This is a genomic window from Embleya sp. NPDC020886 (assembly GCF_044333915.1).
Lineage (GTDB): Bacteria > Actinomycetota > Actinomycetes > Streptomycetales > Streptomycetaceae > Embleya.
On record NZ_JBIRRX010000024.1, the window covers coordinates 1 to 55,712 of the forward strand.

Annotated in this window: 53 protein-coding genes and 4 pseudogenes (1 of these 57 running past the window's edge); 24 read left to right on the forward strand and 33 right to left on the reverse strand. The window is 70.5% G+C overall.

Translation table 11 applies throughout. The features are described 5' to 3' along the window. Positions 1-466: 466 nt before the first annotated feature. The 8 genes and pseudogenes from ACH4U8_RS43045 to ACH4U8_RS43080 all read right to left on the reverse strand — a co-directional run bounded on the left by ACH4U8_RS43045 (position 467) and on the right by ACH4U8_RS43080 (position 6,179). The gene (locus ACH4U8_RS43045) at positions 467-820 is read right to left on the reverse strand and encodes a VOC family protein (protein WP_395783909.1); all 354 of its coding nucleotides are present in this window, start codon (positions 818-820) and stop codon (positions 467-469) included. 253 nt (positions 821-1,073) lie between these two features. Continuing rightward, complete coding sequence (locus ACH4U8_RS43050; RefSeq protein WP_360311918.1) at positions 1,074-1,757, reverse strand: hypothetical protein; 684 nt, start codon at positions 1,755-1,757, stop codon at positions 1,074-1,076. Between the two features lie 323 nt (positions 1,758-2,080). After that, positions 2,081-3,040, reverse strand: a complete 960-nt coding sequence (locus ACH4U8_RS43055) for a helix-turn-helix domain-containing protein (RefSeq protein ID WP_360311916.1) — start codon at positions 3,038-3,040, stop codon at positions 2,081-2,083. Positions 3,041-3,402: 362 nt separating this feature from the next. After that, entirely contained in the window at positions 3,403-3,879 is a 477-nt protein-coding gene (locus ACH4U8_RS43060; protein ID WP_395783911.1) for a hypothetical protein, read from the reverse strand. 146 nt (positions 3,880-4,025) lie between these two features. After that, positions 4,026-4,127 (reverse strand): annotated as a pseudogene (locus ACH4U8_RS43065) (hypothetical protein); the annotation flags it as partial. Further along, positions 4,078-4,383: a DUF397 domain-containing protein gene (locus ACH4U8_RS43070; RefSeq protein WP_395783913.1), complete on the reverse strand. Its 306-nt coding sequence runs from the start codon at positions 4,381-4,383 to the stop codon at positions 4,078-4,080. The gene ACH4U8_RS43070 and the pseudogene ACH4U8_RS43065, both read right to left, overlap by 50 nt. Next, positions 4,353-4,784, reverse strand: coding sequence for a Scr1 family TA system antitoxin-like transcriptional regulator (locus ACH4U8_RS43075; RefSeq protein ID WP_395783915.1), 432 nt, complete (start codon positions 4,782-4,784; stop codon positions 4,353-4,355). Before ACH4U8_RS43075 ends, ACH4U8_RS43070 begins: the two co-directional genes overlap by 31 nt. 525 nt (positions 4,785-5,309) lie before the next feature. After that, positions 5,310-6,179, reverse strand: coding sequence for a hypothetical protein (locus ACH4U8_RS43080; protein ID WP_395783989.1), 870 nt, complete (start codon positions 6,177-6,179; stop codon positions 5,310-5,312). Positions 6,180-6,893: 714 nt separating this feature from the next. Between ACH4U8_RS43080 and ACH4U8_RS43085 the strand changes: the two genes are divergently transcribed. Both ACH4U8_RS43085 and ACH4U8_RS43090 read left to right on the forward strand, forming a co-directional pair. Then, positions 6,894-7,445 (forward strand): peroxiredoxin, encoded by a 552-nt coding sequence (locus tag ACH4U8_RS43085; RefSeq protein WP_078976832.1) that lies wholly within the window; start codon positions 6,894-6,896, stop codon positions 7,443-7,445. A 3-nt stretch (positions 7,446-7,448) separates the two neighbouring features. Then, complete coding sequence (locus ACH4U8_RS43090; protein WP_360311911.1) at positions 7,449-7,973, forward strand: carboxymuconolactone decarboxylase family protein; 525 nt, start codon at positions 7,449-7,451, stop codon at positions 7,971-7,973. A 398-nt stretch (positions 7,974-8,371) separates the two neighbouring features. Here the strand turns inward: ACH4U8_RS43090 and ACH4U8_RS43095 are convergent, their stop codons facing one another. Further along, complete coding sequence (locus tag ACH4U8_RS43095; RefSeq protein WP_395783917.1) at positions 8,372-9,682, reverse strand: TetR/AcrR family transcriptional regulator; 1,311 nt, start codon at positions 9,680-9,682, stop codon at positions 8,372-8,374. Positions 9,683-10,022: 340 nt separating this feature from the next. On the opposite strand from ACH4U8_RS43095, the gene ACH4U8_RS43100 reads away from it, so the two are divergent. Next, positions 10,023-11,183, forward strand: coding sequence for a steroid 3-ketoacyl-CoA thiolase (locus ACH4U8_RS43100; protein ID WP_395783919.1), 1,161 nt, complete (start codon positions 10,023-10,025; stop codon positions 11,181-11,183). Positions 11,184-11,283: 100 nt separating this feature from the next. Here ACH4U8_RS43100 and ACH4U8_RS43105 read toward each other — a convergent pair whose 3' ends face one another. From ACH4U8_RS43105 to ACH4U8_RS43120, 4 genes are all read right to left on the reverse strand, one after another. Further along, on the reverse strand, positions 11,284-12,006 hold the full coding sequence (locus ACH4U8_RS43105) for a transglycosylase SLT domain-containing protein (protein ID WP_379988119.1): 723 nt from the start codon (positions 12,004-12,006) through the stop codon (positions 11,284-11,286). A 411-nt stretch (positions 12,007-12,417) separates the two neighbouring features. After that, entirely contained in the window at positions 12,418-13,734 is a 1,317-nt protein-coding gene (locus ACH4U8_RS43110) for a PhoH family protein (protein ID WP_360311903.1), read from the reverse strand. A 292-nt stretch (positions 13,735-14,026) separates the two neighbouring features. Next, positions 14,027-14,788: an isoprenyl transferase gene (locus ACH4U8_RS43115; protein WP_360311901.1), complete on the reverse strand. Its 762-nt coding sequence runs from the start codon at positions 14,786-14,788 to the stop codon at positions 14,027-14,029. Positions 14,789-15,014: 226 nt separating this feature from the next. Further along, a complete protein-coding gene (locus tag ACH4U8_RS43120) occupies positions 15,015-16,817 on the reverse strand; it encodes a phosphoenolpyruvate carboxykinase (GTP) (RefSeq protein ID WP_379988120.1) in 1,803 nt (600 codons plus the stop codon). A 245-nt stretch (positions 16,818-17,062) separates the two neighbouring features. Here ACH4U8_RS43120 and ACH4U8_RS43125 point away from each other — a divergent pair, with 245 nt between their 5' ends. The 3 genes from ACH4U8_RS43125 to ACH4U8_RS43135 all read left to right on the forward strand — a co-directional run bounded on the left by ACH4U8_RS43125 (position 17,063) and on the right by ACH4U8_RS43135 (position 20,101). Continuing rightward, complete coding sequence (locus ACH4U8_RS43125; RefSeq protein ID WP_360311897.1) at positions 17,063-17,728, forward strand: hemolysin III family protein; 666 nt, start codon at positions 17,063-17,065, stop codon at positions 17,726-17,728. Positions 17,729-17,901: 173 nt separating this feature from the next. After that, positions 17,902-19,500 (forward strand): MFS transporter, encoded by a 1,599-nt coding sequence (locus tag ACH4U8_RS43130; protein WP_379988121.1) that lies wholly within the window; start codon positions 17,902-17,904, stop codon positions 19,498-19,500. Beyond that, positions 19,472-20,101, forward strand: coding sequence for a TetR family transcriptional regulator (locus tag ACH4U8_RS43135; RefSeq protein ID WP_360311893.1), 630 nt, complete (start codon positions 19,472-19,474; stop codon positions 20,099-20,101). Before ACH4U8_RS43130 ends, ACH4U8_RS43135 begins: the two co-directional genes overlap by 29 nt. Positions 20,102-20,168: 67 nt before the next feature. On the opposite strand, the gene ACH4U8_RS43140 is transcribed toward ACH4U8_RS43135, so the two are convergent. From ACH4U8_RS43140 to ACH4U8_RS43155, 4 genes and pseudogenes are all read right to left on the reverse strand, one after another. Beyond that, the gene (locus ACH4U8_RS43140; protein ID WP_360311891.1) at positions 20,169-22,232 is read right to left on the reverse strand and encodes a thioredoxin domain-containing protein; all 2,064 of its coding nucleotides are present in this window, start codon (positions 22,230-22,232) and stop codon (positions 20,169-20,171) included. 248 nt (positions 22,233-22,480) lie between these two features. Then, a pseudogene (locus ACH4U8_RS43145) lies at positions 22,481-22,741 on the reverse strand (hypothetical protein); the annotation flags it as partial. After that, positions 22,666-22,965 (reverse strand): annotated as a pseudogene (locus ACH4U8_RS43150) (ABC transporter permease); the annotation flags it as partial. The pseudogenes ACH4U8_RS43150 and ACH4U8_RS43145, both read right to left, overlap by 76 nt. A 114-nt stretch (positions 22,966-23,079) precedes the next feature. Continuing rightward, positions 23,080-24,095 (reverse strand): annotated as a pseudogene (locus tag ACH4U8_RS43155) (ATP-binding cassette domain-containing protein). Between the two features lie 65 nt (positions 24,096-24,160). On the opposite strand from ACH4U8_RS43155, the gene ACH4U8_RS43160 reads away from it, so the two are divergent. The 4 genes from ACH4U8_RS43160 to ACH4U8_RS43175 all read left to right on the forward strand — a co-directional run bounded on the left by ACH4U8_RS43160 (position 24,161) and on the right by ACH4U8_RS43175 (position 27,984). Then, a complete protein-coding gene (locus tag ACH4U8_RS43160; protein ID WP_395783921.1) occupies positions 24,161-24,766 on the forward strand; it encodes a TetR/AcrR family transcriptional regulator in 606 nt (201 codons plus the stop codon). A 237-nt stretch (positions 24,767-25,003) separates the two neighbouring features. Then, positions 25,004-25,840, forward strand: a complete 837-nt coding sequence (locus ACH4U8_RS43165; RefSeq protein WP_379990881.1) for a hypothetical protein — start codon at positions 25,004-25,006, stop codon at positions 25,838-25,840. Positions 25,841-26,008: 168 nt separating this feature from the next. After that, complete coding sequence (locus ACH4U8_RS43170) at positions 26,009-26,758, forward strand: hypothetical protein (protein WP_395783923.1); 750 nt, start codon at positions 26,009-26,011, stop codon at positions 26,756-26,758. Positions 26,759-26,835: 77 nt separating this feature from the next. Next, positions 26,836-27,984, forward strand: coding sequence for a cystathionine gamma-synthase (locus ACH4U8_RS43175; protein WP_395783925.1), 1,149 nt, complete (start codon positions 26,836-26,838; stop codon positions 27,982-27,984). A gap of 17 nt (positions 27,985-28,001) precedes the next feature. Here ACH4U8_RS43175 and ACH4U8_RS43180 read toward each other — a convergent pair whose 3' ends face one another. Both ACH4U8_RS43180 and ACH4U8_RS43185 read right to left on the reverse strand, forming a co-directional pair. Next, positions 28,002-28,712 (reverse strand): hypothetical protein, encoded by a 711-nt coding sequence (locus ACH4U8_RS43180; RefSeq protein WP_395783927.1) that lies wholly within the window; start codon positions 28,710-28,712, stop codon positions 28,002-28,004. Next, positions 28,709-29,194, reverse strand: a complete 486-nt coding sequence (locus ACH4U8_RS43185; protein ID WP_395783929.1) for a hypothetical protein — start codon at positions 29,192-29,194, stop codon at positions 28,709-28,711. The genes ACH4U8_RS43180 and ACH4U8_RS43185 overlap by 4 nt, the downstream gene beginning before the upstream one ends. Positions 29,195-29,491: 297 nt before the next feature. Between ACH4U8_RS43185 and ACH4U8_RS43190 the strand changes: the two genes are divergently transcribed. The 4 genes from ACH4U8_RS43190 (at position 29,492) to ACH4U8_RS43205 (ending at position 33,630) form a co-directional block, all read left to right on the forward strand. Continuing rightward, positions 29,492-29,989 carry a MarR family transcriptional regulator gene (locus ACH4U8_RS43190; protein WP_360311877.1) on the forward strand — a complete coding sequence of 166 codons (498 nt, stop codon included), beginning with the start codon at positions 29,492-29,494 and terminating at the stop codon, positions 29,987-29,989. Between the two features lie 70 nt (positions 29,990-30,059). After that, the gene (gene ilvA / locus ACH4U8_RS43195; protein ID WP_395783931.1) at positions 30,060-31,283 is read left to right on the forward strand and encodes a threonine ammonia-lyase; all 1,224 of its coding nucleotides are present in this window, start codon (positions 30,060-30,062) and stop codon (positions 31,281-31,283) included. A gap of 351 nt (positions 31,284-31,634) precedes the next feature. Continuing rightward, the gene (locus ACH4U8_RS43200; protein ID WP_395783933.1) at positions 31,635-32,666 is read left to right on the forward strand and encodes an ATP-binding cassette domain-containing protein; all 1,032 of its coding nucleotides are present in this window, start codon (positions 31,635-31,637) and stop codon (positions 32,664-32,666) included. A 130-nt stretch (positions 32,667-32,796) separates the two neighbouring features. Then, complete coding sequence (locus ACH4U8_RS43205; protein ID WP_360311928.1) at positions 32,797-33,630, forward strand: ABC transporter permease; 834 nt, start codon at positions 32,797-32,799, stop codon at positions 33,628-33,630. Between the two features lie 76 nt (positions 33,631-33,706). Here the strand turns inward: ACH4U8_RS43205 and greA are convergent, their stop codons facing one another. Then, positions 33,707-34,204: a transcription elongation factor GreA gene (gene greA, locus ACH4U8_RS43210; RefSeq protein WP_360311871.1), complete on the reverse strand. Its 498-nt coding sequence runs from the start codon at positions 34,202-34,204 to the stop codon at positions 33,707-33,709. A gap of 273 nt (positions 34,205-34,477) precedes the next feature. Further along, positions 34,478-34,864, reverse strand: coding sequence for a DUF4307 domain-containing protein (locus ACH4U8_RS43215; protein ID WP_360311869.1), 387 nt, complete (start codon positions 34,862-34,864; stop codon positions 34,478-34,480). Between the two features lie 178 nt (positions 34,865-35,042). Between ACH4U8_RS43215 and mca the strand changes: the two genes are divergently transcribed. From mca to ACH4U8_RS43235, 4 genes are all read left to right on the forward strand, one after another. Next, entirely contained in the window at positions 35,043-35,897 is an 855-nt protein-coding gene (gene mca, locus ACH4U8_RS43220; RefSeq protein WP_360311926.1) for a mycothiol conjugate amidase Mca, read from the forward strand. A gap of 122 nt (positions 35,898-36,019) precedes the next feature. After that, complete coding sequence (locus tag ACH4U8_RS43225; protein ID WP_360311867.1) at positions 36,020-36,253, forward strand: hypothetical protein; 234 nt, start codon at positions 36,020-36,022, stop codon at positions 36,251-36,253. 196 nt (positions 36,254-36,449) lie between these two features. Beyond that, positions 36,450-36,917 (forward strand): hypothetical protein, encoded by a 468-nt coding sequence (locus tag ACH4U8_RS43230; protein WP_379990884.1) that lies wholly within the window; start codon positions 36,450-36,452, stop codon positions 36,915-36,917. Between the two features lie 120 nt (positions 36,918-37,037). Next, positions 37,038-38,036, forward strand: a complete 999-nt coding sequence (locus ACH4U8_RS43235) for a fibronectin type III domain-containing protein (RefSeq protein ID WP_395783935.1) — start codon at positions 37,038-37,040, stop codon at positions 38,034-38,036. A 31-nt stretch (positions 38,037-38,067) separates the two neighbouring features. On the opposite strand, the gene ACH4U8_RS43240 is transcribed toward ACH4U8_RS43235, so the two are convergent. The 3 genes from ACH4U8_RS43240 to ACH4U8_RS43250 form a co-directional block, all read right to left on the reverse strand. After that, the gene (locus ACH4U8_RS43240) at positions 38,068-38,571 is read right to left on the reverse strand and encodes a DUF4186 domain-containing protein (RefSeq protein ID WP_360311861.1); all 504 of its coding nucleotides are present in this window, start codon (positions 38,569-38,571) and stop codon (positions 38,068-38,070) included. 27 nt (positions 38,572-38,598) lie between these two features. After that, a complete protein-coding gene (locus ACH4U8_RS43245) occupies positions 38,599-39,117 on the reverse strand; it encodes a GNAT family N-acetyltransferase (protein ID WP_360311859.1) in 519 nt (172 codons plus the stop codon). Positions 39,118-39,361: 244 nt separating this feature from the next. Continuing rightward, positions 39,362-41,089 carry an MFS transporter gene (locus tag ACH4U8_RS43250; protein ID WP_379992783.1) on the reverse strand — a complete coding sequence of 576 codons (1,728 nt, stop codon included), beginning with the start codon at positions 41,087-41,089 and terminating at the stop codon, positions 39,362-39,364. Between the two features lie 74 nt (positions 41,090-41,163). Between ACH4U8_RS43250 and ACH4U8_RS43255 the strand changes: the two genes are divergently transcribed. Next, on the forward strand, positions 41,164-42,174 hold the full coding sequence (locus tag ACH4U8_RS43255; RefSeq protein ID WP_395783937.1) for a helix-turn-helix transcriptional regulator: 1,011 nt from the start codon (positions 41,164-41,166) through the stop codon (positions 42,172-42,174). A gap of 62 nt (positions 42,175-42,236) precedes the next feature. Here ACH4U8_RS43255 and ACH4U8_RS43260 read toward each other — a convergent pair whose 3' ends face one another. The 7 genes from ACH4U8_RS43260 to ACH4U8_RS43290 form a co-directional block, all read right to left on the reverse strand. Then, complete coding sequence (locus ACH4U8_RS43260; protein WP_395783939.1) at positions 42,237-43,568, reverse strand: dicarboxylate/amino acid:cation symporter; 1,332 nt, start codon at positions 43,566-43,568, stop codon at positions 42,237-42,239. 502 nt (positions 43,569-44,070) lie between these two features. After that, a complete protein-coding gene (locus tag ACH4U8_RS43265) occupies positions 44,071-44,379 on the reverse strand; it encodes a DUF4229 domain-containing protein (protein ID WP_379991018.1) in 309 nt (102 codons plus the stop codon). A gap of 119 nt (positions 44,380-44,498) precedes the next feature. Continuing rightward, positions 44,499-45,569, reverse strand: a complete 1,071-nt coding sequence (locus ACH4U8_RS43270) for an SUKH-4 family immunity protein (protein ID WP_395783941.1) — start codon at positions 45,567-45,569, stop codon at positions 44,499-44,501. Next, positions 45,562-45,945, reverse strand: a complete 384-nt coding sequence (locus tag ACH4U8_RS43275) for a hypothetical protein (RefSeq protein WP_395783943.1) — start codon at positions 45,943-45,945, stop codon at positions 45,562-45,564. The genes ACH4U8_RS43270 and ACH4U8_RS43275 overlap by 8 nt, the downstream gene beginning before the upstream one ends. A gap of 130 nt (positions 45,946-46,075) precedes the next feature. Then, on the reverse strand, positions 46,076-47,239 hold the full coding sequence (gene mqnE / locus ACH4U8_RS43280; protein ID WP_360311845.1) for an aminofutalosine synthase MqnE: 1,164 nt from the start codon (positions 47,237-47,239) through the stop codon (positions 46,076-46,078). A gap of 80 nt (positions 47,240-47,319) precedes the next feature. After that, on the reverse strand, positions 47,320-48,279 hold the full coding sequence (locus ACH4U8_RS43285) for a threonine/serine dehydratase (protein ID WP_395783945.1): 960 nt from the start codon (positions 48,277-48,279) through the stop codon (positions 47,320-47,322). A gap of 81 nt (positions 48,280-48,360) precedes the next feature. Next, complete coding sequence (locus ACH4U8_RS43290) at positions 48,361-48,819, reverse strand: Lrp/AsnC family transcriptional regulator (RefSeq protein WP_026219445.1); 459 nt, start codon at positions 48,817-48,819, stop codon at positions 48,361-48,363. 180 nt (positions 48,820-48,999) lie between these two features. On the opposite strand from ACH4U8_RS43290, the gene ACH4U8_RS43295 reads away from it, so the two are divergent. Beyond that, positions 49,000-49,134: a hypothetical protein gene (locus tag ACH4U8_RS43295; protein WP_020556503.1), complete on the forward strand. Its 135-nt coding sequence runs from the start codon at positions 49,000-49,002 to the stop codon at positions 49,132-49,134. A 191-nt stretch (positions 49,135-49,325) separates the two neighbouring features. On the opposite strand, the gene ACH4U8_RS43300 is transcribed toward ACH4U8_RS43295, so the two are convergent. Next, entirely contained in the window at positions 49,326-49,988 is a 663-nt protein-coding gene (locus tag ACH4U8_RS43300; protein ID WP_395783947.1) for a UbiX family flavin prenyltransferase, read from the reverse strand. Between the two features lie 53 nt (positions 49,989-50,041). On the opposite strand from ACH4U8_RS43300, the gene ACH4U8_RS43305 reads away from it, so the two are divergent. From ACH4U8_RS43305 to ACH4U8_RS43315, 3 genes are all read left to right on the forward strand, one after another. After that, a complete protein-coding gene (locus ACH4U8_RS43305) occupies positions 50,042-50,647 on the forward strand; it encodes a rhomboid family intramembrane serine protease (RefSeq protein WP_395783949.1) in 606 nt (201 codons plus the stop codon). A 90-nt stretch (positions 50,648-50,737) separates the two neighbouring features. Beyond that, positions 50,738-51,685 carry a hypothetical protein gene (locus ACH4U8_RS43310; RefSeq protein WP_395783951.1) on the forward strand — a complete coding sequence of 316 codons (948 nt, stop codon included), beginning with the start codon at positions 50,738-50,740 and terminating at the stop codon, positions 51,683-51,685. Between the two features lie 555 nt (positions 51,686-52,240). Next, positions 52,241-52,936, forward strand: a complete 696-nt coding sequence (locus tag ACH4U8_RS43315; RefSeq protein WP_360311835.1) for a DUF4232 domain-containing protein — start codon at positions 52,241-52,243, stop codon at positions 52,934-52,936. A 71-nt stretch (positions 52,937-53,007) separates the two neighbouring features. Here ACH4U8_RS43315 and ACH4U8_RS43320 read toward each other — a convergent pair whose 3' ends face one another. Further along, positions 53,008-54,783, reverse strand: coding sequence for an amidohydrolase family protein (locus ACH4U8_RS43320; RefSeq protein ID WP_395783953.1), 1,776 nt, complete (start codon positions 54,781-54,783; stop codon positions 53,008-53,010). Positions 54,784-54,877: 94 nt separating this feature from the next. Here ACH4U8_RS43320 and ACH4U8_RS43325 point away from each other — a divergent pair, with 94 nt between their 5' ends. Further along, positions 54,878-55,712 carry the 5' portion of a helix-turn-helix domain-containing protein gene (locus ACH4U8_RS43325; RefSeq protein WP_360311831.1) on the forward strand. It continues 68 nt past the right edge of the window, so 835 of the gene's 903 nt are visible here — the first part of the coding sequence; its start codon is at positions 54,878-54,880; its stop codon lies off the right edge, out of view.

Genomic DNA, 55,712 nt, shown 5'->3' on the forward strand with positions numbered 1-55,712 from the left:
CACACCACTCGAAGCCCTGCAAAACCACCACGAGCTCGGACTCGCCGCATAAAAGGACAGCGAACAAGGCGTCCGGAAAACGCGGGGCACCTCAGGGCCCCCCTCCCGCTCCGCCGTTGCCAGCGCCTTTCCCCGCAGGCAACGCGCGCGTCTCGCCGGGGAGCCCAGGGCTCCCGGCCGCCGGTGACCGTGGGACCGGGCCGATCTCCGCCAATCCACGCCGACCGTTTAGCACAAAGCCACCCGCGCCCAACCCCACCAACACCCACCCGCAAGCCGCGAAACGCCCCACCACTCAGCGCCACCACTCAGCCCCAGCCCCAGCCCCAGCACCCCAACCGAGCCCACGCAGTCGGCGAAGCGCAGTCACCACGCCCACCGCCATGATCCACGGCACGCACGGCGGCGCCATCTCCTCCGATCCAAGAAGCGTGACCAAGGCCGATCGGCGTGCGTGGTCCGCCCGTTACGCCGGCTGCCAGAGTTCGATGCGGTTGCCCTCGGGGTCGGTTACCCAGCCGAAGCGGCCGACGCCTTCCATGTCCTGGGTCTCGTCGGCTACGTCGGCGCCCTTGGCGCGGAGCTGCGCAAGCATGGCGTCCAGGTCACGGACGCGGAAGTTGAGCATGGTCTGTTGGGAGCGGGAAGCGAAGTAGTCGGTGTCGGCCTCGAAGGGCGCAAAGACCGTGAGTCCCGCTTCCTGGTGCCATACGCCGTGCTCGTCCGCATCCAGGCCGAGGAAATCCCGGTACCAGGCGCCCAACGCAGCCGGGGTCGAAGCGCGAATGAAGTATCCACCGATTCCGAGCACGCGTTCCATGCCGTGATTTTGCCAGGCGGCAGCCCGGCCGGGACCCGGACACGCAGACTGCCGGAACGGCTCGCCCGGGACTGCGGACCCCGCGCCACGGAAGCCGGGCGCCGCCCGCGCGTTCGCACCCTCCGGCGACTCGGCCCGGCACCCGGACACAGGCCGGCTTCCGCCGCCTCCCCGCCGTCACCCGCCGTGGGTCCGCAGCGCCGGTGCTGCGGACCCACGGGGTGTTCCGGCGCGGAGGCCGTCGGGACGGGGCCTAGCGGGTGAGGGTCCGGACCGTGTAGGTGCCGCCGGAAGGAGGGTTTTCGACGGGAGCGTCGCCGCGCACGGTGGGGGGCTTTTGGAGTTGGGCGGCGGTGGTCTTGGGGCCGCCGGGGCTGCCCAGGCGTACCTCGCCGCGCTTGATGGCGTCGGCCGCGTTGGTCTTCGGCGCTGCCGGGGGGCTGCTGGGGGCGGTGGAGAGGTTCAACGCGGGGACCCACTCGTTGTTCGAGCCGACCCAGGCGCCGCGCCAAGCGGAGCCGTCCCATCCGTAGGCGGCCGTGAACGTGGCGTGCCAGAGGTTCCCACCGCAGCGGTAGTGGCTTTCGATCCCGACACGGAAGGCGGAGCCGCCGTTTCGGGCCGGGCCTTCCGTGGCGCAGGTGAACCAGACGTTACCGGGCGCATCGTAGGCAAGTAAGTGCTTCTCGACCGACAATACGCCCGTGGGCCTGTTCACGAGCGTGCAGGTGCCGTTGCTGTTTCGCTTGTAGCCGTACGTATATCCCGAAGAGAACGCGTCGGCGTTGGTTATCGATTCACCGCCGACGCACATGTTGGAGTTCGTGTAGGTCAATGCGAACTGTGAGGCGGCCGTGGCTTGGCCGGTGAATCCGAAAGCCAGGCCGGCTGCGGCGGCCGTGACTCCCGCACAGCGGGCAATCCTGCGACGCTTCATGTGTACTCCTCCGTCATTGCCGGTACGGCTGGGGCGGAAGCACGCTCGGGCAATACCGGTGGGGGATTGCCCGGACATGCTCGGCACGCCCGGGCAATCCCCCGTCCCTGAGCCGGCTGATCACCGCACGGAATCCTCGGTTGCCGCCCGATTCCCGTGCCCCGCGCCCCCTTTCTCATGGCGCCTGTCCACCCTCTCCCGGCCGGAACACCTTGGTCATCCGCGTTCGGCGCAGCGTTCGTCCGCATTGCGCGCACACCACCGGCGGGTCCGACGATCGTGACCGGCCCGCTCGGTTCGCCTGCCGGGCGACCGGGGCGGGGCTATCGGCCCGGGCCTCGCGTATGCGGCCGGACTTCGTGCGGCAGGACCCCGTAGACGCTGCGGAACGCGCGGCTGAAGTCGCCGGGACGCAGCCCCCAGCGGGCGGCGGTCTCGCCGATCGTGCGGTGCCGCAGCGCCGGGTCGGCCAGGTTGGCGTGGCAACGTTCCAGACGGCGCCGCCGGATCGATGCGGCCACCGATTCCGGTTCGTCGCGGAAGAGTTCGTGCAGGCTCCGTACGGAGATGTGGTGGTGCGCGGCAATCGCGGCCGGCCCCAGTTCGGAATCGGCCAGGTGGCGGTCGATGAACGCGTGGACGCGTGCCAGCAGTGCAGCCCTGCGGGTGGCGTGAGGCAGGGCGTCGTGGGTGTCGAGGCCGGAGGCAACGACGGTCGCCGCGAGGTCGACGCCGATGGCCGCCATACGGGCCAGGTCGCCGGGGGCGCTACCGTGCGCGGCTTCGGGAAGTTGTGCGAGATAGGAGGCGAGGAGGCGGCCCGGCCCGGCGCGAGTCGAGAGGGGTTCGCCAAGCAACCGGTCGGCGCTCCTGCCGGCTGGCGGGCGCGACGCGCGCGGTAGGCGGATCAGCGTCAGCCGGGACCGGCGACCGACGTCGACGAAGTCGACGTCCAGCGGATGAGAAGTGGAGAACAGTGTCATCCCGCCTGCCTCCAGGCACGCGGTACGGCGTTCCTGCGTCAACCGGATCGGGCCGCCGCGCACCAGCACCAGGTAGTAGCACTCGGGGTCGTACCGGCGGATCTGCACGGCGGAACGGCGGGCCGTCATCGGCGAGAAACCGAAGGCGGCCACCTGGCCGTCCGGCGTCTCCACGGCCTGGGCGTCGCCGCGGAACCGCGCCGTGTAAGCGCTGTCGATGGACACCGCCATGACGTGACGGCCGACCAACTCGGCCCACCAGCCGAACCGTTCCGGTTCCGGAATCGCGTCGGTACTCATCACCGACAGCCCCGTCGGACCAGGCCCCTGTTGTAACGCTCCCCCACCGACGAACATCCCGCGATCATCCCGAACCAACCGCACGCCCGGAAGAGTGTTGTGAACCACACCCGCGCCCCGACATACACTCGGAACGGGCCGGCCGCGACGACACCGTGACGCCGATGCGCCGGAAGCAAACCGTGAGGTGTCCTCGCGAAGCCATGCGCCGCACGCACCCCCGGGCTGCTCCCGGCCGGACGGCGGGCGCGCGCCCGGAACGCAACACCCGTACTTCGCGACGCAGTCGGCGTCAAAGTCGCGGGTCGGCCCGATCTCCCGGTGCGGGGGACCGGGAGCATCACGATCTCCTTTGCCTTCCGCTACATCGGCTGAACGGACCCGGCAGCACCGCGGCTCCGGCTGGTCGGGACGGGGTTGTCCGGGTCGTCCAGCCATACCTGTTCGGTGCCGTCCGGGTGGGCGGTGAGGCCGAAGCGGTGGAAGTCGGGGCGGCCCTGGTCGTGCCACCAGCGCCAGGCGGTTTCGAGTTCGGTCCACAAACGGCGTGGGCCGGATTGGGCGACTTCGAAGGTGTCGGCGCCGGGGATGTAGTCGGTGGTCGCCCAGCTCGTGACGTCCGTGTCGAAGAGCCAGAAGCGGTAGGGCTCGTCGCCGCTGGTTCCACCGTCGGTGATGTCCAGGAAGATGTCGCGGACTTGCACGCCGATGGCGAACATCGCGATCCAGTCGCCGACATCGTCGGGCGACAGCGTGGTCGAGGCACGTTCTGCGGCGGCGGGCCACGGGTTGGCCAGGTAGCGCGACCGCGGCGGCTCGACTTTGCGTTCCTGGCGCATGCGCATGAACGCCGAGGACGAGACGAAGTGGCCCGCTGCCGAGCTCGGCCGACTACGAGGCGGGCGATTCCTTCGCCGCCGTAGAACGGACCCCATGGCGTCACGATGACCCCGCCGGGTCGTGTCTGCGCGATCCAGGCCGGTGAAACGTGGCCGATCGACGCGGTGGCGATCACCCGATCGAACGGGGCGAGGTCGTCATGCCCCGCCCGACCATCGCCCACGATGCACCGCGGCTCGAAGCCTGCCGATGCGAGCCGCTTTCGGGCCGCGTGGGCAACGTCCGGGTCCACCTCGATGGTCGCGACGTTGCGTGCGCAAAAGGTGCCGAGGCGCGGCTCGCAGGATCGGCGCCCATTCGTCGGTCAGCACAGTAGCCGTATCCACCAACGGTGCCACCTCGACGCACTCACTGCTTGCGGAGCTTCCGGAGTACGAAGACGTGCGCCAAGTCGCGGGTATCTGCTCAGGTTTCACAAATCTTCCAACCTTGTAGCGATGCACTTTTTGGTGTCCTCGGGAGACAGTGCGCTGTCGTGCAAGTGATTCAAAAGGCGACGGAACCGACGCACGTCGATCTCGGAATCCCTCGTGTCCATGCCGGCTTCGTACTCGGCATAGACAACACTCGGATCGATCCCCGCCGGAAAGTCGAGCAGGACGATGCCCCCGGTGAGAATCGCCCGCTGGGCACTGAAAGGGGTCACTCGAACCTCGACGTTCGGCCGTTCCATGACCGCCACGACATGCCGCAGTTGCTCACGCAGCACCGCCGGGCCACCGGTGTCCGCGTAGAGCAGTCCGGCGCTGATGGTCGCCACGGTCTCGACGTCTTCTTCGTCGAGGATCTTCTGACGCCGGACCCTGAGTTCGACGAGGGCGTCGGACGTCGGCAACGACGACACGGCCCGCCTCCCTCGACCCGGAAGCGGAGCCCGAGGGGCCCCGGAGGCACGGGCGCGGGCGGGCCCGGCATCAAGCGACTGACCGCACCGCCGACTCCCCTGCCGCTACCGGGACTTCGTGCACACCCCGGATCCGGACGCGGCCGGGTCCCCTCCCCGGCCTCCGATGCACCCCGCCTCGGGCCGGGCCCACCGGGGACTCCCGCCGGCCGCTCCGCAGGTTCGACGCGAGCCGTCGGCGTCCCTCCACGGACAGCAGCGCATTGTGGTGGGTCACAGGCATACGACACGCCACGCCGAGGTCACCGCCCGCTACAGGACGGGCGTCGTCCTCGCCTCGCCGGTCCTGTGGCTTCGCGGACCACAACCGTGATCGCTCGGTCGGACAGGCTCCAGGGCCTGTTGTGAAAGTTGGCCCCGTCGGATCCGGCCGAGGGACGGCCGGATCCCTTCGTCACCCGGTACGGGCGCCGTTGGTGCGGAGGGCGGACCTCCGCCACCCGGTTCCGGGCCTCCCGCGGTCCCTCACTGGACCAGGTCGACGTGCGGGTGGCCTCCGCTCGCCGGGCAGGCGTACAACTGGAGGTGATTGGCGTCCAGCACGGTGATCTCGGGCGGATTGCACCAACTGTCCTCGGACACGCCGGACACCCTGTCCTCGTACGGGATCCAACTCGTGCTGTTGGGGTGCCATTCGGACGAAGCGATGGTCAGCAGCGGCGTCATTGCCGTACCGCAGGCCACACAGAACCGCGGCATGGGGTCGGTGAGTCCCCAGGGGGCCCAGCCGCCGATCTTCCAACCGGGGGCGTGGGACAGCGCGTTGTCATAGAACTCCTGCGGGTAGGCGTCGTCGACCACGATGCCCGCCGCCCGCCAGGGCGCGGGGTCCGTGATCTGCTGCTTCGATTCCTCGGGGAGTTCCAGGAAATCGGGGTACTCGGTGACCTGCTCCGGCGCGAGCACGCACGGCTCGGGCACGTAGAGGTCCTCGTCCGCGTCGAACGGCTCGGGCGGCGCGGCCAACACGGCGGTGACATCCGCGGCGGTCCGCCAGGACAACTCGATCGGAATGCTCGAGTCCGGCGCGTGCTCCGAAGGGCACCACAGAACCTGCAGCAGGTCGGTCCGCCCGGGCGGCCGCAACAGGGGTATGTCCCGCGCATACAACTGGGCCACGGGCACCAGGGGGTGGAGGCCGTCATGCTCGATGCGGCAGTACCGCCAGGGTTCCTGTGCGGGCCACAGCAGGGGTCCGCCGATCGAGCTGTCGTGCACCGTGGGAGACCCGGGACGCGGGTGCAACCGGACCGCCGGGCGGGCCAGCGGAGCCAGCGCGGGGAAGACCGCGGCGATGTCGACCGGCCGCGGCGGGGTGGTACGTACGCCAATCATGGCGATGATCTTGTCAACACTCTCCGACAGCGGGCTGCCGACCTGCCTGGCCAGGCTGTCCCGCCACGTGCACAGGAACTCGTACTCCGCCTGGTCGTCGGGTTCCAAGTGCCGGAACGGCCGCATGGTCGGCCGCGAAAGCGGTGTCCTTCGCCGGTGTTTCACCCGCTCCTCGGCACACATCCGCCCACCCTCTCCACGCTTGCCGGGTTCCGGCATCGGCGAGCGCAATCACCCCGCAACACCCCTTCAACGGCGGGGACTTACCACGACGCTTCGGCGTGGGAACGGCCGCGCCGCGCCACCGGAGTCCGCCGGGGCCGAACTCAACGCCGACACCGACCATGACCATGACCACGGTCACGACCCGTGACCGCCCCTCTCCCCCACCCGACCCCACCACTCCCCCGCCAACCGCCCCGGCCACCCCCGAGCCGCCCCGATCGCAAGATCATCCCAATGTCCCGATTCGGTGTTCGACGAAACGGCGCGTAAGCTCCTCGTCCGCCTGCCGTTCGCGCCCCGTCCCGCGATCGAACCGGCGGGCGTGGCGCTGAGCTGGGCACTTCCCGCCCCCGCCCACTGATAGGCGATCACGATCAATGGTTGAGCCATTGCTTATTTCATCTATCAATTCTCCTGTGACATCGTCATCAACGTACGTCCGACCGGGATGGTGAACCTGCCTTCCCGGCCCTTCGCGGAGGAGATTCAGTGCTTACTGTCGGTAACCAGTTCCCCGAGTACGACCTCACCGGCGTTGTGTCGCTGGAAGCGGACAAGGCTTTCGAGCAGATCACCAACAAGTCCTACGACGGCAAGTGGCGCGTCGTCTTCTTCTGGCCGAAGGACTTCACCTTCGTGTGTCCGACCGAGATCGCCGCGTTCGGCCGTCTCAACGAGGACTTCCAGGACCGTGACGCGCAGCTCCTCGGCGTATCCGTGGACTCCGAGTTCGTGCACCTGGCCTGGCGCAAGGACCACCCGGACCTGACCGACCTGCCGTTCCCGATGCTCTCCGACCTCAAGCGCGAGCTGTCCTCGGCCGCCGGTGTGCTCAACGCCGACGGTGTCGCGGACCGCGCGGTCTTCATCATCGACCCGAACAACGAGATCCAGTTCGTCATGGTCACCGCCGGCTCGGTGGGCCGCAACCCCGACGAGGTGCTGCGGGTCCTGGACGCGCTGCAGACCGACGAGCTGTGCCCGTGCAACTGGCAGAAGGGCGGCGAGACCCTCGACGCCGCCAAGCTGATGGACGCCTGATCCATGGGTCTCGACGTCCTGAAGGCCGCACTGCCCGAGTACGCCAAGGACCTCAAGCTCAACCTGGGCTCGGTCGTGGGCAACTCGAAGCTCGCCGAGCAGACGCTCTGGGGCACGGTGCTCGCCTGCGCGATCGCCACGCGTAGCCCCAAGGTGCTCGCCGAACTCGAACCGGAGGCCAAGAGCCGACTGTCCGACGAGGCGTTCACCGCTGCCAAGGCCGCTGCCGCGATCATGGCGATGAACAACATCTACTACCGCTCGATGCACCTCATCGGCGACCCGGAGTACAGCAACCTCCGGGCCGGTCTGCGGATGAACGTGATGGCCAACCCGGGTGCCCCGAAGGCCGACTTCGAGCTGTGGTCGCTGGCCGTCTCGGCGATCAACGGCTGCGGCCGGTGCCTGGAGTCGCACGAGCAGGTCCTGCGCAAGGAGGGCGTGCCGCGCGAGACGATCCAGGAGGCGATCAAGATCGCCGCCGTAATCCACGCGGTCGGCGTGACGCTGGAGACCGACCAGGGCTGAGCACGCCCTGATCGCCCCGGCGAACACCCGAGACACCCGCTATACCGCAACATCGGTAGCACCCGTGAGAGCCCGCCCCACCCGGTGAATTCCAGGGGCGGGCTCTCACGCGTTTCCCCAAGTTCCCAACCCCCGAACTCCCCGAACCCGCCCCCCTCACCGCCGAGCCCGCGACCGCCCCGCCGGACGCGACCGAATCGCCCACCGCGAGCGCGTCACCCACAACGCACACGTCGCCCACCACAACCGCGTCAACCCCTGCAACCGCGTCACCCGCCGCAGCCGAATCGGCCCCGGCACAGACTCCGGCCCGGACCCCGCCCCGGCCCCGGAGCCCGACCCAGCCCCGGACCCGACCCCCGACCACCCACCGAACGCCGACTCCTCACGCCGCCGGCTCACCGCGCCGCCCCCATCCCGACCAGCGCGACCTCCTGATACAACCCCACCGCGTCCCGCACACCCATCCCGCGATATATCCGGCTCCCGGTCGAGATCGCCGTGCGCAACACCCGCTGGGTGAACGCCGGATCCAGATCGGGGTGGAAGTCGCCGGACCGGATCCCGGCCACCAGCGCCCCGGTCCAGGTGTCGGCGACCTTGGCCCGCTGCGAGGTCAGCCGGCCGGCCGGGAGTTCGTCGCCGCGCACCTCGTTTATCGCCAGCACGGTGGAGACCCCGTGATAGGCATGCGCCTCCACGGTCCGCCCGATCAGACCGCCCAGCCGCTCCACCGGCGCCGGTTGCGCGGCGGCGTCCTTGTCGAACGCGGTACGCAGATCGCCGAGGAACTCGCCGAGCAGCTCGGCGAGCAACTGCTCCTTGGAGCCGATGTGATGCGCGAGGCTGCCGACCGGCACACCGGCCAGGTCGGCGATCCGACGCACCGTGGTGCTCGCGTATCCGTCCTGCTCGAAGAGCAGGTTGGAGGCGATCCGGATCCGGGTGCGCGCGTCGGCCTGCGGCGGCACCCGGGCCATCCGCCGTTCGGCCTCGATCCGGGCGTCCTCGATCGGGCCGACCCGACGCAGCGTGGGCACCGCGTAGCGCGCCGGCCCGAGCAGGTTGCAGATGCGCTGCGAGGGGTGCCGCCCGGGCCGCACGATGCCGCGCACGAACACGTCCACCAGACGCCCCGCGGCCGCGTCCGGGTCGTAGCGGCCGCTCGGCCGATACCACTGGGCCATCCCCCACACTGCCGATTGCAACATCAGCGACAACAACACGGGGTGCAGGTCCCGGCGCAGACTGCCGTTCTCGACGCCCCGGCGCAACACCCGCCCCCACAGGGTGGATGCCTCGGCGGTGCGGTCGGACAGCCAGACGAAGCCCTCGCTGCGGGAGAGTCGGCGCGACTCGCCGACCACCACGATCGCCGCGTCGGGACTGTTGCCGATCACTTCGAGGCTGTCCCGCAACAGGCCGCGCAGCGTGGCGATCGGCTCCTCGCCACGCTCGACGGTGGCCCGCTGCCGGCTCATGATTTCGGCGAAGAAGCTGTCGAGTACTTCGAGCAACATCGCTTCCTTGGACGGGAAGTGGTGGTACAGGCTGCCCGAGAGCATGTCGGCGGACTCGGCGATCTGCCGGACGGTCGTGGCGCCGTAGCCCCGCTTGGCGAACAGCGCACAGGCGTGTCTGATGATCTCCGCGCGTCGATCCGCTCGCGGCTTGATGTGACGCTCCGCACCCGCTCGATCGCTCAACACGACGCCAAGCGTAGTACGCCTGGGAATCCCATGCGGAATATCACGTTCCGGTAGTCCCTACTAGCCCCACGAGCCCCACCCGCACCACCCGACCGCACACCCGAGTCGCAGTGCGAACGAGTACAAAGCGCATCGGATGCGGGCACGACGACAGTCGCAACGAGCCTTCGAGCCCTCCGGATACCACCTGGGACCGAAAACGAGGCACCCGACCCCGCGCCATCATATCCTTGACTTAGTCATACACTTGGGGCAGGGTGAGATCAGGCTGGATCAATGCGTCGCCATCCGTGGACCGGCCCCGAAGACCGGCCACGCAGGACTCGCTAGGAGCGACCCCATGGGCAACCCCGTCATCGTCGAAGCCGTGCGCACCCCCATCGGCAAGCGCAACGGTCGGCTCGCCGGCCTGCACCCGGTGCAGTTGTTGTCGGCCGTCCAGCGCGGGCTGATCGAGCGGGCCGGGATCGACCCCGAACTGGTCGACCAGGTGATCGGCGGCTGTGTCACCCAGGCCGGCGAGCAGTCCGGCGACATCGTCAAGCACGCCTGGCTGTACGCCGGCCTGCCGCACCGCACCGGTGGCACCACGATCGACTGCCAGTGCGGATCCGCCCAGCAGTCGGTGCACCTGATCGCCGGATTGATCGCGACCGGCGCCATCGATGCGGGAGTTGCATGCGGCATCGAGTCGATGAGCCGCAACCCGCTCGGGCACACCGCCAAGCCCGGCCAGAAGTCCAAGCCGGAGGACTGGGCGATCGACCTGCCCGACCAGTTCACCGCCGCCGAGCGGATCGCCCGCAACCGCGGCATCACCCGCGCCGACGTCGACGCCCTGGGCGTGCGCTCACAGGCCAACGCCAAGCGCGCGTGGGACGAGGGCCGGTTCACCTCGCAGGTGGTCCCGGTCGAGGCACCCGTACTGGACGCCGAGGGCAAGCCCACCGGCGAGACCGTGCTGGTCGACCGCGACCAGGGTCTGCGCGACACCACGATCGAGAGCCTGACCCGCCTCAAGCCGGTGCTGCCCGACGGCATCCACACCGCCGGCAACTCGTCGCAGATCTCCGACGGCGCCGCGGCGCTGCTGATCATGGACGAGGACAAGGCACGCGCGCTCGGCCTGCGTCCGCGCGCTCGGATCATCGCGCAGGCGATGGTCGGCGCCGACCCGCACTACCACCTGGACGGTCCGAACGACGCGACCGAGCGGCTGTTCGCCCGCTCCGGGATGACGATGTCCGACATCGACCTGTTCGAGGTCAACGAGGCGTTCGCGTCCGTCGTGCTCTCCTGGGCCCAGGTGCAAAAGGCCGACCTGGACAAGGTCAACGTCAACGGCGGCGCGATCGCGCTGGGCCACCCGGTCGGCTCCACCGGCGGCCGACTGCTGACCACCGCGCTCTACGAACTGGAGCGCACCGACAAGCAGTTCGCCCTGGTGACGATGTGCGCGGGCGGCGCCAACGCGTCCGGCACGATCATCGAGCGGATCTGACGCCCACCTACCGGCACCGCACACGATCGAGCCCCGCACGCCGTCCGGCGTGCGGGGCTCGACCCGCGTTCATGGGCGAGTCGTGCGACTCGCGGCCCACTCAGTACCAGTGGTGGCTCTGCCAGAACGTCCACGCCTGGCACGGGCTGCCGTAGCGCTCGTTCATGTAGCTCAAGCCCCACTTGATCTGCGTCTCGGGGTTGGTCCGCCAGTCGGCGCCGGCCGTGGCGTACTTGCTCGCCGGCAGCGCCTGCATCAGGCCGTACGCGCCGGACGACTTGTTCGTCGCGTCGACCCGCCAGCCGCTTTCCTTCGTGACGATGTTGCTGAAGCACGTGTACGCGCTCGAACTCATCATCGACTTGGCGATCGCCTGGGCGTCGGCGGCGGACGCCGACACCTTCTCCACCGCGCCGCGGTTGTCCGAGCGGGCGGCACGCTCCTGGGCCGCCTTGCGGTCCGCGGCCTCCTTGTCGGCCGCGGCCTTGTCCGCCGCCGCCTTGTCGGCCGCGGCCTTCTCCGCTGCGGCCTTTTCGGCGGCGTCGCGCTCGGCCTTGACCCGGGCGGCCTCTTCGGCCTGTACGCGCTGCGCCTCGTCGTAGGCTGCGGTCTGCGCGTCGGCCTGGTGGGTGATCCCGGTGCTCAGTTGCTGCGCCGCAGGGGCGGCAGGAACCTCGAGAAGCTTCGTGGTGCTTGCTTCGTCTACCGTCTGGGCGTCGGCGGACGCGGAAACTCCCGTGCCACTGAATCCGACCACGGCGCCAACGGCCGTGACAGCGGTGGCGGATGCCACGGCTATCCCCCGAACCGAGATCCGGCTCACACACGTTCCTTCCGACAGGCGCGCACCGCGGTCGAGCGGCGTACGAGTCCAACCCCCGGTCTGCCCACGCTCCCGGAGGGAGCATTTCGGCCCTCGCGCCGAACGATCGGTCCGGCGCGTGTGGCGGGCGGCGTACAGCAGGTCATGTGTCGAGTCGTCGGGCAGCGCTGTACGCGAGGGTCTTACAAGTCCAGCAGCCTGCCTCAGCCAAACATTCGGAAGCAATTTTCGAAGACGTGGCGAACATCACAACTCCGGGAAGGCCAAAGGCTTTTCCCTTTCCGCTGCAGACCGTTTCCACCCGGAATATGCGGACACGGCAAGGCCCCGCCGTCGACGTCTCGAAGCAGTCGAGACGTCGCCGACGGGGCCGGCCGAACAACTCCCTCCGGGGCCCTCACCAGGCATCCGTCAGCCGGGCAGGTCCTCCAACATCTCGGTCACCAGGGCCGCGATCGGCGAGCGCTCGGACCGGGTCAGGGTCACGTGCGCGAACAGCGGGTGTCCCTTGAGCTTTTCCACCACCGCGACCACCCCGTCGTGCCGACCGACCCGCAGGTTGTCCCGCTGCGCGACGTCGTGGGTGAGCACCACCCGCGAATTGCTGCCGATCCGCGACAGCACGGTCAGCAGCACATTGCGCTCCAGGGACTGCGCCTCGTCCACGATCACGAACGCGTCGTGCAACGACCGGCCGCGGATGTGGGTGAGCGGCAGCACCTCCAACATCCCGCGGGCGACGACCTCCTCGATCACGTCGGATGTGGTGACCGCCGACAGCGTGTCGAAGACCGCCTGGGCCCAGGGGCTCATCTTCTCGTTCTCGGTGCCGGGCAGGTAGCCGAGTTCCTGACCACCGACCGCGTACAAAGGACGGAAGACCATCACCTTGCGGTGCTGGTTGCGCTCCAGCACCGCCTCCAGGCCCGCGCACATCGCCAGCGCCGACTTGCCGGTACCGGCCCGGCCGCCCATCGACACGATGCCGATCTCCGGGTCGAGCAGCAGATCCAGCGCTATCCGCTGCTCGGCACTGCGCCCGTGCAGACCGAACACGTCCCGATCGCCGCGCACCAGGCGCACCCGCTTGTCCGCGGTGACCCGGCCGAGCGCCTTGCCGCGCTCGGAGACCAGCACCAGTCCGGTGTGGCAGGGCAGGTCGACGGCCTGCTCGATGTGCGTGCGATCGTGTTCGAACAGGGCGTCGATGTCGGCGGAATCGACCGTGAGTTCGGCCATTCCGGTCCAGCCCGAGGTGTTCACCAGTTCGGCGCGGTACTCCTCCGCGTTCAGTCCCACCGCGGACGCCTTGACGCGCATCGGCACGTCCTTGGACACCAGCGTCACATCGTGGCCCTCGGCCATCAGGTGCCTGGCCACCGCCAGGATGCGCGAGTCGTTGTCGCCCAGCCGGAATCCGGGCGGGAGCACGGTCGCGTCGATGTGATTGAGCTCCACCCGCAGGGTGCCGCCGGAATCCCCGATCGGCACCGGGGCGTCCAGGCGCCCGTACTGCGTACGAAGCTCGTCCAACATCCGCAGCGCGTGCCGGGCGAAGTAGCCCAACTCCGGGTGGTGCCGTTTGGCCTCCAACTCGGTGATCACGACGACGGGCAGAACGACCTCGTGCTCGTCGAACTTCAAGAGCGCCGACGGATCGGCAAGGAGCACGCTGGTGTCGAGGACATACGTCCGGTGCTGCGGAGCACGGCGTTGGATCGTGGCCACGGAGTGCCTCGCCCCCTCTCAGGGCACGCGCACCGTGCGCCCTGATCGCTCGGAGTCCGGGCCCCGGCCCGAAGGCCGGGTGCCCGGCCCTCCTGTCGCCGTGAACTGTGGAGCATGTAGAGCACGGAAGGGCCTCCCGGGCAGGTGACGGGGTGTCACCCACATATCGCACCGGCCCACAAGGATGTGCGCCGGCCCGACGGGGTTATTCCCGTCCAGGGCACCGCCAACACAAACCGGATGATCACATGCCGATGGAAACCCGGTCGTGAACGGCGGCGGTGACCGGGCGTCAGGCGCCGTAGCGGCGATGCCGGGCCGAGTAGTCGCGCAACGCCCGCAGGAAGTCCACCTTGCGGAAGTCCGGCCAGAACGCCTCGCAGAAGTAGAACTCCGAATGCGCGCTCTGCCACAACAGGAAACCGGACAACCGCTGTTCACCCGATGTTCGGATGACCAGGTCCGGATCGGGCTGGCCGCGGGTGTAGAGGTGCTCGGCGATGTGCTCGACGTCCAGCACCTCGGCCAGTTCCTCGATCGAGGTGCCCTTGCCGGCGTGCTCCACGAGCAGCGAGCGGACCGCGTCGGCGATCTCGTGCCGACCGCCGTAGCCGACCGCGACGTTGACGAACACTCCGGTCAGGTCGGCGGTCTCGGTCTCGGAGCGCTTGAGCACCTCGCGCGTGTGTTCGGGCAGCAGGTCCAGTGCGCCGACCGGGTGTACCCGCCAGCGGCGCGCGGCGGCCAGATCGGTGACCGCGTTCTCGATGATCACCATCAGATCGGCCAGTTCCTCCGGCGGCCGATTGAGGTTGTCGGTGGACAGCAGCCACAACGTGACCACCTCGACACCGACCTCTTCACACCAGGTGAGCAGCTCGTGGATCTTGTCGGCACCCTTGCGGTGCCCCTCGGCCACCTGTTCGCCGTACGCCTTGGCCCAGCGGCGATTGCCGTCCAGGATGACGCCGACGTGACGCGGTATCACCGTACGGTCGAGCGACGCCTCGATGCGCTTGCCGTATGCGCCGTATGCGAGGTCCCGCAGGCCCATGTCCACCTGCTCCTCCGTCCGTGATCACCCGCGCCGAAAACCCTACTCCCGTCCGACACCCGCTCGACGTCACGCGGCGGAGGGCGGGCGTGAAGATGCGGTGAAGGTCGGCTCGCGGACGGCGTGTCGCGCGCTCATCCGAGGGTGGCTTTCCGAACGCCGAGGGCCCGGCGGGAGAGATCCCGCCGGGCCCGGAGCGTACCGGTATTTTGACGTCGAGTCAGCTTCAGCCGTCGAGTCGCGAGACCAGCTTGTTGTACTCGTCCCACAGGCCCTGCGGGGTGTGCGAGCCGAACTTCTCCAGGTGCTCGGGGACCAGTGCGGCCTCCTGCTTCCAGATCTCGCGGTCCACGGTCAGGAGCAGGTCCAGCTCCGTGTCGGTGAGGTCCAGGCCCTTGAGGTCCAGGGATTCACGCGTGGGCAGTACGCCGATCGGGGACTCGACGCCGTCGGCGAGTCCTTCCAGGCGCTCGACGATCCACTTGAGCACCCGGCTGTTCTCGCCGAAGCCCGGCCAGACGAACTTGCCGTCGGCGTCCTTGCGGAACCAGTTCACGTAGTAGATCTTCGGCAGCTTGTCCGCCGAGGTGGCCTGGCCGATGTCCAGCCAGTGCGCCATGTAGTCGCCCATGTTGTAACCGCAGAAAGGCAACATGGCGAACGGGTCGCGACGCAGCTCGCCGACCGTGCCCTCGGCCGCGGCGGTCTTCTCCGAGGCGACGTTCGCGCCGAGGAAGACACCGTGCTGCCAGTCGAAGGACTCGGTCACCAGCGGCACCGCGCTGGCGCGCCGACCGCCGAAGAGGATGGCCGAGATCGGCACACCCTTCGGGTCCTCCCACTCGGGCGCGATCGTCGGGCACTGGGCGGCCGGGACGGTGAACCGCGCGTTGGGGTGGGCTGCGGGGGTCTCCGACTCGGGAGTCCAGTCGTTGCCCTTCCAGTCGACCAGGTGCGCGGGGGCGTCCTCGGTCATGCCCTCCCACCAGACGTCGTTGTCGTCGGTGAGCGCGACGTTGGTGAAGACCGAGTTGCCCCACATGGTCTTCATCGCGTTGGCGTTGGTGTGCTCGCCGGTGCCCGGCGCGACACCGAAGAAGCCCGCCTCGGGGTTGATCGCGTACAGCCGGCCGTCCTCGCCGAACCGCATCCACGCGATGTCGTCACCGACGGTCTCCACCGTCCAGCCCGGAATGGTCGGCTGGAGCATCGCGAGGTTGGTCTTGCCACACGCGGAGGGGAAGGCGGCGGCGATGAACTTCGGCTCGGCGCCCGAGGGAGGCGTGAGCTTGAGGATCAACATGTGCTCGGCCATCCAGCCCTCGTCCCGCGCCATGACCGACGCGATCCGGAGCGCGTAGCACTTCTTGCCGAGCAGGGCGTTGCCGCCGTAGCCCGAACCGTAGGACCAGATCTCCCGGTCCTCGGGGAAGTGCGTGATGTACTTCTCGCTGTTGCACGGCCACGGCACGTCCGCCTCGCCCTCGCCGAGCGGGGCCCCGACGGTGTGCACGGCCTTGACGAACTCGCCGTCGGTGCCCAGGAAGTCGAGCACCGCCTGGCCCATCCGGGTCATCGTGCGCATCGAGACCGCGACGTAGGCGGAGTCGGTGATCTCCACCCCGTAGGCGGCCAGCGACGAGCCGATCGGCCCCATGCAGAACGGCACCACATACATCGTGCGGCCACGCATCGAGCCGGCGAACAGACCGCCGAGCTTCGTGCGCATCTCGGCCGGGGCTATCCAGTTGTTGGTCGGACCCGCGTCCTCCTCCTTCTCGGAGCAGATGTAGGTCCGGTCCTCGACGCGCGCGACATCCCGAGGGTCGGAGGTCGCGTAGTAGCTGTTGGGGCGCTTGTTCTCGTCGAGCTTGCGGAAGGTGCCCTTCTCGACGAGGAGGTCGGCGAGGCGCTGGTACTCCTCGTCCGAACCGTCACACCATTCGATCCGGTCGGGCTGAGTCAGCCGGGCGATCTCACTCACCCAGTCGAGTAGCTGCCTGTGTTTCGTCGGGACCTCGTTGGCCACGATCGCTCCATTTCGCGCCTGGGACGGCGAGTCCCCGGCGTCGGGGTTGAGGGTTGCGGGGATTTTATCCGGTCGGCCGGGCGCAGAACCGCCCGGGACAGGGCCCCACCTGGAAGTTGTGCCCCGTACCGGACCGAAAACCCCAAAGACGTGCGCTTTCGCGCCCCTCCGGGACAAGATCTCCCGTGATGCGTCTCACTTTGTACTTACCAGTAACCTACGTGGGCGTAAGTACACTCGGCGACATGAGTGTGGACGCGCACGCCTTCCCGGCGCCCTTGACGCCCATCAAACCCAAGCTGCGCGGCTGGATCCACGCGGGGACTTTTCCCCTCGCGGTCGCCGCGGGCATAGTTCTGGTCGCCCTGGCCGGGGACGCCAAATCCCGCGTCGCCTGCGGCGTGTTCGCACTGACCGCGGCGATGCTCTTCGGCACCTCCGGGGTCTACCACCGAGGCAACTGGGGGCCACGCGGCGAGGCCGTTCTGCGCCGGCTGGATCACGCCAACATCTTCCTGATCATCGCGGGCACCTACACCCCGTTGACCATTCTATTGCTGGGCAAAAGCGACCAAATCCTACTGTGGGTGGTGTGGATCGGGGCACTCGCCGGGATCGGTTTCCGGGTGTTCTGGATCGGTGCGCCACGCTGGCTCTACACCCCGATCTACGTCGCGCTGGGCTGGGCGGCGGTGTTCTACCTGCCCGAGTTCATGCGCGAGGGCGGCGTCGCGGTGGTGGTCCTGGTGATCGTCGGCGGCGTGCTCTACAGCCTCGGCGCGGTGGTCTACGGGATCAAGCGACCCAACCCCTCGCCGCAGTGGTTCGGCTTCCACGAGGTCTTCCACGCCTTCACACTGCTCGCCTTCGCGAGCCACTTCGTCGCCGTCGCGCTGGTCGCGCTGGACTGATCCCCTCCCGCTCGTCGCCTCGAAGGCCCGCCGCTCCGTTCGGAGTTGCGGGCCTTCGAGCTTTTCCGGGTTTTCCCCCGAGCTTGGGCTGCTCTTTGCCGAGAAAATCGACCGTCACTCGATTTTGAAAGCTACTGTCAGAAGGCAGAAGCAATCAATAGATGGGGACTGTCATGAATGCGACGCAGCAGGGGTCGGATCGCCCGGCCGAAGCCGACGCTCCGCCCGACCCCAGGCGGTGGTGGGCGTTGGGCGCGTTGGTGGTCGGGCTCTTGGTGGTCGGCCTGGACACCACGATCATCAACGTGGCGATGCCGACGCTGAGCGAGCAACTGGGCGCGAGCACGGGCGACCTGCAGTGGATCGCCGACTCGTACATCGTGGTGTTCGCGGCGCTGATGCTCCCGGCCGGACTGATCGGCGACCGCTACGGCCGGCGTCGCTTCCTGCTCGTGGGGCTGGCGATCTTCGGCGTCGGCTCGGTGGTCGGCGCGCTGGTCGGCTCGGTCGAAGGGGTGATCGCGGCGCGCGCCCTGATGGGCATCGGCGGGGCGTTCATCATGCCGCTGTCGTTGTCCATCCTGCCCGCGCTCTTCCCGGCCGCCGAGCGCGGCAAGGCGATCTCGGTCTGGGCCGCGAGCACGGCCCTGGGCATCCCGCTGGGCCCGATCCTGGGCGGCCTGCTGCTGGAGCACTTCTGGTGGGGCTCGGTGTTCCTGATCAACATCCCGATGGTCGGGCTGGCCCTGCTCGTCAGCGTCTTCCTGCTGCCGGTCTCGCGCTCCCCCGAGGCACCGAAGGTGGACCTCACGGTCACCGCGCTGGTGGTCGCCGCGCTGACCACGCTGATCTTCGCGCTGATCGAGGCGCCCGAGTGGGGCTGGGCCGACACCCGCGTGCTCGCGCTGTTCGGCGCGGCGGCGCTGCTGATCGCGAGCGTGGTGGTGCGCGAGACCCGGGCCCGGCAGCCGATGATCGACCTGGGGCTCTTCCGCGACCGCAACTTCCTGTGGGCCACCATCGCCGCCCTGGTGCCGTCCTTCGCGATCTCCGGCGTGTTGTTCCTGGTCCCGCAGCGCTTCCAGGGCGTGGACGGCCACAACGCGTTCGGCACCGGACTGCGGCTGCTGCCGCTGCTGGGCGGGCTGTTCGTGGCCTCGCTGACCAGCACCCGGCTCGCGGCGCGGTTCGGCTACAAGGTGGTCATCCCCAGCGGCCTGTTCGTGCTCGGTTGCGGGCTGCTGTTGGGCGCGACCGGCTCGGCGGACGACGGGTACGGGCGGACCGCCTTCTGGCTCGTGGTGACCGGGCTGGGTCTGGGCACGTCGCTGGTGCCCTCGATGGACGCGGTGATGGCCAACCTGGCGCCGGAGCGCACCGGGATGGGATCGGCCCTGGTGCAGACCCTGCGCCAGGTGGCGGGCGCGCTCGGGGTGGCCATCCTGGGCAGTGTGCTGGCCTCCGCCTACCTGGACCGGATCGACACCGCCGGTCGCCCCGGCCCGGTCGCCGACGCCGCACGCGATTCGATCGGCGGCGCGGTCAAGGTGTCCGACCACGGCGCGGACCCGACGCTGCTCGACTCGGCCCGCGAGGCGTTCGTACACGGCATGAATCTGAGCCTGCTGATCTGTGGCATCGCCTCGCTGGTGTTCACCGTCGCGGTGGCGATCTTCCTGCCCCGGCGCACCGTCGCCGCACCGGGGTCCGCGCCGGGTGTCGGTGAACCGGGAGAATCGACGCATGACCGCGAAGGAGTCCTCCATCCCTGACCTGCCCGGCTCGCCCGCGGGGTTGCGCGAGCGCAAGAAGATCAAGACCCGGCAGGCGATTCGCCGGGAGGCGTATCGACTCTTCCGCGAGCACGGCTACGACGCGACCACCGTCGACCAGATCGCCGAGGCCGCGGAGATCTCGCCCAGTACCTTCTTCCGCTATTTCCCGAGCAAGGAGGACGTCGTACTCACCGACGAGTACGACCCCCTCCTGATCGAGATCCTGCGGACGGCACCCGACGACATGAGCATGCTCCGGGTGGTGCGCACCAGGGTGCTGGACGTCCTGCGCGAGATCATCCGGGTGGACGGTGCGGAAATGGCCACCCGGATGACGCTGGTGCTCAACGTGCCGGCGCTGCGGCGGCGCACCTACGAGCAGCAGATGTCGTCCTGGACGCTGATCGCGGAGGCGTACGCCGCCCGCTCCGGGCGCTCCCCGTACGACCTGGAACTGCGCGTCGCCGCCGCCTCGATCAACGCGGCGATGGCCGAGGCGATCATGGCGTGGGCACGCGCCGGCTGCACCGGGGACCTGGTCGCCATGGTCGACCGGGCCCTCGCCCTGTTGGAGACGGGGCTGCGGCACAACCCGTGATGTCGGTGGTCGTTCGGTGCGGCCCCGGCCCGTGGGCGCCGGGGCCGCGGCGGCGCGGGCGCCGGTCTCAGGCCCGGGCCACCGCCTTGGACAGCACCTGTTCGGCCAGTTGCTCCGGATCGGTCACCGGCGCGTCGCAGGTGAAGTGCCGACATACGTACGCCGCCGGTCGGCCGCCCACCAGCGGCCGGTCGCGCAGCAGCGGCATCGGCGACTCCTCGGCCGGGTCGCCCATCGCGACCACCGCGCCGGGGGCGGTGGACATCAGCGCGGTCAGGTAGAGCGCCCAGGTCGCGTCGTCGTCGCGCGGGCCGACCACGGCGATCTCGCGCGGCCCGTCCAGCCACGCCTCGGCGACGGCCAGGCCCCAGCCGACCATGCGCGGGGCCTGCGCGGCCAACACCTTGACCAGGCCCAGCGCTCGGCCGGCGGCCTCGCGGTGGTCCTCCGAGCCCAGGTGCGCCGCGTAGCCCAGCAGCGCGCCGGCCGCGCCGGTCCAGCCCGACGGGGTGACGCCGTCGGTGGGGTCCTGCGGTCGGCGGAAGAGTTCCTCGGCGTCGTCGGCGGTGTCGTACAGCGCCCCGTCCTCGTCCACGAAGTGGCCCAGCACCACGTCCACGAGCACGCCGGCGAAGGTCAGCCACGCGTCGTCCGAGGTCACCGCGTACAGCGCGAGGAAACCCTCGGCCACGTCCGCGTAGTCCTCCAGGACACCCGCGTTCGGCCCCGGCCGGCCGTCGCGCGAGGTGCGTACCAGCCGGTCGCCCAGCTCGTCGTCCTCGTCGCCGCCCAGATGCACCGCGAGCAGCAGGTCGGCCGCCGCGAGCGCGGCGTCGAGCAGGTCGGGGCGGGAGAACAGGGTGCCGGCCTCGGCCAGCGCGGCGATGGCCAGCCCGTTCCACGCGGCCACCACCTTGTCGTCCCGGCTCGGCCGGGCCCGCTCCGCGCGGGCGGCCAGCAACCTCGCCCGTACGTCGGTCAGTCGCTCGACGTCCTCGGGGTCGTCGAGCAGTTGCAGGACGGACATGCCGTGCTCGAAGGTGCCCTCCTCGGTCACCGCGAACACCTCGGCCGCCCACGCGCCGTCCGCCTCGCCCAGCACCTCGACCAGTTGCGCCGGGGTCCAGGCGTAGAACGCGCCCTCGACCGACTTCCCGTCCGGGTCCGGGCTGTCCGCGTCCAGCGCGGAGGCGAACGCGCCCTCGGGGGTCCGCAGTTCGCCGACCACGAAGTCGGCCGTCTCCAGCGCGATCCGCCGGGCGAACTCGCTCCCGGTGGCCCGCCACAGGTGGGTGTATACCCGGATCAACTGGGCGTTGTCGTAGAGCATCTTCTCGAAGTGCGGCACCACCCACGCCTCGTCCACCGAGTACCGCGCGAAGCCGCCGCCGAGTTGGTCGTAGATGCCGCCCCGGGCCATCGCCTCGCAGGTCTCCTGGGCCATCTCCAGCGCCGCCTCGGACTCGGTCCGGGCGTGGTGCCGCAGCAGGAACTCCAACACCATCGACGGCGGGAACTTGGGCGCGCCGCCGAAGCCGCCGCGCGCACCGTCGTAGTCGCGTGCGAGCAGGGTCAGCGCCCGGTCCAGATCCTCGGCGGTCGGCGCCTCGCCGCCCGTGTGCAGGTCGCGCGGGGCGGCCAGGGAGGTGGCGACCTGGAGGCCGGTGCGGCGCACCTCGTCGTTGCGGTCGACCCAGGCTTCGGTGATCTTGTACATGATCTGCCGGAACGAGGGCATCCCCCGGCGCGCCTCGCTCGGGAAATAGGTGCCGCAGAAGAACGGCTCCCCGTCGGGCGTGGCGAACACGGTCATCGGCCAGCCGCCCTGGCCGTGGTTCATCGCGACCGTGGCCTCCATGTAGATCGCGTCCACATCCGGCCGTTCCTCGCGGTCGACCTTGATCGCGACGAAGTTCGCGTTGACGATCTCGGCGGTGGCCTCGTCCTCGAAGGACTCGTGGGCCATCACGTGACACCAGTGGCACGCGCTGTACCCGACGCTGAGCAGGATCGGGACATCACGACGACGGGCCTCCGCGAACGCCTCCTCACCCCACGGCCACCAGTCGACGGGGTTGTCGACGTGTTGGAGCAGGTAGGGCGACGTGGATCCCGCAAGACGATTCGGCATACCGCCATCCTCGCGTGCCGACCCCGGCCGGAGCCGGCAACCCCCGGCGCGTCGGCGCGGTCGGGCCGGATTCGTCGTCGGTCCCGTCTGCCGTAGAGGTGGAGGGTGATCGGGCCGCAGATGAGGGTGAGGGTGGCGGTTGCGGCGAGGGACCAGAGGATCTCGCCGGTGCCGCCGGTGCCGCCCATCAGGGCGCGGGCCGCGCTCGCGACGTGGCTGAGCGGGTCGATCTCGACGAAGGCTTGCAGCCGGCCGGGCATGGTGCTCGGCCGGACGAAGACGTTGCCGGCGAAGGACAGCGGCATCAGCACGGCGTTGGCGATGCCCAGGACGACGGCGGGGTCGCGGACGGCCGGCGCGACCCCGGCCCACAGCAGGGACAGCGAGAGCCCGAAGGCGACGACCAGGACGACCGCGGCGAGACGGCCGAGGCGAACAGGTAGCGGGCGACGTCGCCGAGCAGGCCGCCGAGCACGAAGGCGCCGCGCCAGACCGGCAGTTGGCGGAATCGGTCGAAGGCGCCGCTGCGCACGTCCTGGGCGAGCCGGCCACCGCCGTACATGGTGACGACGGCGATGCTCACGCCGAGCACCCCGGGCAACAGGGTCTCCAGGTAGTCGTCGGTCGAGCCGCTGATCGCGCCGCCGAACAGGTAGGTGAACAGCACGGTGAACAGGATCGGGATGGCGGCCGAGTCCACGAGTTGTTTGGGGTCGTGCCGGAGCTTGAGCACGGCGCGCCTGCCGAAGGTGGCCGAGGCGACGAGTGCCCCGGCCCGGCCGGGTCCGCGTCCGGCGGCGAGCAGCGCGTCGATCGGCCTGCGCCGCGGTGGAGAGGGCGGGAGTACTCATCCGTTCGGCTCCTCCTGGTCGATGGCGCCGGAATCGGCCCGGTGGCCGGTCAGGGCGAGGAACGCCTCGTCGAGGCTTGGCCGACCCAGGGAGAATTCGGCGACGCCCACCCCGGCCTCGGCGAGCCGGGTCATCGCGTGCCCGACCAGCCGGCCGGTGTCGGTCGGGTCGGGCCGGGTGGAGAGCGGCATGGTCAGGGCGAGCGGGTCGGCGGTGGGGCGGACCGTGCCGTCCAGGACGTCGGCCAGGATCCGCAGCGCCTGTGGACGCTGTTCGCCGTCCAGGAGCCGGAGTTGCAGGGTGCCCGATCCGACCCGGGACTTGAGCTCGGTGCTGGTGCCTTCGGCCACGACCCGGCCGTGGTCGACGACCGCGATCCGCTCGGCGAGCCGGTCGGCCTCCTCCAGGTACTGGGTGGTGAGCAGCACCGTGGTGCCGGCCGCGGCGACCCGACGGACCAGCTCCCACACCTGGTTGCGGCTGCGCGGGTCGAGGCCGGTGGTCGGCTCGTCCAGGAACAGCAGGTCGGGAGTCACGATCAGGCCGGCGCCGATGTCGAGCCGACGGCGCATGCCGCCCGAGTAGCCGCCGACCGGGCGGCCGGCCGCACCGGTCAGGTCGAACGCGGCGAGCAGGTCGTCGGCGCGCCGGCGGCAGGCGGACCGGGACAGGCCGTGCAGTCGGCCGAGGATCAGCAGGTTCTCGTATCCGGTCAGGTCCTCGTCGAGGGAGGCGAACTGGCCGGTCACCGCCACTCGGGCCCGAATCGCGTTCGCCCGGGTCCTCACGTCGTGACCGAGGACCCGGGCGGTGCCGCCGAAGGGCCGGGTCAACGTGGCCAGGATCCGGATCGTGGTGGTCTTGCCCGCCCGTTGGGTCCGAGGAAGCCGAACACCTGACCGCGCCGAACCGTCAAATCGAGGCCGTCCAGCGCCCGTTGCTCCCCGTAGGTCTTCACCAGGCCGCGCACCTCGATCGCCGGACGATCTTCATCCCAGCTTAATTTTGACATGCTGTAAGAATTGGTTATCTCTTACAAAGAGTCAAGGTTGTGAGTCGGGGCCTACGATTCTCGGAATGATCGACCCGCCCGAAGCCGCCGCAGCACCGCGGCGCCGCCGATCCGATGCCCGGCGCAGCATCGACGCCATCCTCGACGCGGCCCGCGTCGTGCTCGGCGAACGCCCCGACGCGAGCATGGAGGAGGTCGCCGCCACGGCCGGCGTCACCCGCCAGACCGTCTACGCGCACTTCGCGTCACGGGACGCCCTGGTCGTCGCCCTCGTCGAGGCCGCGGCGGCCGAATACCTCGCCGCGCTCGATGCCGCGGGGCTCGACAGCGCCCCGCCCGCCGACGCGCTGGCCCGGTTCCTGGACGCCGGATGGCAGTTCCTGCGCCGCCACCCGCTCCTGCTCAACCCCACCGCGCCCGGCGCTCCGCAGCCCAACCGCAACGCTCTCTCCGAGGTCGTCCCCCGCCGGCTCGAACGGCTCATCCAACGCGGCCGACACACCGGCGACTTCGACGCCGCCCTCCCCGCCGGGTGGCTCGCCGACGCCGTCATCGCCCTCCAGCACACCGCCGCGGCACAACTGGCAGCCGGCCGGGTCACCACCGACGAGGCGGCAACCCTGTGCCTGGAGAGCGCCCTCCGCCTCTGCGGCGACGGGACACGTCGCTAGGCGTACCTCACAGCCGAAGCCCGCGGTCCGGCCGAGCCGTCGTCCGTCGGTCCCACTCCCATGGAATTCACACGGAACCCGCGTAGACCCCGACCAGGGCCGGAACGACGGCCGCGCCGAGGTCGTGGATCGCGTCGAAATGGGCCCGCAGTGCGGGCGTTCGCGCACGAGAGGCTTCGGCAGCGGCTTCAATGGGGTCGAGGCGACGTTGGGAATCGGGGGCATTCCATGATGCGGGTGACGGCGGTGGGGGCGGCCCTGATCGTGAGCGGTGCGCTCGTGGTCGGGTGCCAGGGGGGTTCGTCCAAGAGCGGTCCGTTCGGCCTGGGGGCGACCGACTCGCCCAGTGCGAGCGCGAGTACGGATCGGCCCGGTCCGCCGCCGCCTCCCCCGCTCGACCCGGTCACCTCCGCGCCGCCGACGACCAGCGCGCCCCCGAGCCCCACCACGACCACCCGCGCCGATGTGCAACTGAGCGCCGCGCAGGCCAAGACGCTGGTCGCGGGGGTCGCCCTGGTGCCCAAGGACTGGGGTCCGACCTACGTCCCCCAGGAGCGCAACTACGAGTACGGCGGCCTGGATCGGGTGGTCACCGGCACCGACTGCAAGCAGGTCGTCCAGGGCACCACGGCGGGCGCGCTCGCGACCCTGTCGCGCTACGTGTACATCCCGGACGGCCAACCGAGCGTGGACAACCTGAGCAAGACGCTCGCGACGTCCTCGGCGACCGTCTACTCCAGCACCGCGGCGGCGCAGACCGACATGCGGATCGGTATCGCCGACGGCCGACGCTGCCCCAACCAGGTGCTCGTCGGAGACGAGAAGCTGAACGACATCCAGGTCTACGACCTGACCGTGCCGGGCATCGACGAGGTGCACCTGGCGCGCGCCAAGTGGTTCGCCAAGGGCGGCGGATCGCCCTTCCAGTACGTATGGGTGACGGCCCGTCAAGGCCAGATGGTGCTCACCGCGGCGGTCGTGGACCGAGGCGACAAGACCTTCGAGTCGGCCAAGGACCAGGCCATCGACGCACTGGCCAGGATGGTCGTGCGCACCCGGACGCAACTGCGCTGACCCGGCGCGACCACGCTGATTACCATGGGGCTCCACGCTTCACGGGGGGTCGTCGGCATGTATGGCACAGGCATACGCAAAGGCACCGGCATACGCACAGGCGGCATACGCACGGGCGCCATACGCGCAGGCGGCGGAAACCGGGCGGCGGTTCGCGCGATCGGTCCGGTGCTGGGCGTCCTGCTGCTCGCGGGCTGCGCCGACGGCGGCGACGACCCGTTCGCGATCACCCCGAACGGCGCGCCCACCGGCACCTCCCCGGTGGTCAAGGGCCCCGGCCCGACCACCACCCGTCCGTCCGCCACGCCGGCCACGTCCGCACCGCCGAGCCGCACCCCGGAACAGGCCCAGGCCCTGGCCGCCTCGCTCGCCCTCACCCCGGAGGACTGGGGTACCGGCTTCGCCAAGCAGGGCACCTACGAGTTCGCCGGCGAGACCTGGACGGACTACGCCGCCGACTGCACCCAGCAGACCGTGCCGCTGGCACCGAGCATCACCGGCCAGTGGGTGCGCCAGGTGCAACTGTCGGACACCGCACAGACCAAGGTGCTCTCCAGCGGCAGCACCACGGTGGTCGTGCACAAGGACGTGCGCGGCGCGCACGAGCAGGTCCAGAACGCGCACCAGGTCAAGGACCGCTGCCCGACCCGCACCTACACGGACGGCACCCAGGCCAAGGACACCCCCGGCGCCGAGCAACCCCCGTTCGCCGAGGCCGACGAGGTGTTCGCCGAGGAGGGCCTGATGTACCCCAAGGGCGGCGGCGGACCGTACCCGTACGTCGTGTTGACGCTGCGCAAGGACACCGTGGTGATGTCCGCCTACTTCAGCGCCCCCGCCGCCGACCGCATGCCCGAGGTACGCACCCGCACCACCCAGGCGGCCCGCCTGATGCTGGACCGTCTGCTGCGCCGGTAGCGGTGTCCGCCCGAACGCGCGCCCTCGCCCGAGTGACGCGTCAGCGCCCGCCCGTCCGGGCGACTAACGTTCCGGTCATGACCCAATCGCACGGCTTTGAGACCCTGGCGATCCATGCCGGGCAGGAACCCGACCCGCTGACCGGGGCCGTGGTTCCGCCGATCTACCAGGTGTCCACGTACAAGCAGGACGGCGTCGGCGGGCTGCGTGGCGGCTACGAGTACAGCCGTTCCGGCAACCCGACCCGTACCGCGCTCGAAGAGTGCATCGCGGCCCTGGAGAACGGCACCAGGGCACTGACCTTCGCGTCCGGTCTGGCCGCCGAGGATTGCCTGTTGCGCTCCCTGTGCGCACCCGGCGACCACGCGGTGATCCCGGACGACGCCTACGGCGGCACCTTCCGACTCTTCGCGAAGGTCGCCTCCCGATGGGGCATCGACCACACCCCCGCGCACGCCGGCGACCTCGACGCGGTGCGCGCCGCGATCCGGCCGGGCGTGACCCGGCTCGTGTGGTGCGAGACGCCGAGCAACCCGCTGCTCGGCGTCGCCGACATCGCCGCGCTGGCGAGCGTCGCGCACGACGCGGGGGCGCTGCTCGTGGTGGACAACACGTTCGCCTCGCCCTACCTCCAGCAACCGCTGACGCTGGGCGCCGACGTCGTGGTGCACTCCACGACGAAGTACATGGGCGGGCACTCCGACGTCATCGGCGGCGCGCTCGTGGTGAACGACACCGCGTTGGCCGCCGAGTTGGTGTTCCACCAGAACGCGATGGGCGCGGTGCCCGCGCCGTTCGACGCGTGGTTGACGCTGCGCGGTCTCAAGACCCTCGGGGTCCGGATGGACCGGCACTGCGCGAACGCCGAGCGGGTCGTGGACCTGCTGTCGCGCCACCCCAGGGTGCGCGAGGTGCTGTATCCCGGGCTGCCCGGGCACGCGGGACACGACGTCGCGGTCAAGCAGATGAAGGCGTTCGGCGGCATGGTGTCGTTCCGGGTGGACGGCGGCGAGGATGCCGCCGTACAGGTGTGCAACCGGACCGAGTTGTTCATCCTGGGCGAGTCGCTCGGCGGCGTCGAGTCGCTGATCGAGCACCCGGGCCGGATGACCCACGCGTCGGCGGCCGGCTCGCCGCTGGAGGTGCCCGGCGACCTGGTCCGGCTGTCCGTGGGCATCGAGTCCGCCGACGACCTGCTGGCGGACCTGGAGCAGGCGCTGCGCTGACCCTCCGACCGGCCTGCCTAACGCGTCGTCTCCGAGCACGCCGAGCACGCGGTCACCAGGTTGCCGGTCTCGTCGTAGACGGTGATCGAGACCGGGGTGTCGGTGGCGAACGCCCACAGGTAGGCGACGCCGGGCAGGCCGGGCGGGCGGTCCAGGCGCATCTGTTGCGCGCCGGCGGCCTCGCGCAGTTCGCCGCGTACCGCCGGGGCGGGCATGCTCTGGCCGACCAGGACCGCGACCACCAGGCGCCGCCCGGTCGGCGCGTACACGCCCGGGTCCAGGGCCATCGTGTCCAGCCGGCCGGGAGTCGGCAGGAAGTGGCAGATCGGCGCGCCCGGCGCGGTCGGTTCGCTCGGCTCGGTCACACTGCCCAGACACCACGACGAACCGTATTCGGGACCCGCGTCGCCGATCCACACCGCGCCGCCGAGCCCGACGTCGGTCCGCGGCGACCGCGGCGTCTCGTTCTCGACCGGCCACAGCGGGGTCGGGGCCGGTGGCGCCGGCGGCAACCCGCCTCCGCCGCCGGTCCCCGGGGTGGCCAGCCACCCCCCGATCGCCGCACCGGCCAACAGGCCCGAGGCGAGCAGGTGCCGCAGCCGGTGCAGGTACGCCCGCCGCCGTACCCGGTGGGCCAGGTTCGCGGGCAGCGGCCGGTACGGGAACCGCGGCGGCTCGGGTATCTCCTCCGGGTCCGCCGCCCCCGGCGTCGGCGCCGTCACGCTCATCGGATCGGTTCCGCGCTCGCGACCGACCGCGCGCGATCGGGCGCCGGCAGGTCGGCGGCCGGCATCCGGGCCATCCCGCGCCGCCACGCGAGAGCCACCGTCTCGATCGGCAACCCCAGCGCCTCGGCCGCGTCGTACTCGTCCAGGCGGGCGTACAAACGCAGCACCACGGCGGCCCGCTCGACCCGGCCGAGTCGATCCAGCGTGGTGAACGGTTCGCCCCCGTCCGGGAGTTCGCCCCGATAGCCGCGCGGCCCCGGCCGCCAGGGGTCCAGGTATCCGGCCATCAGCGCCCGCCACGCGGTGCGGACCGGATCCTGGCCGGGCGATCTGTTCCAGTGCACACACGCATGTGCCAGAGCCCGCTCGACCCGGCGCTCGGCGCGTCGGCGGTCGCCGGTGAGCAGGTCGGCGGCCTGCAACAGTTGGGTGCCGACGGTCTGCACGAAGAGATCGAACTCGCGAGCGTCGCGCCTGTGCACGGTCCCTCCCGCAGGTCTGCCGAGCGGATGCCCTGGGGCCGGCCCGTTGCCGTCGCCGCTCACTTGTGTTGCTGCCCCACACCTGTTCGGGTAGTCGCGTATCGCGACATGTCGGCCCCTGTCGGCTGTCGCCGCCGGCCGATCCCCCACCGGGCGCGACGACGACACCACACTTCGTTGTCGCCACGGTAAAACGTGCGGCCCTCGAAGGGGGGTGGAATCGAGCGGTCGGGCCCGCCGATCTTGGTCCGCGCAATATCCTTCGGAGCACCACATCCGATCGACGAACGAGCGGCGATGACAGCGGACCAGGCCCATGACGACCCCACCGGCTCTGCCGACCCGCTCTACGACCGCCTGCAGCACGAGGTGGCGTTGTTCGCGCGCCGCGCCGAGCAGACCCGGCTCGGTGCCGTAGGCGAACTGCGCAACTCGATGGACCGGGCGGCCTACCTGCTGCTCGGCCGGCTGGAGACGGGCGGGCCGATGGGCGTCAAGGCCCTCGCGCAGGCGATGACGATCGACTCGTCCACGGTGACCCGGCAGGTCACCCCATTGGTCGAACAGGGCCTGGTGGATCGGGTGCCCAATCCCGACGACGGCCGCGCCGTGCTGCTCGAACTCTCCGCCGAGGGCCGGGATCGGCTGCACCAGGTGCGCAACGCCCGGCAGCGCCTGATGGCGGAGATCTGCGCGGGCTGGAGCCTGGACGACCGCGAGCGGTTCACCGAATTGCTCACCCGATTCAACGCCTCGATGGAGCGCCGGCAGAGCCGCAACCCGGCCGGCTCCTGAACTCCCGGGACCACCGGGGCGGAAGGAGACCCGGCGCATCCGCACGGGCGGTTGGTGCGACACTCGGCGTATGAGCAGCCCAGCCCCGGCCACGGTGACCCTCCACGACATCCGCATCGCGCGAAAGATGCTGGAGAGCGTCATTCGCGAGACCCCGATCAGGCCGTGTCGGGCGCTGACCGACCGAATCGGCACGCCGGTCCACCTCAAGTGCGAGAACCTGCAACGCACCGGGTCCTTCAAGATTCGCGGCGCGTACGTGCGGATCGCGGGTCTGTCCGAGGCCGAGCGCGCCCGCGGCGTGGTCGCGGCCAGCGCCGGCAACCACGCCCAGGGCGTCGCGCTCGCGGCCCGCACCCTGGGCGTCGCGTCCACCGTGTTCATGCCGGCCGGCGCGCCGCTGCCCAAGGTGGCCGCGACCCGCTCGTACGGCGCCGAGGTGATCCTGGGCGGCGACAACGTCGAGCACGCGCTCGCCGCCGCGCGCGCGTACGCGGACGAGACCGGGGCGGTGTTCATCCACCCCTTCGACCACCGCGACGTGGTGGCCGGTCAGGGCACCGTCGGCCTGGAGATCCTGGAGCAGTGCCCCGACGTCAAGACCATCCTGGTGGGCACCGGCGGCGGCGGCCTGTTGGCCGGAATCGCCGTCGCGGTCAAGGCACTTCGCCCCGACGTCAAGGTGATCGGCGTCCAGGCGGCGTCGGCCGCCGCGTACCCGCCCTCGCTCGCCGCCGGCGCACCGGTGTCGCTGCCGTCGTTCGGCACGATGGCCGACGGCATCGCGGTCGGCCGCCCCGGCGAGGTCCCGTTCGCGCTGATCCGCGAGCACACGGACGGCATCCGCACGGTGGGCGAGGAATCCCTGTCGCAGGCCCTGCTGCTGTGCATGGAGCGGGCCAAGCTGGTGGTCGAGCCCGCCGGCGCCGCGTCGGTGGCGGCGCTGCTGGAGTCCGACGAGCCGATCGAGGGCCCGGTGGTGGCGGTGTTGTCCGGCGGCAACGTGGACCCGCTGCTGATGTTGCGGGTGCTCCGGCACGGCCTGGCCTCGGCCGGGCGCTACCTGTCGCTGCGGGTGCGCATTCCGGACAGCCCCGGCGCGTTGGCCACCCTGCTGGGCCGGTTGGCGGAGACCGACGCCAACATCGCGGCGGTGTCGCACGTGCGTACCGACGCGACGTTGCGGGTCGGCGAGGCGGACGTGGACCTGCAGTTGGAGACCAAGGGCCGCAGCCACTGCGCGGCCGTGGTCGAGGCGCTGTACGGCGCGGGGTACACGGTCAGCAAGAGCTGAACCGTCGGCGAGCGCCGAGCCGTCGACGGGAGTCGAGCCGCCGGGGCCGGTGCCGATCCGCGCCCGCAGGAGAGCATCGCCGGGTCGGCCGTTCGGGGTCGTCGTCGCATTGTCGGTGCCGTGTGCTTGGCTGGCAAGCCAAGCCATGTCCGTCCACGGAGGACGCGGCCGAGAGGCAGTCGGGGTCGTCGACGCACGAGCGGGCGATCACGGAAGCGCCGTCGACCGGATACGCAGAGTTACGCTTCCGGAGAAAAACGGTCGCATGCTCGGTGCGTTGGGCGCATGGTGGAGATCTGAATCGATCGGCCCGCCCCCATGCCCCATCCGCACGAGGAGTGATCCACCGATATGCAGGAAGCGATCGTCGCCGAAGGTCTCGTCAAGACCTTCGGCTCGGTCCGAGCGCTCGACGGCGTGGACGTGAGTGTGCCCACGGGCACCGTCCTGGGCCTGCTCGGACCGAACGGCGCAGGCAAGACGACATGCGTACGTGTGCTGACCACCTTGCTCGAACCCGATTCCGGGCGAGCCGTGGTGGCCGGTCACGACGTGCTCAAGAACCCCAACGCGGTCCGCCGCTCGATCGGCCTGTCCGGCCAGTTCGCCGCCGTCGACGAGTATCTGACCGGCCGGGAGAACCTGCGGATGGTCGGCGAGCTGTACCAGCTCAGCGGTCGAGACGCCAAGCGTCGGGCCGACGAACTGCTCACCCAGTTCGACCTGTCCGAGGCGGGGGACCGACCCGCCAAGACCTATTCGGGCGGCATGCGCCGCCGGCTCGACCTGGCCGCGGCGCTCGTGGTCAGCCCGCCGGTGATGTTCATGGACGAGCCGACCACCGGGCTCGACCCGCGCAACCGCATGGCGTTGTGGCGGGTGATCGAGGAACTGGTCGCGGGCGGCACCACGTTGCTGCTGACCACGCAATACCTGGAGGAGGCCGACCACCTCGCGCACGACATCGCGGTGGTCGACCACGGCAAGGTGATCGCCCGCGGCACCGCCGACCAGCTCAAGGCCAAGGTCGGCGGCGAGCGGGTCGAGGTGGTCGTGCACGATCCGGAGCGCCTCGCCGACGCGAGCGAGATGCTGACCTCGTTCGGCAAGGGCGAGTTGGGCGTGGTCAAGCTCCAGCGGCGGATCACCGTCCCGGTCACCGGCGGCGCCAAGCTGCTCGCCGAGATCATCCGCGAACTCGACGCGCGTGGCATCGAGATAGACGACATCGGGCTGCGCCGGCCCACCCTGGACGACGTGTTCATCTCGCTGACCGGCCATGCCACAGAGGGTGAGAGCAACACCGGCACCGGCGACGAGGACGACGAGCACCCGAGCGAGGACGGCCCGCAGCGTGGCCGTGCCAAGGCGGTGAAGCAGTGATGGCAGCGATGGCAGTAACGGCCGTGACGGCCCTGCCGACCCAGACCCCCGCGGCCGCGCCGCGAAACCCGACCGGACTGGAGGTCGAGGGCCGGTGAGCACCGAGACGACAACCCTCGCGTCGAAGACATTGGCACCCGCCGCCCGCGGCGATGTGGCGCGCTCCATCCACGATTCCCTGGTCATCGCCCGCCGGAATCTGATTCGGATGACCCGGATTCCGGAGATGATCCTCTTCGGCGTCATCCAGCCGGTGATGTTCGTGGTGCTGTTCACGTACGTCTTCGGCGGTTCGATGAACGTCGGTGGCAGTACCGACGCCGACGTCTACAAAGACTTCCTGATGGCGGGCATCTTCGCGCAGACCGTCACGTTCGCCACCGCGGGATCGGCCGCCGGCATCGCGGACGACATGCAGAAGGGGCTGATCGACCGGTTCCGCTCGCTGCCGATGGCGCGCGGTGCCGTGTTGACCGGCCGCACGGTGGCCGATCTCGTCCAGACCGCCATCACGATGCTCGTTCTCGCGGTCGTCGCGCTGATCGTGGGCTGGCGCACCGGATCGGCCGATCCGACCACCGCCGGGCGGGTGCTGGCCGGCTTCGGCCTGCTGCTGCTCCTGGGCTACGCCTTCACCTGGATCGGCGCGCTGATCGGGCTGTCCGTACGAACCCCGGAGGCGGCGACCTCGGGCGGGATCATCTGGCTGTTCCCGGTCACGTTCATCTCGAACGCCTTTGTGGACTCCAGCCAGATGACGCCCTGGGTGCGGCACATCGCCGAATGGAACCCGTTCAGCGCGACCGTTCAGGCCGCGCGGGTGTTGTTCGGCAACCCGGGCGTCGTGCAGTCCGACGCCTGGCCGATGCAGCACCCGGTCTGGGCCTCGCTGCTCTGGTCGGCCCTGATCATCGTGCTCTTCCGAGCGCTCGCGGTCCGCAAGTACCTCCGGGCGACCGGCTGAGCACGGGCCTCGCCCGGGAGAACGCAAGCGGCCCGGCTCCCGAATACCGGGAGCGCGGGCCGCTTCGGGTCGTTGCTCAGCCCTTGTAGGGCTTGGCCGCCAGGACCTCGACACTGGTGCTCTTGCCGTTCGGCAACGCGAAGGTGGCCTGGTGGCCGACCGACTTGCCGTTGATCGCCTTGCCCAGCGGGGACTGCGGCGAGTAGACGTCCACGTCGCTCACGGCGTCCTCGCGCGAGCCGAGCAGGAAGGTGGTGGGGTCGTCCCGGTCGCCGTTGAAGATCACGGTGACGACCATGCCGGGCTCGACCACGCCGTCGTCCGCGGGGGCCTCACCCACCTTGGCGTTCTGGAGCAGGCCGATGAGCTGGCGGATCCGCAGCTCCTGCTTGCCCTGCTCCTCCTTGGCCGCGTGGTAGCCCGCGTTCTCCTTGAGGTCGCCTTCCTGGCGGGCCTCTTCGATCTTCACGGCGATTTCGGAACGGGCGGGACCCGACAGGTGTTCCAGCTCGGCCTTCAGCCGGTCGTACGCCTCCTGGGTGAGCCAGGTGACGCTTTCGCTGGTCTGGGTCACGGGGTGCTCCTCGTAGGTCTGCGACAGGGTTGCGTACACGGTGCGTACGAAAGAGGTACACGCGACCCGACGGGCCCTCGGGACGAGCCCGGGCGGCACGGGAGGGGTCACATATACCAGCGCCCCCTCACCGTCCGCGGTGTGAACACCTCGGGTCGTGAGGGGACGAAGCTTCGAGAGTAACAATCTCCCGACGTCTCGGGCAGTCACCCGGACTCGGGCGGCATCCGGCGGCTCGGGCGGCCGGCCCCTGCCCGGCACCCGGCCGGCCGATCAGCCGACGGTGTGACAATCCTCCAGCTCGGCGGTGTTGGGCCGGCCCGCCGTCTGGAGCGTCTCGGTGCGCTCGATGCGCTTGTCGCCCTTGGCGAAGCGCAGTTCGCGGCGGCCCACCTCGGCGCCGTCCCGATCGCGCGAGCGCAGTACGCAGACGGCTTCCTTGTCGGCGTCCTTGCGGATCTCCACCCGGACCTCGACCGAGGAATCCGAGGTGACCCTGAAGCTCGGAATAGACCCGCGCACGCCGGGGTTCGCCACATCGAGGCCGATCCACACCGTCCCGGCCACCAGCACGACCATGAAAACCGCGAAGGCGATCCGCAGCTTGCGATCGCTTCGGGTGGCGCCCTTGCCGTAACGGGTGACGGGCGTTGCGCTCACCGGGTCTCCTGGTCTCCTGCGGGACGGGTTCGGGTTTGCGCCCGAGCGAGATCTATCGGCCACTATATGTCCGGTGCAAGAGCGGCCCTCGACAGGTCCCGGCGGTACGACCCGGCGGCTGGGACACGGGGCACGGATGAGGAGCGACGTTCCGGTGAGTGACGATCGGCTGAGGCTGATGGCGGTGCACGCGCACCCCGACGACGAGTCGAGCAAGGGCGCGGCCACCATGGCGCGCTATGTCGCCGAGGGGGCCGAGGTCCTCGTCGCGACCTGTACCGGCGGCGAACGCGGCTCGGTGCTCAACCCCGCTCTCCAGGGCAACCCGGAGATCGAGGCCAATATTCACGAGGTACGCCGCAAAGAGATGGACGCGGCACGCGCGATCCTGGGCGTGCAGCAGGCGTGGCTGGGCTGGGAGGACTCGGGGTTGCCCGAGGGCGACCCGCTGCCGCCGCTGCCGGACGGCTGCTTCGCGGTGCTGGACGTGGACAAGGCGGCGGAGCCGCTGGTCCGGTTGATCCGTGAGTTCCGTCCGCATGTGGTCACCACGTACGACGAGAACGGCGGCTATCCGCACCCCGATCACATCCAGACGCACAAGATCACCATGGTGGCCTTCGACGCCGCCGGCGACCCGGACGCGTACCCGGACTCCGGCGAGCCGTGGCAACCGCTGAAGCTGTACTACAACCAGGGCATCTCCCGGGCCCGGATCGAGGCGCTGCACGAGGGCATGCTCAGCCGCGGCCTGGAGTCGCCGTACGGCGAGTGGCTGGAGCGGTGGGGCGACCGCGACGAGCGGGACATCACCACCCGCATCCCGTGCGCCGACTGGTTCGAGACCCGCGACCGGGCGCTCATCGCGCACGCCACCCAGGTGGACCCGGACGGCTTCTGGTTCCGGGTGCCGATCTCGGTGCAGCGCGAGGTGTGGCCGACCGAGGACTACGAACTGGTCCGCTCGCTGGTGGACACCGACCTGCCCGAGGACGACCTGTTCGCGGGCGTCCGGGTCGGCGTGCGGCACTGACGGTCGGGAAATCGTCCGAACGAGGGCCCGGGGAACTTCTCTCCGGGCCCTCGGTGCATACGTCCTGCCGATCGGATGTCACTCTTGTTCACCAGGGGTTCCCATCCAGGAGGTAGTTCGTCATGACACCGCTCGCGCTCCAGCTCGCGGTCGAGGAGAGCAAGGTCACGCCCGGCCTGCTCGGGTTCGTGGTGGTCGCCGCGATCGCGGTCGCCACCTGGCTCCTGCTCAAGTCGATGAACAAGCAGCTCAAGCGGGTGAACGTCAACCAGAGCAACTGGCCGGCCGACACCCCCCGCCCGTCCCTCGCCGCGCGGGAAGCGGCCAAGGGCGACGAGGACACCCCCGGCGCCTGACCGGGCGAGGGGGCCGCGGGCGCACTCCGGAGTGCTCCGCCACCCGAATCCGACGGGTCGAGTCGCCCCGGCGCCCTGCCTCGCCTTCCGAAATGACATGATTTGTGGGTCTTCGGGAGGTGGGATCTTGTTCGGCGGCTCCAGGCGCTTCGGCGGCTCCGGTGCATCGGGCGCGCCCGGCCGGCGGGCCGAGCCCGTGCAGCGACTGTTGTTCGGCGGCGTGTACGGGACGGTGCTGGCCAGTGCGATGGCCGCCGCCCTGACGCAGGACAGCGGGGTGCCCAACCCCGGCTACGACGCGTTGTGGGTGCTGCTCGCGGCGCTGGCGTCGGCCGCGGCGCACGGCTACGCGCATGCCATCGCGCACCGCACCGCAGACCCGACGGCGGTCGCCGCGAGCACCGCGCGGTCCGTGCTGACCGAGTGGCCGCTGGTGGCCGCGGTACTGCCGACGGTGGCCGCGCTGCTCGGCGCGCGGGCGGGGTGGTGGGGCGAGGAGGCCGCGATCGAGGTGGTGCTGCTCCTGAACACGGCGACCCTGTTCGGCTGGGGCCTGTCGGCGGCCCGGGTGGCCGGCCGGAGCTGGGCCGCGGCCTGCCGGGTCGGCGGCGTGGACATGCTGCTCGGACTGTTCATCGTGGGAGCCAACACGCTGAGCAAGTAGCCCCGAAGACCGAATGATCGAGAAGCGCGATGCTTCGTCTCTTGTTCGTGGGGCGGATGCTGTGTCATATATGTCTAGACCAATTTGCTCTCGTTGGAGAGAGGCATCGTGGCGCGACGAATGGCATGGATCGGCTTGGCCGGGTTGGTCGTTGCGCTGGGGGCGGTGGGCTGTTCCGGGGACGGGAAGGACACCTCGGCGCCGGCGGTGCCCGGTGAGGTCAGCGCGCTCGCGTCGAGTTCGGTGACGGTGCACGTGATGTGGCGCGCCGATCCGGACGTCGCGGTCTTCGAGGTGTATCGCGGGGACGCGAAGGTGCTGGACGTGAAGGGCGGACGGCACATGGTCGACGTCGGCGGGCTGACCCCGGGGACCGCGTATTCGTTCTCCGTGCGGGCGCGGGACCGGGCCGGGAACGTGTCACCGGCCAGTGCGGCGGTGCCGGCCACCACGCTGTCCGTGGCCCAGGGCGAGCGGGTGCCGCCGACCGCGCCGCGCGACGTGCGCGGGCAGGCCCGCGGGTCCGCCGGCGCGACGCTGGCGTGGGAGGCCGCCACGGACGACGTGGGGGTGAGCGCTTACGACATCTGGCAGGCCGGCGTGCGGGTGCACAGCGTCGCCGGGGGCCTGACCACGGCGGTGGTCAGCGGCCTGCAACCGGGCACCGAGTACCGCTTCACCGTCACCGCCCGGGACGCGGCGGACAACAAGTCGCCGGAGAGCAACGCGGTGACCGTGGTCACCGAGCAGGGCGCCGGGGACGGTCGCGACACCGCGCCGACGGGGCTGCGGGCGGTGCCCCGGAGCGCGGAGGACGGCACCTACGTCGACCTGAGTTGGACACCGCCGGACGTCGACGGGACGGTCGCGAGCTACGAGGTCTACCTGGACGGGAAGTTTCTGACCACGGTGATGTGGGGCGTGGCCCCGCCGCCCGGGACGGCGCGGTACAGCCTTCCGCTGGGCGACCGGCCGGTGGCCGGGCATGTGCTCAAGATCCGCGGCCAGTTGCCCGACGGGAAGTGGGGTGCCTTCTCCGCCGACCTGCCCCTGACGGACCCGCCCTCGGGCGGCCCGGCTCCGGCGGCACCCGCACCGAGCGGGCCGGGCGGCTCCTGAGGACGAGCCTCGGGAGCGGCCCGGACGATGGTCAGCGCGAGCGCGCCGCGCGGGTCGCGCGGGTGGACCTGGTGGAGCCCGTCGGGTTCTCCGGGATGGTCGGCATCGCCGAGCGCGGGGCGCGGGCCGCGCGACCGCTCGGCTTGGCGACCGGGCCGATCTCGCGGGTCAGCCACAGGCAGATGACGTTGACGACGTAGTTGAGCTCGGCCTTGTCCAGCGGCCGGCCCTTGGGGATGGCGTGCAGTTCTTCGAGGCAGCCCCGGCAGCAGGTGCCGGTGGCGTGCTGGGCGACGAACACCGGGTGCCCGCGGTACGGGGTCTGCCGGCCTTCCTTGCTGGGCTTCGCGGGGCCCAGGCGACGCGCGACCAGGTCGTACGCGTACCAGCGCACACCCGATTCGCCCAACGTCACGGCGACCGTACGCTCCCGGCCGGGCAGGTGGAACTTGGCGCGGGAGGGCAGCTTGCCGATCGCGTCCAGGCGGGCGTCGAGCGGCTCGGGCCTGGCGCCCTTGGAGGTCTTGGTTGTCATATCGCCTCCAACGGTAACCCGTCCGGCTCAGCCCAGGTACTTGTGGAAGAGCGTGCTGGTACGCAGCACGCCCGACGGGTCCGCGGCATAGGCGGGGATGGCGCCCGACTCGACCCAGCCGGCGCTCTTGTACAACCGCTCCGCGTCGCTGCCGGTCCGGGCGTCCAGGGTGAGCAGGCTGCGGCCCGCCGCGGCGGCGAACTGCTCTGCGGTGGACAGCAGTTCGCGGGCTATCCCGTTGCCTCGGGCGCGCCGGTGGACCAGCAGTCCGAACACCGAGGCGCGATGCCGGCTGTCCGGCATGCCGGCGAATCGGAGCTGGATGGTCCCGGTGACACCCTCGTGGTCCGCGGTCACCCAGACCGCGGTGCGATTGCTGCGTATCTCGGTCCCCTGGGCCGCCCACCACTCGGCGGCCGCGTCGATCGGCAACGGCGCGAGAAACCCGACCCCGGCCCCGTCCTCGACCGCGTCCACGAGCAACGCGGCCAGACCGGGGGTGTACGTGACGAGATCGATCGCGGAAAGCCGGACGGGCGTTGTCATACAACCATTCTCGCGCGCCTTCGCCCGGTGTCCGAACGAGCCCCGGACAACCCCGGAACACGGTGGTTCGGGAAGCGGGCGTGCGGTGACCCCGCATGTGGAGCCGCGCTCGGCCGCGTTCGAGGAAGCGCGGCACCGCGAGCACCCGGCGACGGTCGCCGTCGGCGGGCCGAGTCCGGGTCGAAACGGCGATCGGCGCGGGCCCCGGGGAGGGGCGCCGCGCCGATCGGGGGTGGGGCCGCGGTCAGACCAGGGCCGGCTCGTGGTGGGTGGGGGACGGGTCCGGGACGGGGGCTTGGTTTTCCCGGGCTCGCTTGGGGAGGAGGAAGCCCAGGGCGAAGGCGACCGCCGTCAGGCCCAGGGCCAGCAGCGTCGTGCGCTCGACCGCGTCGACCGAGGAGCGGACGTGGGTGTCGGCGCCCGCCTTCGCGACCGCCTCGGCGGAGGCCGGGGTGACCGGGACGGTGGTGCAGCTCGCCGGGAGCCGGTCCGGGTCGGTGGCGTTCTCCCGGTCGTCCACGCACGCCCGGAGCCCGGCCACGATCGCGTCCTGCGTGCTCACCGGGACACCCGCCGCGGTCAGCTCCGTGCGCAGCCTCGGCGCAGCCTCGTCGTCGAAGTTGTGGGTGGCCTGGGCGCCGATCACGCCGAAGAACACCGTGCCCAGGACCGCGATGCCCAGCGAGGCACCGAGCTGCTGGAGGGATTCGAGCGCCCCGGACGCCGAACCGACCTCGTGGTCCTCGACCTCGCCCATGATGATGTCGAAGACCGGGACGAAGATCATCCCCATGCCGAGCCCGAACAGCCCGAGCGCGGGCAGCAGGTCGCCGGTGCCCACGTCCACCCCGGCGTGGTCGAAGACCAGGTACATCCAGGTGATGCCCGCCGCCATCACGGCCAGCCCGATGTGCAGGATGCGCCGCCCCAGCTTGCCCATCGTCACCCCGCTGAAGCCCGAGCCGACGAACGCGCCGAGCGCCCACGCGCCCATCGTCAGGCTCGCCCGGGTCGGGGTGTAGCCCAGGCCGAGCTGGAGGAACAGGCCGATCGCCATCGAGATCCCGACGATCGCGCCGAAGAACACCATCACGAACCCGACGCCCGACGCGTACGACCGCCGACGGAAGACACCCAGCCTGATCAGCGGCACCCGACCGGCCGCCTCGCGCCGCAACTGGTGGACCGCGAACGCGCCGAGCACCGGCAGCGACACCGCGCACTCGATCAACGACCAGGTCGGCCAGCCCAGTTCGCGACCCTGCACGAGCGGGTGCACGAGCATGAAGGTACCGACCCCGGCGATCAGCATGCCGCCCACGTCGAGCCGCCCGCCCGCCTCGCTCGGCGCCACCTTCGGCAGCGTGCGCCGGCCGATCAGCAGCGCGAAGGCGCCCAGCGGGATGTTGATCAGGAAGATCATCCGCCACCCGGTGCCGAACAGGTCGCCGTCCACCAGCACACCCGCCACGATCGGCCCGAGCACCGTGGACAGCCCGATCGCCGGACCGAACACCGCGAACGCCTTGCCGATCTCGGCCGGCGGGAACAGGTCCCGGAGCAGGCCGAAGGTCTGCGGAATCATCAGCGCGCCCAGCAGGCCTTGGAGCACCCTCGCGATGATCAGCGTCTCCGGCGACCAGGCGAGCGCGCAGGCCACCGAGAGCACCACGAAGCCGACCACGCCGACCATCAGCATGAACTTGCGGCCGTACATGTCGCCGAGCCGCGCGCCGGTGAGCAGCCCCACCGCGAGCGCGAGCGTATAACCGGCCGCGATCCACTGGATACTGGCGTATCCCCCGCCCAGATCCGCCCGGATCGCGGGCGCCGCGACGCCCACCACGCTGGAGTCGAGCAGGTTCATCAAGGTGGCGGCCAGCACCGCCAGAAGTCCGAGCCAGCGCTGCCTGGGGCCTACGGAGGACGGGGAGATCGGGGTTGCGAGGGTCTTCTCGCCGCTGTTTTCCACGTCTCCGAGGCTAAATCCGAAAGAGGCAGGATTCGTTCCTGTTTCGGTCGGCCGAAGCCGGCAGACTGCGGCTCATGTTGGAAACCTCGGCGCGACTTCTGCGCATGCTCTCGCTCATGCAGACGCGGCCCGACTGGACCGGCCCGGAACTGGCCGAACGCCTCGGCGTGAGCGGGCGCACGGTCCGCTACGACATCGAGCGGTTGCGCGGCCTGGGCTATCCGGTGCACGCGCGGCGCGGCGTGGTCGGCGGCTACCGGCTCGGCGCCGGCAAGGCGCTGCCGCCGCTGCTGCTGGACGACGAGGAGGCGGTCAGCGTCGTGGTCGGCCTGCGGATCGCCGCGGGCAGCGTCGTGGACGGCATGGACGAGGCGATGTTGCGCGCGCTCACCAAGCTCGACCAGGTGCTCCCGTCCCGGCTGCACCGCCGGGTCAAGGCACTGCAGAAGTACACCGTCCCGGTTCGCCAGACCGGTCCGGCCGTGGACATGGACGTGATGACCGTACTGGCCGGCGCCTGCCGCGACCACGAGCAACTGCGCTTCGGCTACAGCTCGCACGACGGCAAGGAGACCTCGCGGGTGGTCGAGCCCTATCGGCTCGTGCACCGGATGGGCCGCTGGTACCTGGTCGCGTGGGACATGAAGCGCGAGGACTGGCGCACCTTCCGGATGGACCGGATCACCCCGCGCCCGCCGCACGGACCCCGCTTCACGCCGCGCGAACTGCCCGCCGACGGCGACGTGGCGGCCTTCGTGAACCAGGGCGTGGAGAGCGCGCGCGGCCAGGTCCGGGCCCGGGTGCTGGTGCGTGCGCCGATCGCCTCGGTGGCCGATCGGGTGCCACCGGCCTTCGGCTCGTTCGCGGTGGTCGACGACGACACCTGCGTGTTCGAGACCGGGGCGTCCAGCATCGAGAACCTGGCCGTCTACATCAGCCTGTTGGACGCCGACTTCGAGGTCGAGGACCCGCCCGAACTGGTCGCCTACATCCGCCGGTTGGCCCGGCGCTACACGGGCGCGACCCCGGGCGCCGACCCGGACCCGGCGGGCGACGCGACCGCGCCCGCCGTCCCCGCGTCCTGACACGACGGCGCCCCCGACCCCTTCGGCACGAGGGGATCGGGGGCGCCTGTCGAGCGGGAGCGTCAGACCGAGACCGGTTCGCGCTCCGCCGTCTTCTGGAGCGGGACGTGCGGCGCGGCCGGCTCGTCGGGCGCTTCCAGGTCACGCGGGTTGTTGTACATCTCCAGGTCCAGCGTCTTCTCGCGCGCCGAGACCAGGATCGGCACGACCACCTGCCCGGCCACGTTGGTGGCGGTGCGCATCATGTCCAGGATCGGGTCGATCGCCAGCAGCAGCGCGACGCCCGCCAGCGGCAGGTTCACCGTGCTGAGCGTGAGGGTCAGCATGATGATCGCGCCGGTGAGACCGGCGGTGGCCGCCGAGCCGATCACCGAGACGAACGCGATCAGCAGGTATTCCTTGATGCCCAGGTTCACGCCGTAGACCTCGGCCACGAAGATCGCGGCGATCGCCGGGTAGACCGCGGCGCAACCGTCCATCTTCGTGGTGGCGCCGAACGGCACCGCGAACGAGGCGTAGTCCTTCGGGACGCCGAGGCGCTCGGTGACCTTCTGGGTGACCGGCATGGTGCCGACCGAGGAGCGCGAGACGAACGCGAGCTGGATGGCCGGCCACGCGCCCTTGAAGTAGTTCAGCGGGTTGACCTTGCCGACCAGCGCGAGCAGCAGCGGGTAGACCACGAACATCACCAGCGCGCAACCGATGTAGATGTCGGCGGTGAACGTGCCCAGCGGCTTGATCAGGTCCCAGCCGTAGGTGGCGACCGAGGTGCCGATCAGGCCCAGCGTGCCCAGCGGGGACAGCTTGATGACCCACCACAGCGCCTTCTGGATGATCTCCAGGACCAGTTCGGCGCCCTTGACCAGCGGCTCGGCCTTGGCGCCGACCGACAGGATCGCGGAGCCGAGCACGACCGCCAGGAAGACGATCTGCAGGACCTTGACCTCGGAGAACGCGGTGACGATGTTGGTCGGGATGATGCCGGTGAGGAAGTCGAGCCAGTCACCGTTGGTCTTCGGCGCCTTGCCCGGGTCGGCCGGCAGCTTGAAGCCGTCGCCGGGGTTGGTGATCAGGCCGATGGTGAGGCCGATCGCCACCGCGATCAGCGACGTGATCAGGAACCACAGCAGTGTGCGCGCGGCCAGCCGCGCGGCGTTGTTGACGTTCCGCAGGTTGACGACGCTGACCAGGATCGCGGTGAACACCAGCGGCGGTACGGCCAGCTTGAGCAACTGGACGAAGATCGTGCCGATCTGGTCGAGCGTCTCGGTCAGCCACGAGACGCTGTACTCCTTGGCGATGAAGCCGAGGACCACACCGAGCACGAGGCCGGCGGCGATCTGAGCCGAGAAGGGGGTTCTCTTCAGGGACTTGAGTGAATCCACAGCAGACAAGGCAGGGCTCCTGAACGGGCACCGTGGGGACGGGGGTGGCGGTACGGAGCGGCCGTGGACCTGCGCATCAATTGGCACGAAAGTGCCCACAGGAAGAACTACGAAGAAGCGTTACACCGAGACTTCGCGCAGAACGGCCGCAGGAGGCCGGCGTGCGGGCGGTCGGGGGCGACGAGCGTGAAGGCGTCAGCCCGACGGGGGCACGGCGGCAGTCAGCCGCAACACAGCGCGGTGGCGCAACGGCCCAGGTCGACGTGCCGACGGGACACGAGCGGGAAACCCACCGCCGGGTCCGTCAACTGCGTGTCGCCTGCACCAAACATGAGAGTGAGGATAGCGACACTAAACCGATAAACGCAAAGAATTACGGAACGGACACCGCCGGACACCCACGGACACCGCCGGCCACACCTCGCTTAAGCGGCTTCCCCGACCTCGACAAGGCGGCGAAACCCCACGAAATCCCGGGCCCGGAGGCTCGGAGGCTCGCGAACTCGGCAGCCTAGGAGGCTTCCTTGGCGATCCGGGTGACCGGGGCGGCCACCGCCTCGTCCTCGGCGCGGTTGTCCTCGGCGATCCGCTGCTTCGCCCGCTGCACCCGCTCGTACAGCGCCTCGGACATCGCGTCCCGCTCCGCGTTCAGGAACTTGTAGCTGATCACCGCCGACCCGGCCGCCGCGACGGCGATCGCGATGAAGATGTTCCCTCTGCCGTCCAGGTCGAAGAGCCCGAACACGACCATGACCACGGCGAACAGCGCGGCGAAGATGCCGAGTCGGTAGAGCGAGTAACGCAGCGTGGGATTCGACATGGTCACCTTCGGTTCCCCTGGCCAGAGCGGTACGTACGGGTGGCGGTCGACGCGAGTCGGGCCGTCCCCTCCAGTCAAGCATCCCGGATTCGGAGCGCGGAGCCGGGCCCCGCCACGCGTCACGGGCCGAGCCCGTGGACGCCGTCCAGGATCATGTTCTCCCAGTAACTGCTCGGCTCGGCCCACGCGAGCGGATCGACCGAGGACAGCAGGTCGACCACGATCGGCTCCCACACGTCGTGGATGCGGATCCCGAAGCGTTCGCCCTGCCGGCGCATCCGCCCGATCACCCACATGGTGAAGGCGAGCGTGGACAGATCGGTGTTGAGCGTGTCCATCCCCGGCTCGTCGGCACCGGTGTACCAGCGCCGAACCACCCCGGTACGACCGTCCACGAGCAGGTCGCCGTCCTCGCTGACATAGCCGAGCACGACCAGGTGCTCCGCGTCCGGCGGCGGCTCCGGTTCGTCGTCCCAGTCCGCCCGGCGCTCGGCGATCAACTCGGCCAGGGTCGGCAGCGGTTTGTCGTCGCTGCGCATGTCCAGGTACGCCCACGCGTCGATCAGCCCGATGTCGAGCAGGAAGCGTCGGGTCGGCTCGTGCACGATCGCGGCCGGCAGGTGCTGTTCCTCGTAGCCGGAGAACTCGTTCTCGTACACCAGGTCGAGCATCTCGGGCGTGATCCGCACCGCCAGGCCCTCGCCCGGCACCGCCGCCCGACGCAGTTGCCACAGTGCGAAGGAGGTGTGCCAGAACGAGTTCCGGGGATCCAGCTCGGGTTCGGTCTCGCCGAGCAGATCGATCAGTTCCTCGCCGGTGCGCACCGGGCCGCGACCGGTCCGGATCGCCTCCACCAGACCGGCGTTGCGCACCAGGGTGGACACGTCCATCGACATCGGCTCCCGGCCGTGGGCCGACCGCTCCTCGGCGAAGACCCGACCGGTCCCGCCGTCGAGCAGCACCGCCCGGGGCGAGGTACGCGGCGAGCCGTACGCGCCGAGCACGATCAGTCCGTCCCGGAAGCCGCCCGGATCGAACCGGATCAGCGCGGCCTCGCGCGGCAGTCCGACCTCGGCCAGGAAGCGCCGGGTGGGCTCGTGCCCGACCTCGGGCAGGTCGTACCGGATCACCTCGGCGAACCACTCCTCGGCGTCCGTCCGGGTGAGCGGGATACGCAGCGCGTCAGCCATACAGCAGCCCTCCGGGCTGATCGTCGAACACGTTCGGCCGGTAGGGGGCGGGCCCCTCGACCGTGATCGGATCCAGGGTGCCCGGCACGGCGGTCATGATCTCGGCCAGGCCGTCGTAGTCGCGGGTGAGCGCGAACTCGCGGTCGTGGGCCCGGACCCGGGTGATCATCCACGACGCGAAGGCGAGGGTGGACGGACCGGTGCCGACCGCGAACGGCTCCGGGTCGACGTCGCGATACCAACCGCGGACCCGGCCGTCGCGCGCGGCCGGCACCGGGTCGATGTCCCCGGACAACGCGCCGATCCGCACCTGGCACCACGCGTCCGGCGGCGGTGGACGGTCGTCGTCCTCGTATTCGTCCAGGTCGCCGGCCACAGCGGATACAGCCGCAGCAGGGCCGATGCGCCCGCCGTCCCCGCCTCCCGCAGGAATCGGGCGGCGGCCGCACGCGCGGTGTCCCCCATTACGCCCTCCCCCGTGCCCTACCGATGTCGCCGGTGCGAGATCAGAGCTTCATCGGCTGCGGCACGTCCCGCCGGGCCGGGTCCGGGCCCTCGTACTCGCGCAGCGTCTCGTAGCGGGTGTTGCGCTCGACCGGGCGGAAGCCGGCGTCGCGGATCAGCTCCAGCAGGTCGTCGCGGGTCATCTTGTTCGGCGTGCCGAAGTCGTCCGCGTCGTGGGTGATCTTGTACTCCACGACCGACCCGTCCAGGTCGTCCGCGCCGTGGTTGAGCGCGAGTTGCGCGGTGGCCAGGCCGTGCATGACCCAGAAGCACTTCACGTGCGGAACGTTGTCGAACATCAGCCGGGAGACCGCGAACACCTTGAGCGCCTCGGCGCCGGTGGCCATCTCGGTCCGGGCCTGGAGCCGGTTGCGGACGATGCCGTCCTTGCTGTCGTGGAAGTCGTGCTGGTAGCGCAGCGGGATGAAGACCTGGAAGCCGCCGGTCTCGTCCTGGAGTTCGCGCAGCCGGATGACGTGGTCGACCCGGTGCCGGGGCTCCTCGATGTGGCCGTAGAGCATCGTGCACGGGGTCTTGAGGCCCTTGGAGTGCGCGAGCCGGTGGATCCGCGACCAGTCCTCCCAGTGCGTGTCGTGGTCCACGATGTGCTGCCGGATCTCCCAGTCGAAGATCTCCGCGCCGCCGCCGGTGAGCGACTCCAGGCCCGCGTCCATCAGTTCGTCCAGGATGTCCGACGCGGACAGGCCGGAGATCTTCTCGAACCAGTGGATCTCGGTCGCGGTGAACGCCTTGAGCGCGACGTTCGGCAGCACCTCCTTGAGCGCGCTGAGCGACCTCGGGTAGTAGCGCCACGGGAGGGTGGGGTGCAGGCCGTTGACGATGTGCAGTTCGGTGATCCCGTCCGGCTCCATCTCCTTCGCGAGCCGCACGGCCTCCTCGATCCGCATCGTGTACGCGTCCTTTTCGCCCGGCTTGCGCTGGAACGAGCAGTAGGCACACGACGCGTTGCACACGTTGGTCATGTTGAGGTGGCGGTTGACGTTGAAGTGGACCTTGTCGCCGTTCTTCACCGTCCGCACGTGGTGCGCGAGCCAGCCGAGCCACGCCAGGTCGTCGCTCGCGTAGAGCGCGATGCCGTCCTCACGACTGAGGCGCTCCCCGGCGAAAACCTTGTCCTCGATCTCCTTGCGCAGGCCCGCGTCCATGTGTCGGCACTCCCTCTAGATCTTCTCGTTTGCCGCTGCACGGCTCGTACGAGGTTACGCCCGGTGTGCCGGGCGTCCGCTCAGGCCATCACCTCGGCGTACAGTGCCGGGTCGACGTTGCCGCCGCTGACCACGGCGACGTGCTCGCGGCCGGCGGGCAGCGCGTCCTTGCGGAAGAGGTAGGCCGCGGCGGCCACCGCGCCGGCGGGTTCGGCGACCAGCCGGGCGCGTCGACCCAGGAAGCGCATCGCCTCGCGGATCTGCTCCTCGGTCACCGTGACGATGTCGTCCACGTACGCCTGGATGTGCGCGAACGGCAGCACGCCGACCGAGGTGGTGCGCAGGCCGTCGGCGATGGTGCGGTAGGTGTCGGCGGTGGACCACGCGGTGCGCACGCCGGTACGGAAGGACTCGACCGCGTCGGCGGCCAGTTCCGGCTCGACGCCGATCACCTTGGTGCCCGGGCTGGTCAGCTTGACCGCGGCGGCGATGCCGGAGATCAGGCCGCCGCCGCTGACCGGGACCAGCACGGTGTCCGCGGTGGGCAGGTCCTCGACGATCTCCAGGCCGGTGGTGCCCTGGCCGGCGATGATCCGCGCGTCGTCGTAGGGCGGTACGAACGCGTAGCCGTGCTCGGCGGCCAACTCGCCGGCGGCGGTGTCGCGCCGGTCCGGGGTGACGATGACCACCTCGGCGCCCAGCGCGCGGGTGGCCTCGATCTTGACGGTCGGTGTGGTGTCCGGCATCACGATCACCGCTCGGGCACCGAACAGGCGGGCCGCGTAGGCCACGGCCTGCGCGTGGTTGCCGCTGGAGTGTGCGACGACCCCGCGCGAGCGCTCGGCGTCGGTCAAGGCCGCGATCGCGTTGTACGCGCCGCGGATCTTGAACGCGCCGATCGGCTGGAGGCTCTCCGGCTTGAGCCACAGCGGTCGGTCCGCGTCACCGTGCAGGGACGGCAGCAGCGGGGTGCGTACGGCCGTGCCGGCGATGCGTTCGCGTGCGGCCCGAAGGTCTTCGAGAGTCACCAGGTTCGTCATGTCCGCCACCCTACGAGGGGATCCGGGCACGTCGAGGGGGTGCGGTGGGCTCGCGGACCGTCGTGCACGCCGACCGTGCGGCTACTCCGTCGGTTCGGGCAGCTCGGCCGCGCGGTACTCCCATTTGGTGGAGAGCACCACGGTGGTGCGGGTGCGGGCCACGCCGCGGGTGCCGGACAGGCGCCGGACCACGTTCTCCAGCCCCTCCATGTCCGAGACCCGGACCTTGAGCATGAACGAGTCGTCGCCGGCGATGAACCAGCAGTCCTCGATCTCGTCCAGGTCGCGCAGTCGGCGGCTGACGTCGTCGTGGTCGGCCGCGTCGGAGAGCTGGATCCCGATCAGCGCGGTCACCCCCAGACCGAGCGAGACCGGGTCGACGGAGGCCCGGTAGCCGGTGATCACGCCGGCCTGTTCGAGCCGGTTGATGCGATCGGTGACGCTCGGGCCGGACAGGCCGACGAGTCGGCCCAGCTCGGCGTACGAGGCCCGCCCGTTGCCGCGCAGCGCCTGGATCAGCTTGCGGTCGACGGCATCCATGTCCGTTTCCTCCAGGTAATCGATGGTGTCCAGCGGGGGGCGTTCAGGGGTCTGCGACATGGCGAAGGTGCAAACCCGGGTCAAGCCTGTAATTCATTGGACGATTCTGATTCTAACCCTTAGAATCAAAGGCATCGGGAGCTACAAGCCTCCGATGACGATTCGTGGGGAGACGACACCGTGTACACCCTGGAGATGGCCCGCGCACACATGCAGGAACTGCATGCCATTGCGGAACGCTCACGTGCCACCCAACCGTCGAACACGCTCAAGCGTGTGAAGCGTCTGGTCGGCCGCCGCAAGTCCGGGCGCTGATCGCCCGGCAGATCCGGCAAGACCGCCAAGGCTCCCGTCACCACGGGGGCCTTTTTGGTCTCTCCGGGTTCGGTGTCCTCGGGTTCGGTCTCGCCGAGTTCGGTCTCGCCGGGTGTGGTCTCGCCGGGTGTGGCGTCTTCGCGTTCGGTCTCTCCGGGCGAGGGTGATGACCGGTGGTCTTCGCCCGCGCCTCACCCGGCCGCCTCGCGTCGGGCGCCGCCCAGTTCGCCGTCCCACCGTCGGTAGAGGGTGTGCGGGACACCGAGTACGTCGAGCGCCTTGCCCGCGACGAAGTCGACCAGGCGCTGCACGTCCCGGGCGCCCGCGTAGAAGGCCGGGGACGCCGGCAGGATCACCGCGCCGGCGTCGTCGAGCCGGACCAGGTGGCGCAGCGTGGTGCCGGTGAGCGGGGTCTCGCGCGGCACCAGGACGAGCGGGCGACGCTCCTTGAGGGTGACGTCGGCGGCGCGCTGGAGCAGGTCCTTGGACAGGCCGATCGCGATGCCCGCGACCGAGGCGGTGCTGGCCGGCACCACGACCATGCCCTTGGCCGGGTACGACCCGCTCGCGGGTCCCGCGCCCAGATCGCCGGCCGCCCAGTAGCGGACGCGGTCCAGCAACGCGTCGTCGAGCCCGGTCCACGCGGCGAGGTCGGCGCGCCAGTGCGCGTCGCGGAAGGCGATGCCGGTCTCGTCGAGCAGGGTCAACCGGGCCGCCCGGCTGACCACCAGGTCCACCTGCTCGCCCGCGTCGAGCAGCCCGCGCAGCACCGCCGCGGCGTACGGCGTACCGGAGGCTCCCGATACGCCGACTATCCACGGACGTCGTCCCGTACTGTCCCGCTCCTCGTCCATGGCTCCTATTGTGGCTTCGTAGCGGTACTGCCAACCGCAGGGGAGGGGTCTGCATGTCCCGCATATCCGTGTCGGGAGTCCGCGACGCGGCCCTGGTCACCGCAGTTCTGGTCGGCGCGATCTGGGTCGTGCAACTGATCAACTACACGACCGACGACTCGTTGCTCACCCACGGCGTCACCCCTCGGCGGGCGGACGAACTGCCGGAGGTACTCAGCGCGCCGTTCCTGCACTTCGGCACCGGACACATCGTCTCCAACACCTTCCCGCTGATGTTGCTCGGTTTCCTGGCCGCGCTGCGCGGGATCACCCGCTTCCTCGCCGTACTGCTCACGATCACCGTGATCGGCGGCCTCGGCGTGTGGTTGACCGCACCGGACAACACGAACACGGCGGGCGCGAGCATCCTGGTCTTCGGGTTGTTCGGCTACCTGATCGTGCGGGGGTTCGCCGATCGGCGGGTGCTGGATGTGCTGATCGGCTTCGGCGTGTTGGGCTTCTACGGCAGTTCGTTCGCGATGGGAATCACCCCGCTCGCGGCGGGAGTGTCCTGGCAGGGCCACCTGTTCGGGCTGATCGGCGGCGTGGTGGCGGCCCTCGCCTTCCGCCGTCGACGCGATGTGTCACAGCTCTCGCCCGCCGACCTGCCCATCGGGTAATGCAGTGGACGCGACTGCATACCATTTCGGTAGACGCTTTACCAGGCTTCCTCACCACGCCTTTGCTCGTCCTCGATCGGGAGTTCACCTGTGCATTCGCTTCGGATATCCGCCGCGGTCCTGACCGTTCCGCTGGTCCTGCTCGCCGCCGGCTGTGGCGAGTCCTCCTCGGGAGACCCGCTCAAGCCCGCGGCCGCCGGTGGCGACGCGCTCGACCCGAAGGGTCCGTCCAACGAGGGCCTGACCGTGGAGGCGCTGTCCAAGCAGGCCGAGACCGGCTTCAAGGACCTCACGAACCTGCGCATCGAGGGCACCGGAAAGATCTACGACCTCCCGATCGGCGTGGACATCCGGGTCGGCACCGCCGAGCAGGCCGAGGGCCGGGTCACCCTGCAGGACAAGGCACTCGAGCTGATCGCGGTCGACAAGACCACGTACATCAAGATCGCGCCCGGCACCGTCCAGACCGTCCTGGACCTGGGCAAGCGGGCCGAGGCCGCGTCGTCGTCCGGCGCACCCGAGTCGGCCGAGGACAAGGCGCTGGGCGAGCAGTTCACCAAGATGTTCGCCGAGGGCGCCAAGCTCGTCGAGGGCAAGTACATCAAGATCGGCGGCAACGAGGCCGGCAAGCTCGGCCAGGACCTGCTCAAGGGCGGCACGCCGTCGCTGGACGGGCTGTTCGGTTCGGATTCCGACTCGGGCGACCCCGCGGACTCGTCCGACGAGCCGCCGATGACCAAGGGCCCGACCACGGAGATCAACGGGATCAAGGTGATCCCGCTGATCTCCAAGGACGAGGACGGCACGACCGTGACGATGTACGTCGCGGCCAACGGCAAGCCGTTCCCGGTGCGATTCACCGCCGACGACAAGAGCGACGGCACCAACGAGGTCACCCTCGACCTCAAGTACACCAAGCTCCCCGGCGGCGTCTCCCCCAAGGCCCCGGCCCCCGGCGACACGGTCGACCTCAACGGCCTCCTGAAGACCTTCGGCGGCGGCCTGGAAAACATGTTCGGCGAGGACAAGACGGCCTGACCGACACCGCCCCCTTCGCGCCCGGATCGCACTCGGGGGCGTGAGTCACCACCGTTTCGAACGGGCCTGCCCCGTTGCTCCCTGGGGGCAACAGGGCAGGCCCGTTTCGCAGTTCGACGCAACCCCCGAAGCCGCAGCGCACCCTCCGATACGCCGCCGACCCGGCGCCCGACGGCGACGTCGGCCGGCCCCTGAGCCAAGTCGCCTACAGCAACCCGGATTTCCCGGGCGAGTCCGCCCACCACGTGCTCGGCGTCGAGTCGTACTCCCGGGTCCGGTCGTTCACGCGGCGGCCGTTCCGGCTACGGCCGAAGCCCGGCACGCGCAGGTCCCGCAGGGCGCATACGAACCGCGTGATGCCGCCGAAGCCGCGCCGACGAGGTTGCCTCGCGTTCCATTCCGGCATTCCAGGGTGGTTGTGTCGTCCCTGGTCAGAGGGCGTTTCGTTGTTCCGGTGTCCCCGATTGTGGGTCGGCTGTGGTGGCCGGGACGGGTTGCGGCGCAGGCTCGGGGTCGTTCCGGCAGCACACCCGAAGCTCGAAGGGGATCGACCGCATGTTCGGCATCCGTACCTCCCGCACCCGTCTCGTCGGCGCCGCCTCCGTCGCGCTGGCCGCGTTCCTGTTGACCGGGTGCGACACGGGCGACGACAAGGCCCTCGCCCCGGCCGCGAGCACGCCGCCCGGGGCTCCGTCGGCCGCCGCGTCGGGCCCTCCGGCCGCGTCGCCCGCCGCGTCCGTTCCCGCCTCGCGGCCCTCGTCCTCGAACGGCAAGCCCGGCCCGGCCACCACCCAGGGCCCGGCCGGTCGGCCCGACTCCGGGGGCGCGGTCACCTGCGAGGGGTCCAACACCAAGACCGTCGCGGCGCCGCTGAATCGGCCGATCAACCACATGCTGCTCACCGTCACCAACACCGGCGGCAAGACGTGTTACCTCTACGGTTCTCCGGCCGTGCGCTTCGGCGAGGCGCAGTCGGTGCCGCCCGTCATCGAGGAGTCGAAGCCGCAGGCGGTCGTCACCCTCAAGCCGGGCGAGTCCGGTTACGCCTCCGTCAATCTGTCCGCCGCCGACGGCAGCGGCGGCGAGGGCCACACCGAGAACTCCCTGACCGTGTATTTCCACGGTCCCTCCGGCAACGAGAGCGTCGGTTCGGGTGCCCACCCGTCGCTGCCCGCGAAGGGGGCCTACGTCGACGGCTCGCTCAAGGTCACGTACTGGCAGCAGTCGATGGACGACGCCGTCACCTGGTAGGCCCCGGGTGCGACACGGCGCGGGGATGCGGAGCCCACAGGCCCCGCACACCCGCGCCCGCCCGTGCGATCTCAGCGCGCGCCCCGCACCAACCGCCCCGGTCGCGCACCGGTGTCCACGCCGGCCCGCCGCGTCACCTGCCCCGCCACGATCGTGGCCACGTAGCCGGTCGCCGCCTGGAGCATGCGCCCGCCGCCCGCCGGCAGGTCGTGCACCATCCGCGGGCGGTGCAGCGTGAGTGCGTCCAGGTCGATCACGTTGAGGTCGGCGCGCTTGCCCTCGGCCACCACGCCGCGGTCGGAGAGACCGTAGAGGGCGGCGGTGTCCATCGTCTGCTTGCGGATCAGGAATTCCAGCGGCAGCCGCTCGCCGCGGGTGCGGTCCCGGGCCCAGTGGGTGAGCAGGAAGGTCGGCTGCGAGGCGTCGCAGATCATCGAGCAGTGCGCGCCGCCGTCGGCCAGGCCGAACACGCTCGCCGGGTGGGTGAGCATCTCCCGGATCGCCTCGTGGTCGCCGTCCGAGTAGTTGAACATCGGGACCATCAGCGTGGTCCGCGCGTCGTCCGCCAGTTGCAGGTCGTACAGCGTCGACAGCGGGTCCTCGCCGCGCGCCCGGGCGATGGCCACCACCGTGCGGTCCGGCAGCGGCTCGTAGTCCGGGACCGCGTCCATCGGGTACATCCGGTCCAGCATGAACTGCATCGCCAGGTTGACCGAGTCGCCCGGGACGTTCGGGTCGCTGGGCAGGTCGGCCTCGGCCAGGATCGCCGCCTTGACCTCGGGCCGGGCCAACTCGGCGGCGAACGCCGCGTCGTCCAGTTCGCCCGCCATCCGCCGGTCGTCGATCGCCCGGAACGTCGGTCGCTTGCTGAACGCGTTGCGGGTGCCGAACCCGGTCAGCATCCCGAACGGACGGCCCGCGATCTGCGGATGCAGTTGCGCACCCGCCTCGTTCGCGGCCTGCGACTCGGCCATCAGCTCGCGCCACAGCTCGGGCGCGGCGTTGACCTGGAGCAGCGCGAACGAGACCGGCATGCCGATCTCGGCGGCCAGCCGGCGCATCCAGGCCACCTCGGAGGCGGGCTTGACGATGTCCTCGCCGGACGAGCCGGTCGGGGCCAGCTCGAACACGGCCCGCCCGCCTGCGGCCATCGCCCGGCCCAGGCCGAAGAGTTCGTCCTCGGTGGCGAACGTACCGGGCACCGGTTCGCCGCCCATCGCCTTGTGCGCGACGGTGCGCGACGTGGAGAAGCCCAGCGCGCCGGCCTCGATCGCCTCCTTGACGATCACCGCCATCGCCTCGATGTCCTCGGCCGTGGCCGGTTCGTTGCGCGCGCCGCGATCGCCCATCGCGTAGGCCCGGACCGCGCCGTGCGCGACCTGGACGCCGATGTCGGCGGAGAAGGTGCGCTCCTCCAGCACGTCCAGGTATTGCGGGAACGTCTCCCAGCCCCACGTCATGCCCTCGGCCAGCGCCGTCCCGGGGATGTCCTCGACGCCCTCCATCAACCGGATCAGCCAGTCCTCGCGGCCCGGTCGCACCGGTGCGAAGCCGACCCCGCAGTTTCCGGAGACCACCGTGGTCACGCCGTGCGAGGTGGACGGGTCGAGCACCTCGTCCCAGGTGGCCTGGCCGTCGTAGTGGGTGTGGATGTCCACGAAGCCCGGCGTGAGCAGTTGCCCGGCCGCGTCGATCGTCTCGGTCGCCTCGCCCGCGAGCGCCGGGTCCGGGCCGTCGTGTCGGCGTACCGCGACGATCAGGCCGTCCCGGATCCCGACATCGCCGACGAAACGATCCGCGCCGGTGCCGTCCACGATCGTGGCGTTGATGATCTTGAGGTCGTACATATGAGCCTCCCCGGTAACGTGGGCCGACCGTACGGCTGCGCATTGTGCGAGTCAATATGCGCACTATGCGAAATGATCCAGTAGGGTGCCGAACATGGCCCCACGACCGTCACCACAGACCGACCGACTCGTCTCCCTGATCGACGCGATCGCCGACCGGCCGGCCGAGGGGCTGACCCTGTCCGAGATCGCCCGCCACCTCGCGGTGAGCCCCGCGACGTGCCACCCGATGCTGGCGAGCCTGACCTCGCTGGGGTGGTTGATCCGGCATCCGACCCGGCGCACCTACCGACTGGGTCCGGCGCTGGTGGCGGTCGGCCGGGCCGCCGCGCGCGGGCTCGGCGTGCTCGACGTCGCGCGCCCGATCATGGCCCGGCTGCGCGACGACACCGGACTGTCCTGCCTCGCGATGACCCCCGGCGAGCACCACGTCGCGATCGCCGAGGTGGTCCGCGCGCCGGGGCCCGAGGTGCACCGGTTGCGGGTCGGCGCCCAGGCGCCGATCACCCCGCCGCTGGGCATCGGCTACGTGCCCTGGGCGGACGAACAGACGGTCCGGCGCTGGCTCGACGAGGCGCACGACCCGGCCGCGCGGGCGCGGATGGCGCGCGCGATCGACAACGCGCGGCGTCGGGGCTTCGCGATCGAGCTGGTCACCGACGTGGAGACGCGCCTGGGCGCGACGCTCGGCGAGTTGGACGAGCACCTGGAGGGGCTGGACACGCTGGGCGCGGGCGCTTCGGCGGCCCGGCTGCGCACGCTCCTGGAGGAGATCGCCGCCGAGATCGGCGGCTCCGACGGGGGACAGATCGACGAGCTGGAACCGGAGCGGGACTACCGGGCGGGCGCGATCAGCGCACCGGTGCACGACGGCGACGGCGACCTGGTGCTGATCCTGAGCCTGCGCGGCTTCGCGCCGCGCACCGACG

Excerpts from the sequence above, each read along its gene's own strand:
- ACH4U8_RS43320 (WP_395783953.1), bottom strand. The coding sequence starts at position 54,783 with ATGTACGACCTCAAGATCATCAACGCCACGATCGTGGACGGCACCGGC.
- ACH4U8_RS43235 (WP_395783935.1), top strand. The coding sequence starts at position 37,038 with ATGGCATGGATCGGCTTGGCCGGGTTGGTCGTTGCGCTGGGGGCGGTG.
- ACH4U8_RS43240 (WP_360311861.1), bottom strand. The coding sequence starts at position 38,571 with ATGACAACCAAGACCTCCAAGGGCGCCAGGCCCGAGCCGCTCGACGCC.
- ACH4U8_RS43285 (WP_395783945.1), bottom strand. The coding sequence starts at position 48,279 with ATGACGAACCTGGTGACTCTCGAAGACCTTCGGGCCGCACGCGAACGC.
- ACH4U8_RS43180 (WP_395783927.1), bottom strand. The coding sequence starts at position 28,712 with ATGAGCGTGACGGCGCCGACGCCGGGGGCGGCGGACCCGGAGGAGATA.
- ACH4U8_RS43245 (WP_360311859.1), bottom strand. The coding sequence starts at position 39,117 with ATGACAACGCCCGTCCGGCTTTCCGCGATCGATCTCGTCACGTACACC.
- ACH4U8_RS43115 (WP_360311901.1), bottom strand. The coding sequence starts at position 14,788 with ATGGGCCTGCGGGACCTCGCATACGGCGCATACGGCAAGCGCATCGAG.
- ACH4U8_RS43255 (WP_395783937.1), top strand. The coding sequence starts at position 41,164 with ATGTTGGAAACCTCGGCGCGACTTCTGCGCATGCTCTCGCTCATGCAG.
- ACH4U8_RS43290 (WP_026219445.1), bottom strand. The coding sequence starts at position 48,819 with ATGGATGCCGTCGACCGCAAGCTGATCCAGGCGCTGCGCGGCAACGGG.
- ACH4U8_RS43140 (WP_360311891.1), bottom strand. The coding sequence starts at position 22,232 with ATGCCGAATCGTCTTGCGGGATCCACGTCGCCCTACCTGCTCCAACAC.
- ACH4U8_RS43090 (WP_360311911.1), top strand. The coding sequence starts at position 7,449 with ATGGGTCTCGACGTCCTGAAGGCCGCACTGCCCGAGTACGCCAAGGAC.
- ACH4U8_RS43100 (WP_395783919.1), top strand. The coding sequence starts at position 10,023 with ATGGGCAACCCCGTCATCGTCGAAGCCGTGCGCACCCCCATCGGCAAG.
- ACH4U8_RS43190 (WP_360311877.1), top strand. The coding sequence starts at position 29,492 with ATGACAGCGGACCAGGCCCATGACGACCCCACCGGCTCTGCCGACCCG.
- ACH4U8_RS43265 (WP_379991018.1), bottom strand. The coding sequence starts at position 44,379 with ATGTCGAATCCCACGCTGCGTTACTCGCTCTACCGACTCGGCATCTTC.
- ACH4U8_RS43225 (WP_360311867.1), top strand. The coding sequence starts at position 36,020 with ATGACACCGCTCGCGCTCCAGCTCGCGGTCGAGGAGAGCAAGGTCACG.
- ACH4U8_RS43050 (WP_360311918.1), bottom strand. The coding sequence starts at position 1,757 with ATGAAGCGTCGCAGGATTGCCCGCTGTGCGGGAGTCACGGCCGCCGCA.
- ACH4U8_RS43270 (WP_395783941.1), bottom strand. The coding sequence starts at position 45,569 with ATGGCTGACGCGCTGCGTATCCCGCTCACCCGGACGGACGCCGAGGAG.
- ilvA (WP_395783931.1), top strand. The coding sequence starts at position 30,060 with ATGAGCAGCCCAGCCCCGGCCACGGTGACCCTCCACGACATCCGCATC.
- ACH4U8_RS43135 (WP_360311893.1), top strand. The coding sequence starts at position 19,472 with ATGACCGCGAAGGAGTCCTCCATCCCTGACCTGCCCGGCTCGCCCGCG.
- ACH4U8_RS43055 (WP_360311916.1), bottom strand. The coding sequence starts at position 3,040 with ATGAGTACCGACGCGATTCCGGAACCGGAACGGTTCGGCTGGTGGGCC.
- ACH4U8_RS43315 (WP_360311835.1), top strand. The coding sequence starts at position 52,241 with ATGTTCGGCATCCGTACCTCCCGCACCCGTCTCGTCGGCGCCGCCTCC.
- ACH4U8_RS43125 (WP_360311897.1), top strand. The coding sequence starts at position 17,063 with ATGAGTGTGGACGCGCACGCCTTCCCGGCGCCCTTGACGCCCATCAAA.
- ACH4U8_RS43130 (WP_379988121.1), top strand. The coding sequence starts at position 17,902 with ATGAATGCGACGCAGCAGGGGTCGGATCGCCCGGCCGAAGCCGACGCT.
- mqnE (WP_360311845.1), bottom strand. The coding sequence starts at position 47,239 with ATGGACGCGGGCCTGCGCAAGGAGATCGAGGACAAGGTTTTCGCCGGG.
- ACH4U8_RS43060 (WP_395783911.1), bottom strand. The coding sequence starts at position 3,879 with ATGCGCCAGGAACGCAAAGTCGAGCCGCCGCGGTCGCGCTACCTGGCC.
- ACH4U8_RS43175 (WP_395783925.1), top strand. The coding sequence starts at position 26,836 with ATGACCCAATCGCACGGCTTTGAGACCCTGGCGATCCATGCCGGGCAG.
- ACH4U8_RS43160 (WP_395783921.1), top strand. The coding sequence starts at position 24,161 with ATGATCGACCCGCCCGAAGCCGCCGCAGCACCGCGGCGCCGCCGATCC.
- ACH4U8_RS43300 (WP_395783947.1), bottom strand. The coding sequence starts at position 49,988 with ATGGACGAGGAGCGGGACAGTACGGGACGACGTCCGTGGATAGTCGGC.
- ACH4U8_RS43305 (WP_395783949.1), top strand. The coding sequence starts at position 50,042 with ATGTCCCGCATATCCGTGTCGGGAGTCCGCGACGCGGCCCTGGTCACC.
- ACH4U8_RS43045 (WP_395783909.1), bottom strand. The coding sequence starts at position 820 with ATGGAACGCGTGCTCGGAATCGGTGGATACTTCATTCGCGCTTCGACC.
- ACH4U8_RS43080 (WP_395783989.1), bottom strand. The coding sequence starts at position 6,179 with ATGATTGGCGTACGTACCACCCCGCCGCGGCCGGTCGACATCGCCGCG.
- ACH4U8_RS43200 (WP_395783933.1), top strand. The coding sequence starts at position 31,635 with ATGCAGGAAGCGATCGTCGCCGAAGGTCTCGTCAAGACCTTCGGCTCG.
- mca (WP_360311926.1), top strand. The coding sequence starts at position 35,043 with ATGGCGGTGCACGCGCACCCCGACGACGAGTCGAGCAAGGGCGCGGCC.